Origin of the sequence: Cesiribacter sp. SM1, assembly GCF_020178975.1 — a bacterium.
Taxonomy (GTDB): Bacteria; Bacteroidota; Bacteroidia; order Cytophagales; family Cyclobacteriaceae; genus Cesiribacter.
The window spans coordinates 57672-115342 of sequence record NZ_JAHXBU010000094.1; the positions used below are offsets into that span (position 1 = coordinate 57672).

Below are 57671 nucleotides of genomic sequence, written 5' to 3' on the forward strand. Positions count from 1 at the left end.
CAGATCAAGTCTTTCTTTCATCCCAACTGTCCGGTAAAATCAATTTGCAAAGGTAATGAAAATTACCCCTTTAGCGGCAACAGTATATAAATTTATATTAATTTCTTACAGATACTTTTTAGGATTGAAATGATATGGACATGGAATAGTCCAGAAGGTATAGCTTAGCGTGATGCCTGTAGTAAAATACCAGTCGTTGTGGTTTGGGTTTCCGTACTGGTAGCTTTTACGAGGAGCAGCACCTCCCACTGTAGGGGGCACTTCTCCGGTATTATCCAGGTAATCAAAAAAAGTTTTGCGGGCCATCCATTCAATACCAAGTGTCCAGGCAGGATTTATATGATACTCCACCCCAAAACCCACCGGAATAACCGGCTGATAATTTTTAAATTCTGCTGTCTTAATTGAATGGGAATATGCACGAACAGGATCTGATGGGCGATAGCTATCATAACCATGCTGCAGCATCATTCCTATCCCTCCCACAAAATATGGAGTCCAGGGAAGCTGCCTGTCATCAAAAAACTTAAAATCATAGAAGTTGTATTCAAACAGAACCGACAGTTCATTAACCCAGTTATTGAACTGCCCCCTGTTGCGTGCATTTGCAAAAGCATCGTAGGGGCGCTCATCACTGCCAACCAGTTTGCCCACCATTACATTGCCCCTAAGGCTCATGTAGTTATTCAGGTTGTAGCGGTAAAAAATAGAACCGGCAGGCCTGTGGTTCCTGAAGGAATAGTTTTGCACCAGGTCGCCCACATAATTGCTGGCCCCCAAAGATATCCCCACTTCATGAATCTGAGCCTGGCCAACTGAAGCGCAAAGTAAGAAAGCCATAAAAAAAGGAAAAACCCGAGTGAGTTTTCCCCCTGTAATTATGCTGGTGCCTGTGCTGTTACCTGAATTTAGCATTACGTAAGTTGGTTCCGAGGATGTAAGTTAAAGAAATACTCGTTACAAGATAAACGTCTTTATCATCTTTTCCGCGTATGTTAACTGGATCTTCTAACCCATACCCCGCAAAACGTTGATAAATATCATGTTGTGGATTTAATGGATTACTCCAAGGATGAGCAGAATCTTCCGAGCCAAGAAATCGAAATCTATCGTATGATAAAATTTCGCTAACATCTAGCTCATTACTTCTATATGCCATTATTCTAGCTAAATTGGCCTGAGGTCCCTCACCAAAGCTTTCTGGATCTCTGTAAAGATTGCTTACATCATCTACATAATCAGTAAATGTTTGGCGATAAGATATTTCAAATGCTAAATTCCAGTAACGATTCACTTTATAACGAACTCCTGCTCCCACTGGTATGGCAAAGGCAAAATTACTGTAATTTTTATCCTCTGTTCGCAGGGGCTTTAATTCTACCCATTCATCTGGCGACACTCCACCATACCTTTCATCATTATCCTGGATCTGGCTTGGGTTTGTAACATCATAGTGCACATAATCAAACTCTGGCACACGTGCCCATGGGTTATGATGAAATACAGCAATACCCGCAAACAGGTATGGTACGAATTCCGGACGGGTGATAAAAGTTCTGGAGTGTGCTTTCAGGTCAAACACCATCATTGCGGACAACTCTTTGATGTCGTTACGAAAGTGCAGGTTCCTTACATGACGTGCAGCTTCTGGACTTCCGAGCTCAGAGGTGGCATCGTCGCCTTTCAGGCGGCCCCACATAAAGCTACCCCGAAAGCTATACCATGTACCTAATTTGCGCTCTGCCGTAATGCCAATACCGGGGCGGGTAAAGGAAATATCGGTACTGGCAATTCTGTTTTTAGGTGCAAGGTCACCAAAGTAGTTCATCGCATTGATGCTGCCCCCAACCATCCAATAGCGCCTGTTCTTATTAAAAGCCCTTAAATTACCCCTGTACTGCCCAATACTTCGCTGAGCCAGTGCATCCTCCGCTACCAGGGTAAAAAAGGTTAAAACGAGCAGGTATGTGTAAAGCTTCTTCATAGACAACATTGAATACCAGACCAAACGCTAAAAGAAGTTAGGCCAATACAAAACTATAAAAAGTTCCATAAAAACAAATCAATTACGATTATCTAAACCCCAGTTTAACTTTTGCCGGAGGGTATCGAAGAAATTGTAACCTGTAAGTTTTACCAGCTTTGCGCGAAATTTCTCCTTTCTTACTGCCATTTGTATGCCAGCATCTACTGTTCGGGAACGGGAATCAAGGGACACCAGAAAGTGGTTGCTTCTGCCTTCGATCTCAAAAGAAATTACACTGTTATCGGATACAACCATTGGCCGTACATAGAGGTTGTGCGGGCTTACAGGGGTAACCACAAAATTATTTGACTGCGGCAATACCAATGGACCACCACAGCTCAAAGAATAACCTGTTGAACCTGTAGGAGTTGCTACAATCAGTCCATCTGCCCAGTAAGAATTTAAAAATTCTCCATCTATGTATGTATGTACTACAATCATAGAAGAAGTATCTTTTTTCAGTATCGTAAAATCGTTCAGGCCAAAGTTTCTTCCTTCAAATAAATCCTGGTCGGCATCCAGGTGAATAAGAGTTCTGTACTCGTGGCTGAAGTAGTTATTGTAAAGCGCATCCACCACCTCCCTGATCCTGTCTTTGGGCATGGTGGCTAAAAAGCCCAGCCTGCCTGTATTAATACCCACAATGGGAATCCCCAGGTCACCTACATAGGTAACCGTATCCAGCAGGGTACCATCACCACCCAGGCTAAAGATAAAGTCCATCCCCTCCAGCGAATCGTTCCTGGAAAACATACGGGCTTCCGGAAGACTGTGCTCAAATTTAGAGAGGTTTTTCTGAAGGGGCTTGGAGATGTACAGCTCTGCCCCGCGGGCAGAAAGCTCATCAAACACCTGCTGTATGTAAAACACACTATCAGGATTCACAGCTTTTGCGTGCAGGGCAATCTTCATCAAGAAAAAGTTTTGATTTAAATCTCCAGGAAACGGATAAGCATGTCGAGCCGGTCTTTGTCGTTAGACATCACCTCTGTTTCCTGAAAAGTAGCAATGATCCGGTAGCCAAAACGCTCAAGCGTAGCAATGATTCGGGATATATCTTTTTTATTGATCTTTAATGTAAGCTTAATGCGGCTGGGGTCGTGCAGATCTGTGCTGATACTGCTGCAAAGTATTTTTCCTCCATCTGACTCAATGAGCCTGCCTATTTCGGCCATAGAGTAATCTACCTGGTTAAGCGAAAGAATCATGATGGCCCCCGGGCTCTGTACCGCGGCTGTCTGGGCAAAGGCTGCAATGGTATCTTCCAGGGTAATTACCCCCTGGTAAAGGCCCTCACCATCCAGCACGGCAACAGTTTGTACGCCAAACTCTGCAGCAGCTTTTATGATATCATAAAAGTGCTGATTTTCATATACAAAGCAATTCTTATCGACAAGCGGAAAGCTGCCAACCTGCTTTTTTTGCTGAGCGGCCTCTAGCACTGCCTCATCCCTGATTAAGCCTGCATATATGCCATTCTCAACCACTGGCAGCTGGTTAACGCGCAGCTCTTCCATCCAGTGCAAGGCTTTTTCTGCCAGATCTGAGGGATGTAGCGAGGGTATTACAGGATTGATCAGTTCGGTTGCTATCATGCAAGTGCAGCGTTAGTAGTCTTTAAATATTCACTTAAAATCTGGTTAAACTTCTCGGGGTGTTCCATCATAGGCGCATGGCAGCATTTGTCGATAAACCGCAGTGTTGAATTTGGTATCAGGCGGTTAAACTCATGCGCAACCATGGGTGGTGTAATAGTATCGTTAAGCCCCCAGACTAATAACGTAGGTACTTGTATTTTTGGTAAATCCTGAGCCAGATTATGTCGTTGTGCCGATTTGGCTATGGCCACAATGCGCATACATTTAGGAATGCTCTTCGTGGTTTCAAACACCTCATCAATGTATTCTTTGGTGGCTACCTTTGGATCATAGAAAGTGTATTCAACCCTTTCCTTTATGTACTCATAGCTGCCACGCTTGGGGTAGGAACCGCCCATTCCGTTTTCAAAAAGGCCGGAACTCCCGGTAAGTACCAGGCGCTCTACTTTCTCCGGATTGGCCAGCGTATAGAGCAGTGCGATATGACCACCCAGGGAGTTGCCCATGATGGTCATACGATTAAGTTGAAAATGCTTTACAAACGCCTGCAAATGGCGTTGCAAACCTTCCAGATCGGCCTGGCGCAGTGGCATTTCATATATAGGAAGCATGGGTATTACCACCCTGTATTCAGAACTAAAGCGATTCACTACACCTTCCCAGTTACTTAGAGCACCAAAAAGCCCATGTAACAGCAACAGCACCTTGCCCTGCCCTTCATCGATGTACTGAAAATCTCCTTCTTCTCTAATGCGTAACTTCATGAGTATTTAGTTTGCTTATGGCCACTACTGATGGCCTGCAATTTTATTAAAACTAAGCCAATTTTTTAACAATGCCAACCCGCTTTCTGTCAGGATAGCCTCCGGATGAAACTGTACCCCTCTTATCGGAAGTGAGGTATGGCGTAAGGCCATCAGTTCGCTCTCGGCCGTTTCTGCAATAGGTTCCAGGCATGCCGGCAGCTCCTTTAACAGCAGCGAATGGTAGCGCACTACCTGCAGCTGGCTGGGCAAACCATCAAAAAGATAATCTGGCTTGCAGAAAATCTGCGATAATTTTCCGTGCATTGGCCGCTGTGCCTTATGTAAACGAGCCCCGAAAAATTCTCCTAACGCCTGGTGCCCCAGGCATACCCCTAAAATGGGTACACGCTGGTAGTTGTATGCAATAATATCCATTAAACAACCAGCCTTGGCAGGTGTTTGCGGTCCTGGAGATAAGATAATAGCCTGGTAGGGAATTCTCTGGATTTTTGCCAGTGGCTGATCGTTCTGCACCACCTCACAGGCAACCCCTAGCCGGTGTATATAGTCGGCCAGGTTCCAGGTAAAGGAATCGAAATTATCGAGCAACAGCACCATAGCTTTTATGATGGGTTAAAGAAACGGCGTGCTGCAGGCAGCGCCTGCCCGATGAGATCGAAAAATGCTGGCGCCAGGGGAGCAAGCAAATCGTAAAACCAGGATTGGGTTAACAAGCCCCCTGGCCGGTTCAGTTCCATTGTTGATGCCACCCAAAATAGCACACTGATGCCCAGCGCCCATTTTAACAGACCCGCAACTGCGCCCAGCAGACTATCTACCACACCTAAAAAGGTAAGGTGAAGTGCCTTGCTGGCTATATTGCCAATAAGGTTAATGCCTACCACCACCAAAACAAACAGCACAAAAAAGGCAATGTAAGGCAGCAGGCTCTCATTTATATCAACATAGCCAGATAACCAGTCGATGCTCCACTGCAGCATCTTAAGGCCTACCACAATGCCTATTACAAATGCAACAATACCAATAATCTCGAGCAGGAGCCCTTTCCTAAACCCGCTAAAGGTACCCCAGATCAGCAGGAGTAAAATAACTACATCTAATGCGTTCAAATATTAGCCCATTTGGTTTAGGAGGCTTTTTACCATGTCGGCAATGGTTTTGCCTTCGGCACGGCCGGCCAGCGATTTACTGGCAGAACCCATTACCTTGCCCATGTCTTTGGCACCGCTAGCACCTGTTTGCTGAATAATCTTTTGCAGCTCGGCGCGCATTTCATCTTCGGTAAGCTGCTTGGGCAGGTAACGCTCCACAACCTTTAGCTCGGCTTCTTCTTTTTCGGCCAGATCGTCGCGCCCCTGCTGCCTGTAAATCTCAAGGGCTTCCCTGCGCTGGTTAGCCGCTTTTGTAAGTATCTTCAGCTCGGTTTCCGGCATCATTTCCCCATCATGGCCTTTTTCTGTTTCGGCCAGTAAAATCAGGGATTTGATAGCACGCAGCGCACGCAGCTCATCTTTATCTTTGGCGCGCATGGCTGTTTTGATATCATCTTCTATCTGAAGCTTCAGTGACATAAAAATTCAGTTTAAACGTAAAATACCGTATTTTCGCAACAAAGTTAGGGATTTCTGGCACATGCAGAAAGTGCTAACCTTCAATAAACCTGCTTATGACAAAGCTTAGCGTTAATATCAACAAAATAGCCACCTTACGCAACTCCCGGGGTGGTAACCGTCCGGATGTAGTACAGGTAGCGCTGGATTGCGAACGTTTCGGCGCACAGGGCATTACCGTTCACCCCCGCCCCGATGAAAGGCACATACGCCGCAGCGATGTATTGGCACTGCAAAAGGTGGTAACCACTGAATTCAACATAGAGGGCTATCCCGACCAGCGCTACATGGATATCATTGAGCAGGTACGGCCGGCACAGGCTACCCTGGTGCCTGATCCGCCCACAGCCATTACCTCTAATGCCGGCTGGGATACCATCAAAAACAAAGCATTTTTACAGGATATACTTAAAACCCTTAAGGGCTGGGGTGTACGTACCTCCATCTTTGTTGATCCGGACGAAGATATGGTGGAAGGCGCTGCCCAATGCGGCACTGACCGCATAGAGCTCTATACCGAAGCCTATGCTGTTGGCTACCACAAAGACCGACACGAAGCTGTTAAGCCCTACACCAATGCCGCGTACAGGGCAAAAGCGCTGGGCCTGGGCATTAATGCCGGCCACGACCTTGACCTCGACAACCTTGCTTTCCTGAAACAGGCCATCCCCTATATGGACGAAGTTTCCATTGGGCATGCCCTCATCAGTGATGCCCTCTACTTTGGCCTGGAGAATACCATACAGATGTACCTGCGGCAGCTGGAGGAGCGCTAAGGTGTGCTGTTTGAGGAGAGCATACATCATTGCACATAAACTGCAGGTCTTTGGGCAATATTTATGCTGTGTCCAAGTACTACAGACCCAAAAGTATTTGTAATCTATATCATGCACCCCGGACTAAAGTCCGGGGCTAATTATGAGCAGTAGTAAAATAATTACCCAGCTTAGCTTATGTAGAGGCAGGCTTATTTAGTCCCGGACTTCAGTCCGGGGTGCGCCATATCCAACTACTCTGTAAGCTCCACAAATTGGTCTAAACCCAAAGTACAAAACCTTTCGCCTCCAGAAACCTTATTCAATAAACCTTTACAAATTCTGATTTACCACTTTTTAATTCTCCACACGATCAGGCATGAAACTTTACTATAGAGAAACAGGGCAGGGACAAGCAATCATAATCTTGCACGGGCTTTTTGGAGCGGGCGACAACTGGCTTTCTGTGGCCAGGCTACTGGAAGAGGAGTACCGCGTGATTTTGCCCGATGCCCGTAACCATGGCCAATCGCCACACAGCGATGATTTCAGCTATACTGCTATGGCCGCGGATCTAAACGAACTGCTGGATGCACTTGGCCTGGAGAGTGCGCTGTTTGTGGGCCACTCCATGGGTGGAAAGGCTGCCATGACTTTTGCTGTTAACGCTCCCGAGCGCGTTCAGAAACTGGCAGTGGTAGACATCGCACCAAAATACTACCCCGTACACCACCAGACTATTCTTAAAGCTTATTCTGAAATAGACCTGGCCCAGCTAAAAAGCCGTGGTGATGCCGATAAAGCCATGGCCGCCTATATAAAAGACATAAGCACCCGCCAGTTTTTGCTCAAGAATTTAACCCGCACCGACAGCGGAGGCTTTGAATGGAAGCACAACCTGCCAGTTATCAGGGAGCAGATTGAAAATGTGGGGGAACCACTGCCCGAAAATGCCCGGTACGAAAAACCTACCCTCTTCATTTCCGGCAGTCAGTCAGACTATATTCAAAGCCAGGATCATACTGCCATCAGGCAGCATTTCCCGAAGGCACGCATCGAAACCATACAGGGCGCAGGCCACTGGGTGCATGCCGAAAAGCCCGAAGCGGTGGTACAGCTGCTAAAAGAACTCTTTAACGAAAACGACTAATAAACCAGAGCACCAGGCTTAGGATAATGCTGATGAGGATGCTGGTAGCCAGCGGGAAGTAAAAGGTAAAGTTCTTTTTCTTCACTACGATATCACCCGGCAGGCGGCCGCCAAAAGGCAGGCGGTCAAAAAAGAGTAAGAGCAGGCCAGCCAGCAGCAACAGCCCGCCAACAGCAATCAGAATTTTGGCAAGTTGGCTATACATAATTAACCTATACGAACAGAAAGCATGCAGGAAAAAAAATGGGGGCGTCTTTTTTTGATACCCAGTGTTTTGGCTGAAAATACTGCAGCTGCGGTAATTCCACAACAGGTACAGGAGCTATGTAAAGAACTGAAGTACTACCTGTGTGAAAACATTCGCACCTCCAGGCGCTTTCTTAGCAGCTTAAAATTGGGCCTCACCATAGAAGAGCTGCAGTTTGAAGAACTAAGCAAAGACACACCCGATGCCGGTGTGCCAGATTTATTAGCCCCACTGCTGCAGGGGCATGATGTAGGCCTCCTCTCAGAGGCGGGCTGCCCTGCCGTGGCCGATCCGGGGGCACGGGCAGTAGCTCATGCACATAAACTAGGCATACAGGTAGTGCCCCTGGTGGGCCCCTCCTCTATTTTGCTGGCGCTGATGGCCTCTGGCTTGAACGGACAGGAATTTGCCTTTAAGGGTTACCTGCCGGTAAAAAACCCGCAGCGAATCAATACCATTAAGGAACTGGAAAAAAATGCCAGGGCAGGGCAGAGCCAGATTTTTATGGAAACCCCTTACCGCAATAACCAGCTCCTTGCAGATGTACTGCAAAGCTGCCAGCCAGGTATGCTGCTGTGCATAGCCGCTAATATTACCGCACCGGAAGAATTTGTTCGCACCCGCACCATCGCCGAATGGAAAAAGAATCAGCCCGATTTGCACAAGCAGCCTGTAATTTTCATTCTGGGCTCGGTCCCTTCTTATAAAAGTTAAGCGAATAGTTGAGAATTGTGGTACCTTTAAGCAAATTTGCGTTTCTAACAGCAACTTACGAAGCATAATATATTTGAACATGTCATATCTTTTCACCTCGGAGTCTGTTTCTGAAGGACACCCTGATAAAATCGCTGACCAGATCTCTGACGCCATACTGGATGCCATGCTGGCACAGGATCCTGATTCAAGGGTAGCCTGCGAGACGTTTGTTACTACCGGTCTGGTTGTGGTTGGTGGCGAAGTTACCACCAAAGCTTATGTTGAAATACAGGAGGTAGTGCGCGAAACCATCAAACGCATTGGTTACAACAAGGATGATTATAAGTTCGATGCTGAATCATGCGGTGTGATGGTAACACTCCACTCTCAGTCTCCGGATATTGCCCGTGGTGTAGATGCAGATAATGAGAAAGACCAGGGTGCCGGCGACCAGGGCATGATGTTTGGCTATGCCACCACAGAAACCCCTGAATATATGCCAATGGCACTGGCCTTCTCGCACCGCCTGGTGAAAGAGCTGGCAGATGTTCGTAAAAACAATGCTGATTTAATGCCCTACCTGCGCCCCGACGCAAAGGCCCAGGTAACCATAGAATACAGCAACGATGGCACTCCACAACGTGTACATACAGTGGTAGTTTCTACCCAGCACGATGCATTCGTAAAGCCAAAAGATTCTTCTGCAGGAGCGCAGGCCGAAGCCGACCGCCAGATGCTGGAAAAAATACGCAAAGACGTAATCGAGCATATAGTACCTAAGGCTATACCTGCCGATATGCTTGATGAAAACACCATCTTCCACATAAACCCAACCGGCAAATTTGTAATTGGCGGTCCGCATGGCGATGCCGGTTTAACAGGCCGTAAAATTATTGTAGATACCTACGGTGGCAAAGGTGCCCATGGTGGTGGTGCTTTCTCCGGAAAAGACTCCTCTAAAGTAGACCGCAGTGCTGCCTATGCCGCACGCCACATTGCCAAGAACCTGGTGGCAGCCGGCGTTACCGACGAGGCCCTGGTGCAGGTAGCCTATGCCATTGGTGTAGCCAAGCCGGTTTCACTGAACGTTAACACCTACGGCAAGGCAAAAGTAAATATGAACGATGCTGAAATCAGCAACGTGATCAACAAGTTGTTCGATATGCGCCCCAAAGCCATTGTTGAGCGCTTTGGGCTTAAAAATCCAATCTTTGGCCTTACAGCTGCCTATGGACACATGGGCCGAGACTCCTACAGCCAGGAAGTAGAGCTCAATACGGTAGATGTAAAAGACAATGGTGAAGAAAAACACCAGGTGCACCGCCGCGTGAAAAAGCAGCTGGAGTTCTTTACCTGGGAGAAGCTTGACTATGTTGACAAGATCAAAGAAGCCTTTGGCCTGAAATAGTAAATGGCAAGGCGCTAGAGTATATGATATGCTTTAGCTAAAAATAAATGAATAAAAAAGAGAGGCTGCTTCAGATTGAAACAGCCTCTCTTTTTTTTGATGGTATTGGTATTTATCAATATACCATATACACATTGTACTATATACTATCTATCAAGGCTGCTGCGGGTGGGAAGCCTGCTTTTCTTTTAGCTTGCGGATCTGGCGGCGCAGGGCCTCCACACAACCATCTATGCCGGCTTCAAAAGAATCGGCCTGCTCTTTGGCAAAAAGTGATTGGCCTGGTACATATATCTTAAGCTCCGTAATTACAGAATCTACAGATGTGTTATTTGGGCGCAGGTATACTTCTCCCTCTATAATTCTATCGTAGAACGTCTCAAGTTTATCTACTTTCTTCTGAATAAAATCATTCAGCCTCTTATCGTTCTCGATTTCTACATAATTGATGTTAAGTTTCATACTTATACTATTTAAGTTAGTAATAAAAATATGCTATGCTTTTGGGTGTGCCTGCTCAAAAACCTTCCGGAGTTTTTCCATGGAGTTGTGCGTATACACCTGTGTGGCTGCCAGACTACTATGTCCTAATAAATCTTTCACTGCGTTCAGGTCAGCCCCACGATTTAGCAAATGCGTAGCAAATGTATGACGCAAAACATGAGGGCTTTGTTTTTCAGAAGATGTAAAAGTACCCAGATACTTGCGCACCAGGCGGTACACAAACATCGGGTAAGCCTGCTCTCCCTTATCGGTCACCAGCAGGTGTGCACTGCTATCGGCACCAAAAGCAGCACTCTTGCTGCCAATGTACTTTCGCACAAGTTCCTGCAAGGGTTTAGCCATGGGAATTACCCGCTCCTTATTGCGCTTACCCAGTACCTTAATCACCCCTTCGTGCAGGTTTACATTGCTAACCCTAAGCTGCAGTAATTCCGAAAGGCGTATGCCGGTACCATACAGCAGCTCCAGCACCAGCCTGTCGCGCCAGCCTTCAAAGGTATCCGGAAAGGGAATATTATCCAGCAGGCGGTCCATCTCTGCCTCCTGCACAAAATGAGGGAGCCCCTTTTGCACTTTGGGCGCCCGCACTTTTACGGTGGGGTCCTGCTGCACGGCTTCTCTTTTCAGCAGAAACTTATAGTAAGAGCGTAAGGTAGCCAGTTTCCTATTTACACTGCGGGTAGACATACCCCCTTCTACCAGTGCCAGCACCCACGAGCGCAGGTGCAAATGGGTTACGGCAGTAGTATCGGCAAGCGCATAGGTTTCCTGCAGATAGGCTTCAAACTGGCCCAGATCGGCCTCGTATGCAGTGAGGGTGTGGGCGCTGTAGCGGCGCTCGTAAGCCAGGTACCGAAGAAAATTAGCAATCATGCCTCTCTAAATGATCAGTACCAACTTAAACAATTTAAAAGAAAAAGCCCGCGATTGCGGGCTCTTTTATAGACAAGATTCTGGATCTTATTCAAGCACAGGGCAAGCTTTAAGCTTATAGTTGCTCCTGTTGTTGCATTTGCTGGCGATAAGCCGCACGAATCTTTTCAGTTCTACGTATTACCGATGGTTTTTCAAAAGCAGTGCGTGCGCGCAGCTCTCTGATCACACCAGTACGCTCGAATTTTTTCTTGAAACGCTTTAGCGCCCTATCGATCGATTCGTTATCTTTTACGTTTATTACGATCATGCTTATACACCTCCTTCCACCAAAATTTTGGTGCGCAAATCTATGTAATTGTAATAATAATTACAATACTGCTAAAGAAATGTGTTTAAGCAAGAAAACGAATTGGCCTTAACCGTTCTGCTGCTCCTGGCTCTGCATCTTCTGGCGGTATGCAGCTTTGATTTTTTCAGTGCGGCGTGCTACTGATGGTTTTTCGAAATACTGACGTGCACGCAGTTCTGTTAGGGTACCTGCACGCTGTGATTTTTTCTTCAGGCGCTTAAGTGCTCTATCAATTGATTCGTTTTCTTTTACGTTTACTACTAACATCTTAAATTTTTCCTTTACAAAAACTATTTATAATGAATTTGGGCACAAAGATAACTTCTTCTGTCTATATAAGACTATAAATGTACAGACAGTTCCTTAAATAGCACGAAAAAAAAGCCCTCCGGGTTTTTCAAACCGAAGGGCTCCTATCACTAAACCCAGAAAAAAAACTATTTTAACAGCTGGCGAGAGATCACCAGCTTCTGAATTTCTGATGTTCCCTCACCAATGGTGCACAATTTAGAGTCGCGGTAATGTTTTTCTACCGGGTAATCCTTAGTATATCCGTAGCCACCAAATATCTGCACAGCCTCTGTAGACAGCTCTACAGCTACCTCCGATGCATAGTATTTTGCCATGGCCGACTCTTTGGATACCGGCTTATTATTGTTCTTTAAAGCAGCTGCCTGGAAGGTAAGCAGGGTAGCGGCCTCCAGTTTTGTAGCCATATCGGCCAGTTTGAAGGCGATACCCTGAAACTGCGAAATGGGCTGTCCAAACTGCTGGCGCTCTTTAGAATAGGCTATTGATGATTCCAGTGCCCCTTTGGCGATCCCAAGGCTAAGGGCAGCAATAGAAATACGGCCGCCATCCAGAATCTTCAGTGCCTGTATAAAGCCATCGCCTACTTTTCCCAAAACATTTTCTTTCGGCACCTTACAATCCTGGAAAATAAGTTCAGTGGTTTCTGAGGCACGCATGCCCAGCTTATCTTCCTTGCGGCCGGCACTAAAACCTGCTGTACCTTTTTCGATGACAAAGGCAGTCATGGCATGCGAATCGCCGGGCTCGCCGGTGCGTGCTATTACCACCGCCACATTGCCGGATTTGCCATGGGTGATAAAATTTTTAGAGCCATTCAGCACATAATGGTCGCCCATGTCTCTGGCTACCGTCTTCATATTACCGGCATCAGAACCTGTATTTGGCTCTGTTAAACCCCAGGCACCCAGCCATTCGCCTGTGGCCAGTTTGGGCAGGTATTTCTTTTTCTGCTCTTCATTACCAAACATCAAAATATGATTGGTGCATAAAGAATTATGCGCTGCCATAGATAAGCCAATGGCACCATCAAATTTTGAAACCTCAATGAGCGCTGTTACGTATTCGAAATAGCCAAAGCCAGAACCTCCATACTCTTGCGGTACCAGCACTCCCATCAGTCCCAGTTCGCCCATTTTGCGGAACAGTTCCACTGGAAAAATCTGCTGGTCATCCCATTCCCGGCGGTAGGGCTCTATTTCCCGGCTTGCAAAATTATTGACCATATCAGCAATCATGCGCTGATTTTCATTGTAGTCGAAGTTCATACCGGAGTGAACCTCCTGTTCAAAAATTGTTTCTTCTGCCATAATGCTAAAATACGAAAATGTACAGATTTACCAAACTAACATTCGTTCGGATAATAAAAAGTAAATTAAAACGCTTATTAATCTAATTTTTCTTTTCTTGCTATTAATCTGATAGCTTTGTACTAAATCATTTTTTAATCAATCATCATTTTATCACAATAACCTACTCTTTGTATGAGAATAGCTGTAGTTGGTACTGGCTACGTTGGCCTTGTTACCGGAACTTGTTTTGCCGAAACTGGCAATCATGTAATGTGTGTGGATATTGACGAGCGCAAAGTAAATAAGTTGCGTAACGGTCAGATCACCATTTATGAACCAGGCCTGGACGTTCTCTTTGAGAGAAATATCAAGCAGAAACGCCTGGAATTCACCACAAACCTGGCCGAAGGTATCAAAGGTGCCGAGATCATCTTTCTGGCCCTGCCCACACCTCCCGGTGAAGATGGCTCTGCCGACCTTAAATATATCCTGAAAGTTGCCGATGATTTAGGACCACTCCTGGAGCAGTATACTATTATAGTAGATAAAAGCACCGTACCCGTAGGTACTGCCGAAAAAGTACGTGATAGAATTGCTAAAAATGCCAGGGTAGAATTCGACGTTGTTTCTAACCCCGAGTTCCTGCGCGAGGGTGTGGCGGTAGAAGACTTTATGAAGCCAGACCGTGTGGTAATTGGTACTGAGTCGCCAAAGGCCCGCAAAAAAATGGAACATCTGTATGCTCCGCTGGTACGCCAGGGCAACCCGGTAATCTTTATGGATGAGCGCAGCGCAGAGTTAACCAAATATGCAGCCAACTCATTCCTGGCAACCAAAATCACGTTCATGAACGAGATTGCCAATCTTTGCGAATTACTGGGAGCCGATGTTGATGCCGTACGCCACGGTGTTGGTACCGACAGCCGCATTGGCAAGCGCTTCCTGTTTGCAGGTATTGGCTACGGTGGCAGCTGCTTCCCTAAAGATGTGCAGGCCCTGGCAAAATCATCTAGCGATGCCAACTACGAATTCCAGATCCTGCAGTCTGTAATGGAAGTAAACCAAAATCAGAAAACCAAACTTATTCCTGCAGTTAAGGAGTATTTTGATGGCGATCTGAAAGGTAAAACCATTGCGGTTTGGGGCCTTGCCTTTAAACCATATACTGACGATATCCGTGAAGCTCCCGCTCTTTACAACATTGAAGCCCTGCTTGAGGCTGGCGCCAGGGTAAAGGCCTACGATCCGGAAGCTATGGAAAACGTACGCGAGCAGCTGGGAGATCGTATAGAGTATTGCGACAGCATGTACGAGTGCATCAGTGGTTGTGATGCCCTGATGATCATGACGGAGTGGCCCGTATTCCGTACCCCAGAATTCGACCAGCTGGAAAGCACGCTCAATAACAAAGTGATCTTTGATGGCCGTAACCTTTACGAGCCAGAGCAGATGGAAGAACTAGGGTTTACTTATATAAGCATAGGTAGAAAAGCTGTAAACCCTAAAGTAAAATCAGTACATGCCTAAGAAAAGAGTTTTAGTTACCGGGGGTGCGGGCTTTTTAGGCTCGCACCTTTGCGATAGATTTCTGGCCGAAGGTTATCATGTTATTGCCATGGACAACCTTATTACAGGTTCCATGGAAAACATTGAGCACCTGATGGCCCGCCCGGACTTTGAGTACTACCACTGCGATGTAAGCAAGTATGTACACGTGCCGGGCGAGCTGAAATATATTCTGCACTTTGCCTCTCCGGCCAGCCCTATTGATTACCTGAAGATGCCCATCCAGACCCTGAAAGTAGGTTCGCTGGGTACACACAATCTGCTGGGGCTTGCAAAGGCAAAGGGTGCCAGAATGTTGATTGCCTCTACCTCTGAGGTGTATGGCGATCCGCTGGTGCACCCACAGACAGAAACCTACTGGGGCAATGTAAACCCGGTTGGTCCGCGTGGTGTGTACGACGAAGCCAAACGCTTCCAGGAGGCCATGACCATGGCTTACCACACCTTCCACGGCCTTGAAACCCGCATTGTACGTATCTTCAACACCTACGGCCCGCGCATGCGACTGGACGATGGCCGTGTGCTGCCTGCCTTTGTAAGCCAGGCCCTGCGTGGCGAGGATCTTACCATTTTTGGCGATGGCTCACAAACCCGCTCCTTCTGCTATGTAGATGACCTGGTTGAAGGCATTTACCGCCTGTTGCTAAGCGATTATGCCCATCCGGTAAACATTGGCAATCCTGCAGAAATTACCATTCGTGAGTTTGCAGAAGAGATTATCCGCTTAACAGGCACCGAACAGAAGGTTACTTATAAGCCACTGCCGCAGGACGATCCCAAGCAGCGTCAGCCGGATATCTCGGTTGCCCGTGAGGTACTAGGCTGGGAGCCTAAGTACAGCAGGGCCGAAGGCCTGAAGCCAACCCTCGAATACTTCAAGAAAAAGGTTCTACAGAAGCAGGAAGCTTAATGAAATCTAAAATACTAGTTACCGGCGGCGCCGGCTATATAGGCTCACACACAGCAGTGGCACTTGCCACTGCCGGGTATGAGCCTGTACTTGTTGATAACTTCGTCAACTCCTCTAAAAGTGTGCTGGAAGGCCTGAAGCAGATCCTGCAGGCCGAACCTACCTTTTATGAGGCAGATTGCACCGATAAGCAGCAGATGGAGGCCATCTTCAAAAAAGAAGGCAACATCCGCGGGGTTATTCACTTTGCTGCCTATAAAGCAGTAGGCGAGTCTGTAGCAGAGCCTATCAAATACTACCAGAACAACCTGGGGTCTTTGCTGGTGCTGCTGGAGCTTATGGAGCAGTATGGGGTGGCAGAACTGGTGTTCTCCTCCTCCTGTACTGTGTACGGCCAGCCCGATGAGCTGCCTGTTACAGAGCAAAGCCCTACCAAGCCTGCAAACTCGCCCTACGGCCGCACCAAGCAAATGTGCGAAGACATTTTACGCGATGCCGTAGCCAGTGGGCGCAAGCTAAAAACTGTAGCGCTGCGTTACTTTAATCCCGTAGGGGCACACCCCAGCGGCCTTATTGGCGAACTGCCAAATGGGGTACCTAACAACCTAATTCCGTTTGTTACCCAGACAGCTGCCGGCTTACGCGAAAAAATCACCGTTTTTGGCGATGATTACAATACCTCAGACGGCACCTGCATTCGTGATTACATTCATGTGTTGGATCTGGCAGATGCACACATCAAAACATTTGAGTACCTGCGAGATCGTTCAGAAAACTCTTTCTATGATGTGGTGAATGTGGGAACAGGACAGGGCAATTCAGTGTTGGAGGTTATTCAGACTTTTGAGGAAGTTAGCGGAAAGCCGCTCAACTACCAGCTTGGCCCACGCCGCCCCGGCGATGTGGAGCAGGTTTGGGCAGATGTTGCCAAAGCAAACAATGTTTTGAACTGGAAAACTCAACACAGCCTGAAAGATGCCTTAAAAGACGCCTGGCGCTGGCAGCAAAATTTGGTTAAAACAGAATAGTATGTCTAAAAGTATTATGATCACCGGTGGTGCTGGCTTTATAGGTTCACATGTGGTGCGGTTATTCGTAAACAAATACCCGCATTACAATATTGTAAACCTCGATGCACTCACCTACGCAGGTAATCTCGAGAACCTGAAGGACATAGAAAACAGGGAAAATTACACCTTTGTTAAAGCTGATATCTGCAAGGCAGAGGAAATTGAGAATGTTTTCAGAGAACACAATATTACTGATGTTATTCACCTGGCAGCAGAATCGCACGTAGACCGTTCTATAGCCGACCCCATGGCTTTTATCATGACCAATGTGGTGGGTACGGTAAACCTGCTCAATGCTGCCCGCAAAGCCTGGGCAGGCGAATATGATCAGCACCGCTTTTATCATGTTAGTACAGATGAGGTATACGGATCGCTGCACGATGGTGGCTTCTTTGTGGAAACCACGCCATACGATCCGCAATCGCCTTATTCTGCTTCTAAAGCCAGCTCCGATCATTTTGTGCGTGCCTATGCCAACACCTATGGCATGCAAACGGTGATCAGCAACTGCTCCAACAACTATGGCCCCAACCATTTCCCGGAGAAGCTGATTCCCCTCTGCATTTACAACATCAGGCACAACAAGCCCCTGCCCATTTATGGCAAAGGCGAAAATGTACGCGACTGGCTCTATGTAGTAGACCATGCCCGCGCAATTGATGTGGTATTCCACAATGGTGCTACCGGCGAAACCTATAACATTGGCGGCTTCAATGAGTGGAAGAACATTGATATTGTGCGGCTGCTGTGTAAGGTAATGGACCGCAAGCTTGGCAGGCCAGAGGGCGAATCAGAAAAGCTGATCACCTTTGTAAAAGACCGCGCCGGCCACGACCTGCGCTATGCCATTGATGCCAGCAAGATCATGAACGAGCTGGGCTGGCAGCCCTCGCTGCAGTTTGAGGAAGGCATCGAAAAAACCGTAGACTGGTACCTGGCTAACGAAGAGTGGCTACAAAATGTAACCTCCGGAAACTACCAGGATTACTACAGCGAACAGTACGAAAAAAGGTAATTTAGTGAAGCCCCGCCAGCAAAGCGGGGCTTTTTTATTAGGCAACAGGTTTCAGCTGAAAAACCACTAAGCCTAATTAACAAATAAGAGGCAGCTGACCATTGAATTAGAAGATGCGCCACTATCAAAAACAACTATACCTATTAAACCATTTTGTCTATATACCCAATACAACTTACCACATACCCTACCGATGCACATCCTGCTTCATACAGATGTAGAACAGCCCCTGAAAAAAGTAGCTGATGGTTTTAACGAGAAATTATTCCGGGCCCTGGCACCCCCTTTTCCCAGGTTAAAGCTGCTGCGCTTCGATGGCAGTAAAAAAGGAGACTGGGTGGCCATGGAACTCCACTTCGGGCCACTGAAGCAAACTTGGGTAAGCGAAATTGTGGCAAATGGCCAAACGGCAAAAGAATGGTATTTTATAGACGAAGGCCGAAAGCTTCCCAAACCCTTGCAATATTGGCATCACCACCACCGGCTGCTTGCCTTGCCAGGAAGCGGTACCCGTATTGTGGATGATATCACCTACAGCACCGGCAACAGGCTGCTCGACCTTGCCCTCTACCCTGCCCTGCTGGCTCAGTTCCTCTATCGCAAACCGGTATATAAAAAGTTTTTTAGATAAATTCCCCGCAAAAGAGTTCTACAGGTATGGGACATCAGGCCTGGGATATGAACACCCAATGAGCAATACCCCACAGGCAGAAAACATTCACTCATTCACTATTAATATGTGGCAGGAACAAGACAATAAGCTCTCCCGCAGCTTCGAATTTAAAGACTTTTCTGAAGCCTGGGCTTTTATGAACAGGGTGGCACTTTTAGCCGAAAAAATGGATCACCACCCCAACTGGAGCAACGTATACAACAAGGTAAACATAGAGCTCACCACCCATGATGCCGGTAATACAGTTACCGAGCGTGACAGAAAGCTTGCCAAGGCTATTGATAAGCTGCTGGCGTAGCATTTTTTTAATACCTTTGCCCCTATGCAGGAAAAAACGGCTCTTTACCTGGTGCCTACCCCTATTGGTAATCTGGAGGATATTACTCAGCGTGCCCTGCGCATTCTGGGAGAAGTTGATCTTATACTGGCAGAAGATACCCGCACCTCAGGAAAACTTCTGAAGCATTACGACATCCGTAAGCCGCTGCAAAGCTACCATGCCCACAACGAGCATGGGCAGGTACAGCGTTTGGTAGAGAAGATGAAGGGTGGCAGTGTATTGGCGCTGGTTACTGATGCCGGCACCCCCGCCATTTCCGATCCAGGCTTTTTGCTGGTGCGTGCGGCTATAGAAGAAGACTTAAAAGTAGAGTGCCTCCCTGGTGCCACCGCTTTTGTACCTGCGCTGGTCAATAGCGGGCTTCCGGCAGATAAATTTGTGTTTGAAGGATTTTTACCGCACAAAAAAGGCAGGCAAACCCGTTTAAAGGAACTGGCACTGGAAGAACGTACGTTCATCCTGTACGAATCGCCGCACCGGCTCGTTAAAAGCCTGCAGCAGCTGGCCGAGCACCTGGGTGGCGACCGGCGCGCCTGTGTTAGCCGGGAACTGACAAAACTATTTGAGGAAAACCGGCGCGGTACTTTAACTGAACTCTATGAACACTACAACGAGCACCCTCCCAAAGGAGAAATTGTCCTGGTGGTGGCGGGTAAGCAATAGTCGCTGGTTTTTACCCCTGTTAGCGGCAACAAGTATTCTTTTCTTCTGGCTGGGGTGGCCTGTGCTTCCCTTTGCCCCACTGCTGTTTCTGGCTTTTGTGCCTATCCTCATCATGGAGCAGCACATTACTGCAGAACGCTACCGCAAGCCCGGGCGTACGCTGTTCGGCTGGTGGTACCTTACCCTGCTGGGCTGGAACCTCACCACCACCTGGTGGGTGGTAAACTCTACGCTCATAGGCGGCATTTTCGCAAATATTGCCAATGCCCTGCTCATGTGCATACCGCTGCTCTTATTCCGCTACACAAAGCGCCGCACCGGCCCCGGTCTGGGCTACATGAGCTTTGTGCTCTACTGGATTACCTTCGAAAATATACACCTTACCTGGGATCTTAGCTGGCCCTGGCTCACCCTGGGCAACGGCTTCGCCATGTTTCCGGAGTGGGTACAGTGGTATGAGTGGACGGGCGTATTCGGCGGCTCTCTCTGGATACTCCTGGGCAACCTGCTGGCCTATTTCCTCTTCTGGCATGGCAAGCCTCATTTCTCTGCGGTAACTGTGGTAGTAATGCTGTTCTGGATAGGCCTGCCGATACTAGGCGGTTACATACGCTACTGGAGTTATGTAGAAACAGGTCCGGAATACGAAGCCGTAGTGCTGCAGCCAAATATTGACCCCTTCACCGAGAAATTTGCCGGCACCGAAAACTTTATTCCCTACGAAGAGCAGGTACAGCGCTTTATACAACAGAGCCAGACTAAGCTCGGGCCACAAACCAGCTTTCTGCTCTGGCCGGAAACGGCCATTGACCAGGCCTTCGACGAAAGGTACCTGAACCAGCAGCCTATCATTCAGGATATCACTAAATTTGTGAACAGCTATCCACAGCTGTCGCTGTTAACAGGCATTACCTCTTACAGCGTATACGATAAGGGCACGCCGCCTGCAACAGCACGCTACCGGGAAGGCTTTGGCCACTACGATGTTTTCAATACCGCCTATTTTATCAACGGCAACACCGACTCTACCTATCATAAAAGTAAGCTGGTGCCTGGCCCAGAGCTGCTCCCTTATCCACAGGTAACACGCTGGCTTTCCGAAACAGTCTTTAACCTGGGAGGCTCTGCAGGTGGTTTTGGCCGCCAGGCCGAACGTACTGTATTCTTTAACAGCCAGGGAGTAGGGGTAGCCCCTTCTATCTGTTATGAATCTGTTTATGGCGATTTTATGGCTGAGTTCATCCGCAATGGAGCCAGCTTTATCTTTATCATTACCAATGATGGCTGGTGGGGCAATACCGCTGGGCATAAGCAGCACTTCCATTATGCACGCCTGCGTGCCATAGAAACCCGCCGCAGCATTGCCCGCTGTGCCAACACAGGCATATCTGGCTTTATAAACCAGCGTGGCGATGTGTTGCAAAAAACCCGCTACTGGGAGCCAGATGTAGTTAAGGGCAGCATTCGCGCCAATGAAACAATTACTTTTTACGCTGCCTACGGTGATTACCTGGGCCGCACTGCCGGCTGGATAGCGCCTTTCCTGCTGCTGGCCGCTTTTGTCAGAAAACGAGTTATAAAAAAATAATGAACCTCCAGCACATTCTTCAACCATCACTAGACCTTATCAAAGAAACCGGTGCTTTTATCCGGCAGGAAGGCAAAAATTTCGACAGGGCCAACATTGAACACAAAGGCCTCAACGACCTGGTATCTTATGTAGATAAGCAGGCAGAGCAAAAGCTGGTAGAAGGTCTGCGGCAGATCCTGCCAGGCTGTGGCTTTATTGCCGAAGAAGGCACCGCCCAGGCTGCCGATGAAGAGTACAAATGGATTATCGATCCGCTCGATGGCACTACCAACTTTTTACACAGCCTGCCGGTTTTTGCCGTAAGCGTAGGCCTGCTGCAGGGGCAGGAGCTGGTCATGGGCATTGTGTACGAGGTTAATGCTGATGAAATGTTCTGGGCTATCAGGGGGCAGGGCGCTTATTGCAATGGCGAGAGAATAAAAGTATCGCCCATTGCTGAAGTATCTCAAAGCCTTATTGCCACCGGCTTTCCCTATTACGATTTTGGCTTGATGCAGACCTACCTCGACATCATGGAGCATTTCATGAAAAACAGCCACGGCCTGCGCCGCCTTGGCAGTGCAGCAGTAGATCTGGTATATACGGCCATGGGGCGCTTTGAGGGCTTCTTTGAATATAACCTCAAGCCCTGGGATGTAGCAGGCGGAATTATTATTGTACAGGAGGCAGGTGGCACCGTAACAGATTTCAAAGGTGGATCAGACTTTATTTTTGGCGGAGAATTGCTAGCCACCAACGGTAAAATACACCAGGAGGCTCTGCAAACCATCAAAGAGCGCTGGCATAAAGCCTAAAGCCTGATCTGTATGGAAGCAACAGCTTTATCCGCTAAACTGGCCATCAAACCGGCGGAAAAAACTCTGTTCTTGAATTCCCCGGCAGACCTACTGCCTGTGCTGGAGAATATCAGGCATGATACAAATGCCGAAGGTAATGCTGCATACCAGAACCTGCTGCTGTTTGTACATTCACAGGCCGAGCTACAGCAGCTGGCACCTGTTGCCCTGGCTTCTCTGGCACCTGGAGCTAAGTTGTGGATAGCCTATCCTAAAAAGTCATCCGCCATCAAAACCAACATTAACCGCGATGAGGGCTGGGAGCCAATTGTAAAAAAGGGCTGGAGCCCTGTAACACAAATTGCCATCAACAACACCTGGTCGGCGCTGCGCTTTAAGCCCGAGGGAGAAATTAGCCGAAAAGGGCCTCGTATTGCCAATGGCAGCTCGGTAGGTCAGCAAACAGAGCGGCCAGAACTGACTGTTCCCGAATACCTGCAGGCTTTGCTGGATAAACATCCTGCTGCAAAAACATTCTTCGAGGGCCTTGCCTACACCCACCGTAAAGAGTACCTTCTCTGGATAACTGAAGCAAAAAAGGAAGAAACCCGCCAGCGCCGGCTCCAACAAATGCTGGAGATGCTGCAACAGCAAAATAAAAGCCGCTACTAATCTTCGTTTAGATCTTTTGAAAATTATGTAAACAATAGCCTTTGGTGGAAATCTGCCTACAGAGGCTATTGTTAATTTTTTGCTGTTTTTTGAATTTACCGCAAACACAGACACTTAAGTGATGTTTGTTTATTCAGCCAGTTTACAAAAGGCAATAGCATCAGCTGTATGTAGCACTGGCATCATGCACACTTTTTAGTTTTTTTAATGATGACCCCTTGTGGCCCCACATGTCTATTGTGCTATCATGACTGCGCGTGCACTCAATTTTTATTTCATATCTATTTCAAAAAACCTACTTTTTATCAATGCCTATGAAAATCTCTACTTTCAAGGAGTGCTGTTTATACAGCATTCTGGTGTTGTGCTGTTTGTGGAGCGGCAGTAGCCATGCAATCACAAGCCCAGCAGCTGCCGCACAGGCACAAGTACTGGCTGCTTCCGGCAACAATACTAACAATCTCTACCTGAGCAGCAGTCCGTTCAGTATTACCACACCCACACAAGATCCTGTTGATGAGGATCAGGATGGTGTGGATGATTCAATTGACAACTGCCCCATCTACAATCAGGACCAGGAAGATATGGATGGTGATGGCACAGGTGATGCCTGCGACGATGACATTGATGGAGATGGTGCGCTCAATGATTATGACTGCCACCCTTTTGATCCTGCTGAATCAGGAGAGTACTGGTTTGCCGATGAAGATGGCGATGGCTTTGGCAGCGAGAATGAGCTATTAGCCTGCGAACAGCCCGAAGGCTATGTGGGCAACTTCGATGACTGCAACGACAACGATCCTAACATCAATCCTGATGCCGAAGATTTTCCCTATGATGATGTAGACTCCAACTGTGATAATCTGGATCCTGTAGGATCTGATGTTGACGGAGATGGCATAGATGATATGTACGACAACTGCCCGGATACCTATAACCGTGAGCAGGAAGATGCAGATGAAGATGGTGTAGGTGATGCCTGTGATGATGATACAGTGGAAAACCAGGCGCCGGTAATTACCTTAACTGGGGATCACAACTTAACATATTACGAAGTTGGAAAAGAATATACCATCAACATTCAGGTAACAGACCCGGACGCAAATGATGCACTCACGCTCAGCTACACAAGTGATATCGACGCTAATACTTATACCCTAAACCCTGCATTGCCGATATCAGCAACGGGTACCATTAGCACACAGCTCACGTTCACCCCTACATCACCAAGCGGCCCTCATGGCCCTGATCTACAACTGGAAGCCACCGATGAAGCTGGTAATACCACTTACGCTTACTGGATGCCTTATGTGTGGACTGAACCGGTATTTATGAAGCCCGCCGAACCGATCGTGATTGGTATCAACCAGCCCTTCAAGATAAATATACCTGTTATGGGCACTACCGAATATGTAGGCATGGACTGGAATGCTCAGGAGATGGGTTTTGGCTTTTCAGACCAGATGGGGGTAAATCTTTACACCGATGGAGAAAGGGCCTATGCCCGTGAAGAGCATGTAGGAACCTACAAAATTTCCATGTACCATATTGACCCACACGCCGACATCACCACCACCGATACCCTTACCTTAATTGTATCCGCTGATTGTGTAAACAAGAACTGGTATAGCGATAATGATAGCGACGGCTATGGCACAGGCAGCAGGCCTGCCCAGATTACCTGCTCTTCCTGGGAAGGTTATGCCAATAACAACAACGACTGCAATGACAGCAACGCTTCTGTTAACCCCACTGCTCCCGAAGTACCTGGCGATGGTACAGATAACAACTGCAATGGTCAGATAGACGAAGGTGGCGCAAATACCACAGCGCCCTATTTCATTTCCTCAGATGTTGGCCAGGAAATAATGGTAGGCGAGCAGCTTAACTTTACCATACAGGTTGCAGATCCTACCCTGGGAGATATGGTTACTTTACGTGTAGACTCTGCCATCATGAATAACTACGGAAGCAGTGGTCCTCCCTACACCTTGTTACCAGATCTTGCAGGTGCTATCTTCAGCCCCGACAGATCGGTAACTTCTGCTGATACAGCTTCGTTGTACATGAGCTGGCTCCCAAACCGAGAGGATTTGGGTGAGATTTTCTTTTTCTTCTCTGCTGAAGATCAGCATGGCAACTCCGTAGGGGGATACTTACCAGTTGTAGTTGATCTTCCTTTTGAGCTACAGCCTGTTTCGCCTATTGTAGTAGGTACGCAACAGCCGCTGGAGGTCATTATTCCGATTAGCAACAGCGACTGGCACGAGCTGGTTGAACTGGAGTTAAACAATGCTCCTGACTGGCTCCAGGCAGAACTAATTTCTGTAGAGGGCAGAGAGGTGCCTAATGCCATCCGCGTGTGGGGCACTCCACCTGCCAGAAGTTTTGGCACATATAAGCCACAAGTACGTGCCCGCACCTACTGGGCACAGTGGGACACCCTTGAGCTGCAAATACGTGTAGGCAACTGCACCAACAGAGCCTGGTATGCCGATGCTGATGGAGATGGCTTTGGTGAAGATGCGTCTATGCTTACCGCCTGCTGGCAGCCAGAAGGGTACGTAAACAAAGGTGGCGATTGTAAAGACCGGAATGCTGCAGTACATCCTGCTGCGCCAGAACTAGCAGGTGATGGCCTGGACAATAACTGTAATGGCATGGTAGATGAAACAGAAAACAGCTGCTATGCTACAAAAGTGGTATCATTCCGCCAGGGGCCACGTGCGGATAACAGGGGCGTGATAGATCCTTTAAGAAGTATTCCCACCAGAGCGCTTGGTGCACCACAGGAAGACAAGACCCATAGTTTTGTTTCTCTTGGCTTTGGAGGAGAGCTGGTACTGGAGCTGGGCTCCAATCTCTACGACGATGGTTCTACTGCTCCTGACCTGATGGTGGTGGAAACTACCTGGGGCTGGGCTCATCGCCCCTGCTACGATGGCAAAGGTGCCGGAACATTGGAAACCATGATGCTGCACGTATCTGCCAATGGCCAGGACTGGGTGCAGGTGCCGGGCAACTTCTGCCGCAATGTGAAGGTAGACATCAGCTCGGTAACAGGAAAAGAAATGCTGCCGTACGTACGGTACATCAAAATCACTGATACTTCTGATCCTGCAAACTTCAACAGAAGTGGCAATGGCTATGATGTAGACGGTATCATCACCTGCAGAGAGCTCTTTGAAGATATGCCTACCAACTCCAGAACTGCTGGTGACAAAGGCTTTGATCCTAACTTCTTCTACGAGTCTCTTGAAGATGAAGAAGGAACTCTGCAGCCACTTAGCTTCTATCCTAATCCTGTGAAGGATGTACTTACCATCCAGGCTGACAGCTTTGAAGATGAAAGCCTGCAGGTAGAGGTGTACTCACTGGCTGGTGTGCTGCTTTACAAAGCAGAGCACAGAACAGAACCAGGCACAGGCGAACTAGAGGTAGATCTGCAACAGCTGCGCCAGGGTGTGTACCTGCTAAGGCTGCAGGGAGCACAACAGCAGCAAACCATCAAAATCAGCAAGGAATGATAATAGAAAGGCTATGCTAGCGCATAAGCCAGGCAGCTATTAAAAACAAGGCTGATTTAGACAGAAAGAGCCGCTCCTGCTACAGGGGCGGCTCTTTTTATGAAATGATATCTCCAAACCTTTCATTAAAGCCTTTTATCCCCTGCAAACCACCGGTATGAATGGCCAGCAAGCGGGTGCCGGGTTTAAACCACCCCTTCTGCACCAGGTCAAAGATTCCGAACAGGAGTTTGCCGGTATAAACAGGATCCAGCGGAACGCCATGCCCGCTGTTAAAGCCATTGATAAACCTGGTGAGCTCAGGCGTCCATTTGGCATAGCCGCCAAAGTGATAGTCTGTGATCAGCTGGTAATTGTGGTACACTTCCCCATTATAGGCCTGGGTTAGTTTATCTACCTCTGCTTTCATAAAGCTGCCCCCCTTCAGCACCGGAAAACCCAGGGCCTGCCTGCGGCGGTTCAGGCCTGTTACAATACCGGCCAGGGTGCCGCCGGTGCCACAGGCAACAGCAATAAAATCATATTGCTGTACCTCAAGCTCGGTAACCAGTTCTGCACTGCCTCTTACAGCTAGGGCATTGCTGCCCCCTTCGGGAATATAATAGAAAGAGCCAAAGCGCTGCTGCAGCTCAGCCAGGGTTTCCTCCTCGCCCCGCTGCCGGTAGTCCTGGCGGTTAATGTAGTGCAACTGCATGCCCTGCTCACTGGCAAACTGCAGGGTGGGGTTAAGCGGCTGGTGCTCCTCTCCCCTGATGAGGCCAATGGTCTTAAACCCAAAATCATTACCTGCAGCAGCGGTAGCGGCAATGTGGTTGGAGTAAGCACCGCCAAAGGTAAGCAGCGTTTGCTGCCCCTGCTCCCGGGCCTCCTGCAGGTTATATTTCAGCTTGCGCCATTTATTACCGCTAATGTGGGGATGGATCAGATCATCGCGCTTAATGGCAAGGCTTACCTTTGCCGCCTCCAGACGAGGGTCGCTGATGTGTTGTATGGGTGTGGGAGCTGAAATAAAGGACATCATTAGCTTAAAAATACAACATCCAAGGCTTAGTGGCGGCCTTCTGCAAAAGTAAGTATAACATTTCCTTTATCTTTGCAGCATGAAAAACTACCAGGCAGCTCCCGAAGAGGAAGAAGACGACGAATTATATGAACACCACCGCATTGTAGCCGATAAAAAACAGGCCCTGCTCCGCGTGGATAAGTTTCTGATGGACAGGTTGCCCAACGTTACCCGCAATAAGCTCCAGAAAGCCATTGAAGATGGCTTTGTGAAGGTTAACGATGCCAAAATAAAATCGAATTACCGGGTGCACCCCGGCGATGTGATCACCATAGCGCTACCGGAGCCTCCGCGCGATACCGAGGTAGTGCCCGAAAACATCCCCCTCAATATTATTTATGAGGACGACGACCTGCTGGTGGTGAATAAAGAAGCAGGCATGGTGGTACACCCTGCTTACCAGAACTGGAGCGGAACCTTGGTAAATGCCCTCACCTACCATTTTCAGCAGCTGCCCACCCTGCCCGGAAACCAGGGGCGCCCGGGCCTGGTGCACCGAATTGATAAAGACACCTCCGGCCTGCTGGTAGTTGCTAAAAGTGAACTGGCCATGCAAAGCCTGGCCAAGCAGTTTTTCGATCACAGCATTGAACGCACCTACCTGGCGCTGGTGTGGGGCGAGCCCGATCCCAAAGATGGCACCATAGATGTGCCCCTGGGCCGCAGCCAGAAAGACAGGCGCGTGGTACAGGCTTACCCCGAGGGCGAAGGAGGCTACGGTCGCCATGCCGTTACCCACTACAAAACACTGCAGCAGCTGCGTTATGTAAGCTTGTTACAGTGTAACCTGGAAACCGGCCGTACCCACCAGATCAGGGCACACCTTACCTACCTGGGCCACCCGCTGTTTAACGACAGCACTTACGGAGGCGATAAGGTGCTAAAAGGCACCACCTTCAGCAAATACAAACAATTTGTTGAGAACTGCTTTAAGATAATACCCCGCCAGGCCCTGCATGCCAAGTCCTTAGGCTTTGTGCATCCCCGCAGCGGTGAGTGGGTACAGTTCGAAACAGAATTGCCCCAGGACTTTAAGGATGTGCTGGAAAAATGGGATCATTATGTACAGCATCATTAATGCTGTACATAATGCTGATTTCAGGCAATGTGGCCGGGTTGAAATCATAAATAAAAAGACGGAAGAAATTAAGTTTCCGAAAGATCCGGAATTAGCTTTTTTAAGTGCTAGTCAATAGCTTTAAGCTATTCTGCTTATACACCTTATAATTTGTACCGATACCTCCATGACTCCTGGTTTGATTGATACCTCTAAAGATCTGGTACAATTTCTGAAGCGCCCCCGCCTGCCCGAAGAAGATGATGTTGTGGATGCTCCCTTGCAGGTGTTTCTGCAGCTACTAATGCTTAGCCTGCTCTTGAGCTTTGGGGTGCTCATGCTGATGGGTGTGTTAAGAGATGCCGGCCTGGTTCCGGAGCTCCCGCATGCCATGGAGGATATCATGAAGCAATTCCCCTTCCTGGTGGTTTTTTTACTTGCCGCCGTGCTCATGCCTGCCCTGGAGGAGCTTACCTTCAGGCTGTGGCTACTCTACAGGCCCATTTATTTTCATGTTTCGCTCTGGTTAATTGCATTTTTTCTTTCCACAGCACTTACCCAGGCAGGCTTTCCGCTCTTAGGCTACGGAGTATTTGGCGTTGCGGCACTTATTACCATTTTGCTGCTTACATTTAAAGATGCTGCACAACAGCTGCTGGTAAGCCTCTATACCAATTACTACAGCCTGTTATTTTATGGCGCTGCTGTTATCTTCGCCCTGGTGCACCTGATCAACTTTCAGGTAAGCGGGCGTATTCTGCTGCTGGCGCCCCTGCTGGTGCTACCTCAGCTGCTGTTGGGCCTCATCCTTGGCTATACCAGGGTTCGCCTGGGACTTATATGGGCTATTGCCCTGCACGGTGTTTATAATGCACTGGTGCTAAGCATGGCCTACACCGGTATGCAAATGGAAACAACCAGCCCTTAAACTTTCTTCTAAAAGAAATATTTGGGTAACTTAAAAACGGGGCAATACAGCATATTTCGCCTCTTCCGCTGTTGCAAAACCCTTAAGTTTGGTGGCAGTTGTAAATCAAAACAAACCATAATATTTTTTATATGCTACACACGCTCGAAAACAGCCTGGTTGTTGCCACTTTCAAGGAACAGGGAGCAGAGCTTTGCAGCTTCCGCCGCAAAGACAATGGCCTGGAGTACATCTGGGGTGGTAATCCTGATATCTGGGGCAGGCATGCGCCAATTCTCTTTCCGATTGTAGGGCGGCTTAACCAGAACAAATACAGCCTCGATGGCCAGGAGTACAACCTGAGCCAGCATGGTTTTGCCAGGGATAAAAAATGGGCTACCGCAAAAGAAGGCACCGATCGCATTCTTTTCCGCCTTACCAGCGATGCTGATACCAGGCTGCATTATCCTTTTGATTTTGAATTACTGCTGGAGTACCACCTGGAAAATAATAAGCTTGTTACCACCTACCGGGTAAAAAATGTAGGCACTGGTGATATGCTCTTCTCTATTGGCGCCCACCCTGCTTTTCGCTGTCCGCTGCGGCCCGAAGAAGCCTTTGAAGACTACTACCTTGAATTTGAAAAGGTTGAGACACTCGATCGCCAGTTGCTCCACCATGGGCTTCGTACCGGCGAAAAGCGCCAGGTAATGGACAACGAAATGATGTTGCCCCTGCATGCTGATCTGTTCAATGAAGATGCCCTGGTATTTAAAGGAATAAAATCATCTTACATAAACCTGAAGAACAATAAAAATACCCACAGCGTGCGTGTAGACCTGGCCGGCTTTCCCTATGTAGGCATCTGGACAAAAGCAGGCGAAGCACCCTTCATTTGCATAGAGCCATGGTACGGAGTTACCGATAAAGCAGGCACAGAAGGAGAAGACTTCCGGAAAAAAGAAGGTATCCAGCATTTATTACCCGGCAGTAAGTTTGAATGCAGCTATGCCATTACAATAGACTGATGTTAAGTTGTTGCCCCTGCAAGTCAGCATTACTACCTGAACAAGGATACTGAATGGCCTGTTAGCGGTCCTGGAACATACCGATTTTACTATTCTGAAGAAGGCGCAGCTTTGTACTACGCCTTCTTCTTTGCACCAACAACTGCTAAACGCTGCCCCTGCTTACCAGCCAGTTCTTGCAGGTTACCAGGTATTTAGGCTTTTGCTGCTATTTAATTGCAATTGCAGCAAAAATTAATTAGCTTTTGTAAGATCTACAGAAATACATGTATTTTCAGAAGGCCAGGGAGTATGTTCTGAACCGCTTACAACAGGAACTACCGCTAAACTTGTACTACCATGGCATACATCACACCCTTGATGTATGCAGGGCAGTAGAACAATTAGCCAGTTGTGAAAATGTAAGCGGCGAAGATCTTGTACTGCTACGCACTGCTGCCTTGTATCACGACATTGGTTTCGTAGAGCGCTACCGCAATAACGAACCTCTTGCCTCCCGCATTGCCAGGGAAAGCTTAGCGCAATTTGGCTATTCCCCTGATCAAATAAACACCATCTGTTTGATCATAATGGCTACGCAGATTCCCCAGCGGCCTGTAACACACCTGGAGATGATTATGTGCGATGCCGATCTGGATTACCTGGGTAGAGAAGATTTTTATGAGATTTCTGAAACGCTCTACAGGGAGTGGAGGGAGTTTGGTATTATAGGCTCTTTAGAAGAGTGGAACTGCAAGCAGCTGCATTTTTTGCAACAGCATCAATATTTTACCAAAACAGCCAAAGCACAACGTGAGGCACTCAAGCTGAAGCATTTCAGCGAGCTGCAAAGATTGCTTCAATAGCACGCTTACTTTTTAAACATAACAGAGCTGTTATGGGATATTCTGAAAAGATTCAGGAAGTTTTAAATGTCAGAAAGGGAGAAGGAAAGATTGTAAGCATGCTCATGCTTTACTCTTTCTTTCAAGCCATGGCCCTGGCATTATTCTTTACTGCCGCCGGTGCTATTTTTTTAACACACTACCCCATTACCAACCTTCCCTATGTATACATTGCTGCCGGCATACTACTGCTGCTGGTAAACAGCCTCTATGCCCAGTTCGAAAAGCACATCTCCGGCCGGGTACTTATTCTGGCAGAGGTGCTCATTCTGCTGCTAAGTATTTTGCTGTTCAGGCTTGGGTTTGCTTATGCCCAGGCCGGCTGGAGGCTGCTGGAGGGTAGCACACTACAGCTTAACGATGCCGCCACCCTGGAACTGCTCAACAACAAACTGGATAGCCCCTATGCTGGCGAGGTGCTTTATGCCCTGGATGTGCTTTGCAAAGGAAAAGGTGTTAAAAAACATGAACTGCTCGGCAGGCTAAGATGACCTCCAACAGGCAAATCACATAATCATCAGCAGCTTTCTCTTAGTTAAGTACAGCACTATACCCCGCCACCATTGCCCCAGTATTTACCCATACTGCTGCAGACAACCTCAGCAGCAACAAATAAACATCTGGCTTAACACAGGCCGAGCACCTCATTTTCCTGAAAAATGTAGCTGTAACTGATTGACTCAGCATCTTTTTAGTTCAGACAGGCCGCATCATTATAGAGGCAGCATTACCCTGCCTCTGCGCGAATGCCTCCTTAATTGTCGGGGCAAAAAATCAAATTTCCCGTATATTGACCCTCCGAAGCTAATTTAAAACATGGCGGCCCTAACCGAGCTACAATTCGAAGAAGTCAGTAACCTGCTGCAAAAGCACTTTCTAAGTCCGCTGGAGGCACGTATACAACACGCCGAAAACATACTGAAAGCTGTAGCCCTGCGGCTCGAAAAATGGGACCCCTCCTCCAAAACCGCTGCCACCGATCGCTTCAGACTCCGCACAGAACTAATCTCAATAGCAGAATCTCAGCTTCCGGAAAAAGACCAGCAGGAGTTCAATCACTACTTCCCCGACTTGGAGGCACAGCTCGATGCTTTTATCATGGAGCAGGAAGAAGTTCGGCTGGAAAGGCAGGTAGAAGAGCGTTTTGTACCTCAGGCCGATGATCCTGCCTGGCTGCGCTCTGCCAAGTTCTGGAAACGCAGAGCCCGCAGGCTTGGTCATATGGGCCAGGGTGTTGGCAACTGGTTCAGAAAAGCATCAGGAGGAGAAGAAAGTGCTCTGCAGCCCTGGCTCCATGAGGTGCCCTGGCAGCTGCTGTTACGGCAGCACCTGCAGGTACAGTTGCTGCATCGCCTCCAGGAGCTGATAGACATAGCTGAACAGCAGCGCCTGGCACTCTTACAAGCTGCCTACGACCTAAGCACCCTGCCCGACCGCCAGCCAGCCCCGGCCAGGATAGAAGTGCAGCAGGAGATTGAGCTGCGGCTGCAGCGCGCGCGCAATGCCAGGGAGCAAACCAGCGAACTGTTAAACCGCCAGCTCGATGCGGTGCTGGGCCGTTTGTACATTGAGCTGGAACAAGAGTATACCAAAGCAGGTACCCTGGAGCTGCCTGCCCGAAAGCTTAGACTGCCCCTGCTGCAGGAGCGGACAGGCAAACGCAGGCAGCAAATAGAAGATCAGCTCGCAGCGTGGCAAAACACACAACTGGCACTCTGCAACCACTGGCGCCTGCATTTGCAGCTACACAACACTGCCGGTGAGATATCTGATAAGTTTGATCTGGCCAGGCTGCAATGGCAGCAGGGCCTGCAAACGCAGGTATTTACTGGCTTCGATAAAGTAGCCGCCAGCTTAAAAAACATAAAAGCCACGCTTGCCCAGGCACCCCTGCCCGGGGCTTTTACAGAATGCAGGCACAAGCTGCGCCAGCAGGTTTCGCGCCAGGAAGTAGCCGCTACTGCCGATGCACTTACACAGCTATCTCTGCCCGAACAACTGCAGCAGCTGGAGGGTCCGCTGCAGGAGATCTTATCGGCCCTGCCGGAGCAAACGGTGCTTGCTCCCTACGGAGCAGGCAACGAGCTTACCCCCGTGCCTGCTGCTGCACTGGTAACAATACTACCCCGCGAGGTGGTAAGCCTGGAGGTGCTACCCATGGCCGTTCGCAGGCTGCTGCAGCTGCGCAACGATTTACTTCAGCAGGTAGAAGAAATACGGCTGCGACTGGGCGAGATGGAAGAGATGAGTCTCTTTAACCTGGATACTGCCCATGCTTACTGGGAGCAGCACCCCCAGGATGAACAGAAGGCGCGGGCTTTTGCCTTTGAAGGAATTGACCGCACCCGCACCCATGCAGCCAGTCTGCAGGAGCGCCTGCGCAACCTTAGCAGTACCACCTGGCAGGAGGTAGAGCAGCTGCAGCATCGCATCAGCCAAAGCTTATTTCAGCTCAATAATCTTGAGAATGTAAGAAGCCTGCAAATGCGGATGTTTAAAGCCCGCACCAGGCAACGTACCGAAACATTACAGGAAAAGGCCACAAAGCAGGCCCAAACCCTGCTTCCGCGTCTTCAGCAGTACCTAAGGAGTAGCCTAAGCTTTGCCGGCAGGCAGCAACAACGCATCCGCAGCCGCCTGGGCATAGAAGTGCGTTCGGCCTCCATTGCTACCGAACTCTCCGATTTCCTGGCCGAAAATGAGCAGTCGCTCCAGCGCCTGCCCTTTGTATACCAGCGCCTGTACACCGTAGAGCCGCTTACCGACGAGCTTTTCCTCATAGGCCGCACGGCAGAGCTGCAAACCCTGCAGGATGGGTACCGCCGCTGGAAGGAAGGTAAATTCTCACCCCTGCTCATCAGTGGCGAAAAAGGCAGTGGCTGCACCAGCCTGCTCAATGTTTTCCTCAAGCGCCTGCCGCAACAGCAGCAGGTAGCCCGCCTCTCCTTAACAAGCCCGGTGGCAGATCAGAAAGAACTGGCACAGCAGCTGGCCAGGGCAACAGGTTTGCCGGAGAACAGCGCTATGGATCAGGTCCTGGAATACCTGCAAAAGCCACAGTCGCCCCTGGTAATTGTAGTAGAAGACCTGCAGCACCTCTTCAGGCGCTGGGTAGGTGGCTTTGAGCTCATGAAGGCTTTTCTGGAGCTGGTGTCGCTTACCGGCAGAACGGTGTTCTGGCTCTGCAGCTGCACGCTTTACAGCTGGCAGTACCTCGACAGGGTGATGCAGGGATCTGAAACCTGGGAAAGAGTAGTATTTCTGCAGGAATTTACTCCGGCACAGTTGAGCGAATTAATCCTGCGCAGGCACAGGGTGAGCGGCTACCAGCTGCAGTTTGAGCCCGGCCCCAATGATCTGCAGAATAAAAAGTTTGTAGCCATGTCTGCCGAAGAACAGCAGACTTACCTGGAGGTAAAGTACTTCCAGAAGCTCTCCCTCTTTGCACAGAGCAACCTGCAGCTGGCCCTGCTTTACTGGTTGCGCTCTACGCTTGCCGTAAGCAAAAGCACTGTTAACATCAGCACTTCCCTTAATCCTGAATTTGGATTCCTGCTGCACATGACCCAGGCCCGCTACTTTATTTTGCATGCCCTGCTGCTGCACGAGCACCTAAGTGCCAGGGAACTTTCCCACATCTTCGGTGAAACTGAAAACAGCCAGCGCCGCCAGCTGCAAATGCTGCACGACGATGGTCTGCTGCTGCGCAATGAGGACAGGTTTAGCCTTAACCCGCTGCTCTACCGCCAGATTGTAAACGTGCTGAAACAAAAAAACCTGGTTCATTAAGTATGAAATACCACACCGCCTCCATAAAACTGCTCTTACTATTACCGCTCTGGCTACTGCCCCTGCTGCTGTTCTCTCAAAATACGGCAGAAACACCTTTGCAGGCACTCCAGGGCACAGCACCTGTTACAGTAAGAGTAGCCGATACACTGGTGGTACGCCAGGCTGCCGAAAAAGAACCTGCCCCACCCGTAGACGGAACCCAGCCACCCGACCTGGGCCAGATCTTTTCTTTCTGGAAAATCTTCTGGGCCCTGATTTTCCTGGCTGCCGGTTTTTTCCTGATCCGGATCATTACCGGGCTCCTGGAGCTTTGGGCAGAGCGCAGCACCACCCGCCGCATTACAGTAAAAGGTGTGGTACCGGTGGTACGCATAGTAGGCTGGATGCTGCTGTTCACCATCATCATCGGTGGCATCTTTCAGCCTCCTGCCGCCACTTTGCTGGCGCTATGGGCTTCTGTAGGCATTGCGGTTGGCTTTGCTGCACAGGATGTACTTAAAAACATCTTTGGCGGCATCACCATCCTGCTCGACAGGCCCTTTCAGGTAGGCGACAAAATAGAAATTGGCCCGCACTATGGCGAGGTGGTGGAGATAGGCCTGCGCTCTACCCGTATTGTTACGCCTGATGATTCGCTGGTAACAGTGCCCAACAGCGAGCTCATGAACCAGAGCGTAAGCAATTCCAATGCCGGTGAGGCTAACTGCCAGGTGGTGGCAGAGCTCTACCTGCCCCTGGGTGTAGATACCGCCCGCGTGCGACAGCTTGCTTATGAAGCTGCCCACGTAAGCCGCTTTATTTACCAGAACAAGCCTGTAACAGTACTCTTTTTCAATGAACTGAAGAACAACAGAAGCTGGCTTAAAATGCGGCTGAAAGCCTATGTAATGGATATTCGCTATGAGTTTACCTTCAAAAGCGAAATGACTGAAATTGTACTGCGGGAGCTGATAAAGGAAGGTTTGGTTGAGTTTGATGAAAAAGGTATCATGCGGATAGACTAAGCGCTGATTTTTACTAAAATTAGCATCAGCAATCAAATTCCTATCATCCAGATGAACCAGCAAGCTGCTGTCGTCATAAGCACCGACAAGAGCAAAATAAACATCGACTACGTGCACCATTTTTTGAGCACCAAGTCCTACTGGGCAAAAGGTATACCCAGCGAAACAGTGGCAAAAGCCATCAATAACTCCCTATGCTTTGTAGTACTGAAGAACGATGTGCAGATTGGCTTTGCCCGTGTAATTACAGATTATACCACCTTTGCCTACTTAGCCGATGTTTTTATAGACCCCGGACATCGCGGATTTGGCTATTCAAAAATTTTAGTGGCAGAAATAGTGGGTAACCCCCAGCTTCAGGGGCTAAGGAGGTGGATGCTCATGACTGCCGATGCACACAGCCTCTACGAGCAGTTTGGGTTCAGTATGCTGGCTAAACCCGAAAGAGCCATGGAAATTTCTAATCCTGATATTTATACAAAGGCTGAAAGGCAGTAACATGCCACCAAAACCAGGTGAAGCTTAGCCGCAGCAGTTGTAAAAAAATTCACACATCCTTAATAACAAAGAGCATATAACTGCATAGAGAAAGCAACAAAATTTGAATAATTGCTTTTAAATTGCCCTCTCTCTACCTTTTAACTTACAGCAGGCAACATCTAGTACTGCTATTTTTAAGCCAAAGCAACATGACAACAAACGAAGTGCTTAACGATATTAAAAGACTGAAAACCCTGGCAGATACCGGTCTGCTTTACGCCACCAACGAATACGACAGAGACCGCTACATAGAACTCCAGGACATTAGCTATCGGCTCCTAAGCAACCTCAGCGGGAGTACGGAAGAGGAGCTAAGGGCATCGTTTGCCCCGGTAAAAGAATATCCAACACCTAAGGTTGATGTAAGAGGCCTCGTTATACGCGGTGATGGCAAAATACTGATGGTAAAGGAAAGCGCCGATGGTAAATGGGCCCTGCCCGGCGGCTGGGCCGATATTGGCTATAGCCCCAAAGAATCCATCATCAAGGAATGTAAAGAAGAAGCAGGCATCGATGTGGTACCAGAGCGATTGCTGGCAGTATATGATAAAAAAATGCACCCGCATCCGCCAGAGCAGTACTACATTTATAAAATAGCCATCCTGTGCAGGGCTACTTCTTTTGAATTGAACAAAGGTTTCGATGTGCTGGATGTGGGCTATTTTGACATCAGTAACCTGCCTGAATTATCCGAAGACCGGAATCTGAAAAGCCAGATTGAAATGCTTTACCAAAAAGCACTATCTTCAGATACAGAAGCTTACTGCGATTAATCTGCATCGGGTATTTTCGTAGGGGTAGAAACTCACTCCCGGAATGATTTTTTAATGCTGGCACTGTTTAACAGAAAGGGCAGAAACTATGCAAATCGACCAAATAGAGTTGTACCAATCCCGCATAAAGCTCAGGGAGCCCTTTATCATCTCTTTGGGGCCACTGGAGTGGGCCGAACATATAGTTGTAATTATCCGCACAACGGATGGCTTAAAGGGCTACGGCGAGTGTAGTCCCTTTATGACGATCAATGGAGAAACAGTAGATACCTGCTATGTAGTGGGACAGCTGCTGGCAAAGGTGCTGCTGGGAAAAGATCCGCTACGGCTGGAGGAGTGTGCCCTGCTCATGGACAAACTGATCTGGGGCAACAGCAGTATTAAAAGTGCCTTCAGCATTGCCCTTTACGATATTGCCGCACAAGAGGCAGGGCTTCCGCTCTGGGCCTTCCTGGGTGGTAAAAAAGATAAAACCCTCTTCACCGACTATACCGTTAGCCTTAGCAGTACTAAAAAAATGGCTGCTGATGCACTGTGGATAAAAGAGCAGGGGTACGGTGTGGTGAAAGTAAAGCTGGGTGGCCGTGGAGAAGAAGACATTGAGCGCATCTGCGCCATTCGTGATGCCATCGGAAATGAATTACCCCTCCGGATAGATGCCAACCAGGGCTGGAGTGCCGAAACAGCCATTGCTACCCTAAAAGCCCTGGCACCCTGCAATATTCAGCATTGCGAGGAACCCATTCCCCGCTGGGATTTTATGAACCTGCCAACTGTAAGAGCGCAAAGCCCGGTTCCCATCATGGCCGATGAATCCTGCTGCGACCACCACGATGCCGCAAGGCTCATTCAGCTGCAGGCCTGCGATTCGCTCAACATCAAACTTGGCAAATCATCGGGTTTCCTGAATGCCCAAAAAATAGTGGCACTGGCCGATGAAAAAGAAACGCCCATGCAGGTAGGCGGCTTCCTGGAATCGAGGCTGGGCTTTACTGCCTCGGCCCACCTGGCACTCTCCAGCAAAAATATCATCCATTTCGATTTTGATACCCCGCTCATGCAAACTGAGGATCCGGTGGTGGGCGGCATCAGCTATGGCAGGGGGGGCGAAGTGCAGGTGCCCGATACACCCGGATTAGGGGCAGGCATAGACGAAGAATTTCTAAAAGGAAAACCATGCATAACCATTAAATAAAACCCTTGATTGTAGCCAACAAGGCTTATTCGCAGGGTTTTAAAATACACCTGCCCTTGTACTTTACCCTATTTCAACAAGAATCAGGCTTTCTGAAGCGTTTGCTTAAGAAAGCAATGTTAATTTGCAGTTTAATCGGGCTGCAGCCAGCAGCCCCAGCTATTCTACATGACGCACACAAGTAAGTTTTCCCTGTTACTCCTGGCCTGCCTGCTGCTGTTTGCAGGAGGTCTCCATGCCCAAACACCCACCTTTACCAGACAAGACTCCCTGCGGGGCTCCGTTACCCCGGAGCGTGCCTGGTGGGATCTTACCTATTATCACCTGAAAGTTGGGGTAAACCCCGACCAGAGGAGCATCAGCGGCAGCAATGTTATTCAGTATAAAGTGTTACAGCCCGGCCAGCGCCTGCAGCTGGACCTGCAGGCGCCCATGCGGCTGGAAAAGGTAGTACAAAACGGAAAGCCACTGGAGGTAAGCCAGGAAGGCAGTGCTTACTTTATAACCCTGCCCCAGGCGCAGGAGCCCGGAAGCGTATACAGCCTGGAAGCTTTCTTTGGCGGCACGCCTATTGTAGCCAAAAACCCGCCCTGGGATGGCGGCCTGGTGTGGTCTAAAGATGCCAAAGGCAAGCCTTTTATTGCCAATGCCAACCAGGGTGCCGGCGCCAGCATCTGGTGGCCCAATAAAGATCACGATTTCGACGAGCCCGACAGCATGCTGATCTCCGTGCGGGTACCCAAAGGCCTGACGGACGTATCGAACGGGCAGCTGCGCGGAATCGACAAACACCGGGGTGGTGACAAGACCTACCACTGGTTTGTGAGCAACCCCATCAACAACTACGGTGTTAACATTAACATTGCCGACTATGCTCATTTCTCCGATACATTCCAGGGCGAAAAAGGAAACCTCGACCTCAACTATTATGTGCTGAAAGAAAACCTGGAAAAGGCTAAAGAGCAGTTTAAGCAGGTAAAACCCATGCTGCGGGCTTTTGAGCACTGGTTTGGACCCTATCCTTTTTATGAAGATGGCTATAAGCTGGTTGAAGCGCCTTACCTGGGCATGGAACACCAGAGTTCAGTTACCTATGGCAACGGTTACCAGAATGGCTACAAAGGCCAGGACTGGAGCAAGACCGGCCATGGCCTGAAGTTTGACTTTATCATCATTCACGAATCGGCCCACGAGTGGTTTGCCAACAACATCACCAATTACGATGTGGCCGATATGTGGATTCACGAAGGCTTTACCGCCTATGCAGAAAATCTGTACCTGGAGTACCTTTTCGACAAAAAAGCAGGCAGTGAGTATGTACGTGGTACCCGTACCGCCATCCGCAACGACAGGCCCATTATTGGCTACTATGGTGTAAACCAGAGCGGCTCTTCCGATATGTATTTCAAAGGTGCCAATATGCTGCACACCCTGCGCCAGATTGTGAACGATGATGAAAAATGGAGGCAGATCCTGCGCGGCCTCAACAAAGAGTTTTACCACCAGACGGTAAGCACCCAGCAGGTAGAAAGCTACCTAAGCCGGCAAATTGGCCGGGAGCTGAAGCCTTTCTTTGACCAATACCTGCGCACAATCCTGGTGCCCACACTGGAGTACCGCTTTATAAACGGGATTCTCTCCTACCGCTGGACGAACACCGTTCCCGACTTTAACATGCCTGTACTCGTAACCCTAAATGGAAAAGAACTTTGGCTGGAGCCTACTACACAATGGCAGTCGCGGGATGGTGTTGGCGAAGGCACCAGCCTGGAGGTTGACCCTGACTTTTATGTAGGTGAGCAGAACATAACCATAACACCTTAGGTTTTCCTTTACCAGCTATCAGCAGAACAAGCAGAAAGAGAGGCAGCTTTTCTGTGTGGTAGATTTTTGATTCCTGAATAAGCAGAAACCCGTGATCAATAAACATACAGCACTAAAAAATAACATCGACAGCATCATCTTCGACCTGGACGGCACCCTATGGGACTCTACCGCTACGGTTGCAAAAGCCTGGCAGTCTGCCATAGACAAAGTAGATTTTGTAGAAGAGACCATGACCCAGGAGAAGGTACGCTCCATTACCGGCATGCCCTATGATGCCATTTACCTGAAACTATACCCAGGCCTAAGCCAGGAGCAGCGTACTACACTGATGCGTATCTGCGGAGAAGAAGAGCTGGTGTATTTGCGCAAAGAAGGAGGTGTTTTGTATCCAGGACTGGTAGAAACCCTTACCTACTTAAAAGAGAAATACCCGCTCTTTATTGTAAGCAACTGCCAGAGCGGCTACATCGAAGCATTTTTGGAGCACTACCAGCTGCATCGTTTCTTCACGGATATTGAATGCTTCGGCAACACCAATCAGCCAAAATCAAGCAACATCAGGGCAGTAATTGAAAGAAACAGCTTACAATCACCCGTGTATGTTGGTGATACCATGGGCGATTACCAGGCCAGCCAGGGAGCTAAGGTTCCCTTTATCTACACCACCTTTGGCTTTGGAGAGGTGCCCGAGGCAGATGCTGTTATCACCCAGTTTACAGATCTGAAGGAATTGCTGTAAATAAAAAAGACCCAGCCGTAGCAACACAGCCGGGTCTTTCATTATCAAGTAGTTTATTTCTACTTTGTTTCCTGTAGCAGCAGCTCTACTGCTTTTGCAATTTGCTGATCCTCGCCGGCAATAAGGGCAGATGGGTCATTCTGCACCTTTACATCCGGCTCCAGCTGGTTATTTTCCAGGTATTTGCCATCAGGGGTTAACATGCCAATCTGGGGAATGCCAAACACCAGGGTAGGATCAATTTGGCGCTCCCACCACACAGCAGTTCCGGTACCGGGAACAGGCATACCCACTAACTTGCCAATTCCTTTGGCTTTGTATGCGTAGGGGAACATGTGCGCATCGGAATAATTGCCCTCGCCCATTACCACAATAGAGGGTTTGCTCCATTTGGCTATTGGCTCTGTACCCAGGCGCTGTTCTCTTGGCGCAAATTCCAGATAAGCTTCGCCACTTAGTAAGGTAGCCAGGTCTTCGTGCAGCCAGCCACCACCATTAAAGCGGGTATCTACCACAATGGCCTGTTTGCCATGGTTTTTACCCAATACATCCTCAACAGTTGTACGGTAGCTGTTATCGTTCATACCGCGAACGTGCACATAGCCTATTTTACCGCCAGATAGCTTGTTTACCAGGGCCCGCTGGTTTTCCACCCAACGCAGGTAGCGCAGCTCCATTTCCTCGCCGGTAGAAATTGGTTTCAGCACCTCTTCCCAACGTTGTTTAGTAGCAGGATCGTAGAGTGCGAGCAAGGTATTCTGGCCTTCCTTCCTGTTCAGCAGGGTGTACATATTTACTTCAGGCGTAAGGGCCACACCATCTACTTTTTCAATCACCACTCCTTTTTTAACCTTTGAGGCAGCCTTATCGAGCGGACCGCCATTCAACACTTCGGCCACCTGAACACCTTGTCCTGTATAAGCTGGTTCGTAAAAGAGGCCTAAGGAAGCTGTTTTATCTGCCATCTTAGCTTCCGGACGATAGCGTGCCCCTGTATGAGAAGCATTGAGCTCACCCAACATTTCGCTAAGCATCTCGGCAAAATCGTAGTTGTTGTTGATGTGTGGCAGGAAGCGTGCATACTCCTGCTTATAGAAATTCCAGTCTACGCCGTGCAGATCGCTTACATAAAACTTCTTCTGTACCTGCCGCCAGGCATGATCGAAAATATACTCGCGCTCCTGCTGGCGAACCAGGTTCATTTCAGCATTGATGCTCACCGGCTTTTTCTCATTGGTCTTAATCTCAATCCTGAAGATCTTCCCATCAGCCTGCACAAAAAGGTTCTCCCCTTTCTTGTCCATCACCAGGCTGTTTGCATTTCCACCCAGTTTAGTGAGCACTTTAGTACTCTTATCTCTGAGATCCGTTACCCACAGGTCGTATCCTTTATCAATGTTGGAGATGTAGTACAGCTTTTCACCATCTGGTGATACCACGGCATCGGAAAGGGTGGTAGAATGAATAGTTAAGCGCTCCCGGCGGTTCTGAATATTATCCAGCTCAACCTGTACAGGCTTTACTTTGTCATCCTTTTTCTCATCACCCTTTTTCTTATTCTTTTCTTTTGCCTCGGCTTCGGCTTTCTCCCTTTCTTCCTTATCCTTTTTTTCCTGCTCACTTAGCAGGGCATAATCGGCTTTGTTCAGTTTGTAGCGGTCGTGGGCTTCTTTGGTCATAAACATGCCGTAGATGTCCAACTCTCCACCCCAGCTGCCGTGGTTTTTCTGTCCGTCGCGGTCGGCAGCCCAGTATATCATTTTACCCTCCGGACCCCACTTAGGCATGCCATCGCTGTAGCCGCTTTGTGTCAGGTTCACAACCTTGCCATCACCGCTGGCACTTACCAGGCCAACTTCGTCTGTCCAGCTGTTAGGCTCCAGGTACTGTACCAGCATCCACTTGCCATCAGGCGACCAGGCGTAGTGCTGATCTCCATCAGAATAAGAGTAATTATAATTACCATCTAAAATGGTGCGGCTTTTTTTACTATCCAAGTTAACTACCTTCAGGGTAGTGCGCTCCTCAAGATAGGCTACTTCTCTGCCATTTGGTGAGTAGGCCGGCTGGAATTCCTCATTTTCAGTAGCCACCAGCGGTGTTTCTTTCAGCAGGGTAGCAGAATAAAAATAAGGCTCTTCTTTGCGGGATATGGTACTCAGGTATACATTCCAGCTGCCTTCACGCTCGGCAGCATAGAGCAGCGAGCGGCCATCGGGGCTAAAGCTTACTGAGCGCTCCTGCTGAGGAGTGTTGGTTACTTTTTTAGAAACGCCATCCTCTACCGATACCACATATACCTCGCCCCGAACAATCAGGGCCACTTCTTTACCATTGGGCGAAAGTGCCATTTCAGTAATGTTGGCGTTCACCGGCAGAATATCAGCCGTAAGGGTACGGCCATCTACCATAATTTCAACAGGAACCTTAGTTGGCTGGCTGCCCGGCTTCTGCAGGTATATTTCGCCATTGTAGCTATAGCTAAGGGTACCATCTTTGGCCGCAGAAAGGAAGCGCACCGGGTGTTTTTCAAAATTACTGATCTGCTCTACCTGCTGTGGGTTTTTAGCGTCCATTTTATAGACATTAAACGAACCGCCGTTGCGCTCACTTAAAAAGTATACAGCATTACCTGCTGCAATGGGGCTACGGTCCTCGCCCTCTAGGGTGGTAAGCTGCGTAAACTTTTTAGTGGCTGGCTCAAAGCGCCACAGGTCGCGCGTTACCGAAGAGGTGTGGTGTTTGCGCCAGGGGTCCTCATACCCCTTACGATCGTGGTACAGGATGGCTGAACCATCGGCTGTATAAGTAGCATCTTCGGCTGTTACAGCTACTACCATTGCCGGAGTACCGCCGCTAAGTGCCACCTGGTACAGCTCTGGCAGGCCTCCATAGGGGAACTGCATGTTAGAAGCCAGATCGGTACGCAGCGAGCTGAAAAGCACTGTTTTACCATCCGGGCTAAAGCTGGAAGGCACATCGTCTGCAGAATGGAAAGTAAGCCGCCTGGCTTCGCCACCACGGGCAGGCATCACAAAAATATCGAAGTTGCCGTAGCGGTCAGATGCAAACGCAATGCTCTGCCCGTCGGGCGACCACACGGGCCGGTAATCGTGGGCATCGTGCAGTGTAAGTGGCACAGCCGTGCCACCGCTGGCAGGCACCCGGAACAGATCGCCTTTATAACTAAAAACAATAGTTTGCCCATCTGGTGAAAGGGCTGGATAGCGCATCCACAGTGGAGCCTCCTGCGCCCCTGCCGGTAAGAACAGGGAGCAGGCTAACAGAACAAGTAAAATCCTCTTCATGAATAATAAATTATAAAACAACAGCCTTAAAAGTAGAGCTGAAATGTTAGAACATCAATAGGATCCTGCTTTTATGCCCCTGAAAGCAACAGTATTTTTATAAAATATAGTCTGCAGCTTTTGCCTGAACCAGCCTACAGCGATCCTAATGAAATGAGAAAGTACTGACACCCTGAGGCCCTGGCACTTTTTAACCGTTTTATTGCACTTTTTAACACCTGCCAACCAAAAGGCAGCAGCTACCTTTGCTTTATAAACACACAAAATCAAAGTTGATAAAGCAAAAATGAAGAAGTCACTTAAAAAGTCGCTTGTAGTGCTGATGGCTACCGTACTTACGCTATCAGCCTGTGAAAAAGATGGGGCCACCCCTGCCATGTCTGGTACATACCAGGGCAAGAAAACATCGGTAGGTGATGGCAAGGCCTGGGCATGGATCACTGTTGAAAAGGGAGTGCCTGCAGCGGTTGGCATCACGCTCGACAGCAAAGCTTTTAACAGCTTTTCAGAAGGCATGCATACCCAGCACGATGGTCCACCTACCGAGTATGTTCTGGAGCTGCCAAAGCAAAAGTCACTCACGCCATTCGACCACATTTCTTTCGACTGGGCTGCTCATGGACATGCACCCGAGGGTGTATACACCGTACCTCACTTCGATGTGCACTTTTACATGAGCACGCAGGCAGAGCGCCAGGCAATTCTGCCAGATGACCCGAAATCAGAAATTTTCCCCGCACCGGCTTATATGCCTGCACAGCACGTTCCCATCCCCGGCAGTGTACCCTTCATGGGCAAGCATTGGGTAGACGTAACATCACCTGAATTAAATGGCGGACCTTTTACGACTACTTTTATCTATGGCAGCTACAATGGCAAAGTAAGCTTTTACGAACCTATGATTAACTACAGCTGGCTGCAGACCAAGCCAACAATTACAAAAGACATTCCGCAACCTGAGGCTTACAGCACAGCCGGCTACTATCCTACAAGGTACAAGATCAGCTATGATAGCAGCAAAGACGAGTATCACATTGTACTGGAGGACATGATCTCCCGGCAGGAAACCCCGCTGGAGGCTCAGTAGCCCTTGGCACTCCTCCCCTGAACTATTCACTATTGCTGCCTCTACTACCCATTTACCAGGTTCTACCTGGCCAGAGAAAAACCGCAGCACTCTCCCAGCTTATGCTCTTTACGATTCATGCCCACACAACAAGGTCGGTGGTTATTCAATAAAAACTTTTACAAACCCTTATATTTTATTTTTATGGAAATGCTACAAACAAAGCCTTATGCAGGCACAGGTGAACTACGCTGGCACTTAGGCACACTCATGAACGTGCTAATCACTCATGAGCAAACCAATGGCGATTTTGCCATTGTTGGTTTCACTATTCAGCAGGGCGCAGAGCCACCAAGGCATACCCACACCAAAGAAGACGAAACCTTTATCATGCAGGAAGGCAGCGTAACTTTTCAGATTGGCGAAGAAACCATAGAAGCAAAACCCGGCATGACCGTTTATGCGCCCCGAGGTCTGGCACACAGCTTTACACTCAAATCACCAACTGCCAGGTTTTTGGTGATCGTTACTCCTGGCCGTTTCGTTGATTTCTTTATAAACAACAGCGAACCAGCCCCAGGTAACATACTGCCCCCTGCCCCACAGGGGCCGCCGCCGGCAGAAGCCATTGCACAGATTATTGCAGAAGCCAGCAGGTACAGTGTTTCTTTCTAAAGAGCATGCCCTACTGCCAGATTAGCTGATTAACCTCAGGCACAGACAGATCACAACAGACTGGTTAAGCCAATTGCTTAACCAGTCTTTTTTTTGCTGGTGCAGCATAAACACCAACTCTGGCAGCAATCAACTAGCTGACTGGTTTTAAATGCAGAGCTGTGCCCCTGCATGCGCATATTTTTAAGACAGAAAAATAAAGACAAAAAGTGTTAACGGGCAAGCAGAAGTGGTTTATAGCTCCTGGGGCTTTCGCCGGTCCATTTGCGGAAGGCTTTGCGAAAGGCTGCGGCTTCGCTATAGCCAAGCTTATCGGAAATTTCTGTAATGGAATAACGGTTGCTGCGCAGCAAACAAAGGGCCTCTTCTTTTTTTACCCCATCGAGCAGCTGCTGAAAAGTAACCCCCTCCAGCTCTAGCTTTCGCTGCAGCGACCGGAGCGACATAGCTGCATCAAGGGCAATGAGCTGTATGCTCACTGGTTTTCCTGTGCTAAGCCTGCACTTGATTAACTTACACACCTGTTCGCTAAGCTGTAGATCAGTTGTGTGTACCGCCAGTGCCTCTTCCAGAAACTGCTCCAGGTATTTGTAAAAGTTAAGGTTATAGCCTGAGATAGAATGCTGGAGCTCCTTTTTGTGGAAGTAGAGCCGATTACCTACCTGTCCAAAGGCCAGCGGGGCTTTAAAAGCCTGTTCAAGCGTGTGGGCCTGCGGGGGATAATAGCTGAAGGTTACCTTAGCAGGAATAACAGGATGTTTTGCCAGGCTCTCTAAAAAATGTAAGGTGGCGGAGAGCATGTATTCCACACTGTTCCGGCAGGAAACTTGCCACTGATCCTGCCAGCCCTGTTCAGGGGTTATCTGCAGTACCACCAGCTCGCCTTCGGCAAACAAATCAAAGTAAATGCTTTTTGTAAACGAGGAGTGATATTTGCATAAAACCTCCAGGGCAGTGCGCAGGTCAGGACAAATCTGCATCAGCTGCCCTACAGCTCCCCAACTGCTAAGACTGGCCTTTCTGCCTGCCAGCAAGCCTACACTTGCTGCTGCAGTACACTCGCTGGCATGGCTGAATATTTTCTCCAGCATCTGTACTCCCACCACAGCATTTGGGTTAGAAAGCTCCTCCTGTTTAAGCCCAACCATTCTCCAGAATGCAGCAATCTCTGCCTCTGTCTGGCACATGCCATACACGATATCTTTCACCAGGCCTATATTTGCTGCAGCAGAAAGCATGTTGGCTATCTATAGTCTTTTCCGGTTTAAAACCGGACTTGATGATCGTGGGACTGGATATAACAAATGAAAAAATAACGGCAATATGCCAGCAGGGGCCGGGTAATCCGGTCCTGAAAAATTGATAATATTTGCGTGCGTATGGGCTTGCTACACCTGTTCTATGCCATATGCCTGCAGTGAGCGTACATAGTGGTCTGTAACATCCGCAGGTGGGGGCTCCTGTGGCAGGGGCAAAGGTTTCATATCCGGCGCAGGCACACTATTATCCCAGAACCATTTGCCCAGCCCTGCAGGGCTTACCAGCATTAACTTCTTTACTATGCCAGACTGCACCTCAAAATAATGAGGCACCCCTTTGGGCAAAAACACAAAATCTCCCGGATTTGCCAGGAGTTCCTGCTGCCCTATATAGTACTTAATGCTTCCTTCCAGGATATAAAACGATTCATCCTCGTGGGTGTGTACGTGCGCAGGGGGTTCTCCTCCCCTGTGAAGTTCGGCTTCCATCAGTGCAAAAGCATTGTTTGTTTGCTCACCCTTAATTATAAAGCTTAAGCGGGCTCCGGGAACTGCCCTGCTGTTCTCCGGCGTAGATTTATTGATGAAACCCTTTAACATACAGGAAATATTTAGTAAGTTTGCCTTACTACAAAGTAAGTTAACCTTACTAATTAAAGCAACAGTTGCCCGTAAATATTTTCTACTGAAGAGATAAGGGGCTATAGCAGCATAAATCTGGATCAAAGCAACAGGTAGTTACTCCATTCCCAGCATAAAGGGCCTGTTAATATTGCAGGGGGATAAGCTTAGACCTTAATGCAGGGCTGCAATGCGACCAATAGTACACAGAAAATGAAAATACCATAATGCTTAAGGAAAGTGATAACACATCTACTATGGGTGGATATGTAAATACAGGTGCATATATGCGCCAGTTAATGGATGAGTACCGCAGCAACCTGGAAGAAGCCATGAAAAGCAAGGGCTACCAGGAAATCTCCAACTCCCATGGCTGGATCTTCCATCATACAAAAGAGGAGGGCAGCAGGCTTACAGAGCTGGCAGCTGTGGCTAAAATCACAAAACAATCTATGGGTGCGCTGATAGCACAGCTGGAAGTAGCCGGATACCTGGAGAAAAAACCAGATCCTACTGACAAAAGGGCTTCTTTATTATTCCTCACAGCAGAGGGCAAAAAAATCAGGGACCTGGGGCGCTCCATCAATTATGAGTTTGAAAAAACATGGGAACAGAAGCTCGGGCCTCAGGACTATGAAAAATTCAGAAGCTACCTGAAAAAACTTTGCGAAAGCGACTGAAGAACTCCTTAAGAAATCACAAGCCCCAGCCATTGATGGCCGGGGCTTGTGATTTTGATGCATATTATTTCCTACTCATAATCATCATAGTTCTTTCTGCGGGCAAGCGTAAAGGTAACGGGCTTGTAACGCTCACGGCTTACCGGAGGCCTGTTCATACGCTTGTTCCAGGGAAGCTCAACATTGGTACGGCGTAATTTTATACGCTCTTCCATATTATTCTTTCTGTTGCGGTTTAGTTTAACAGCACCGTAGGCCGCCATCAGTCCAATAATGCCTGCACCTACACCAGCAAGCACTGTTACCAGCGTATCGTTTGCTGGTGGTGGCACACTCAGTACTTCGCCGTTTTCACTATAACGGGCAGGCTCCGGAATATAGCGGCCATGGCGTGGCGGACGGTACTTATCTGCAAACTGGATCAGGTCGAGCTCCAGCCCGCGGTGGCTTAGCGCATCTCCATGCCCGGTAGCCAACACCTTTGGCCGTAACATGGCTATTTTATCGATAGAACGCAAGGAAGCAACCCAGTCCGGGGTAAAGTACTCCGGCGGACCCCATAAGCCATTATGCTTGCCCATAAGTCCGGCAGGATTGTGCATATCCATGGTTATAAGGGCATCCCCTGCAATCAATACCCGATCTTTTTCCCGGAAGTAAGACACATGGCCTACTGTATGGCCGGGCGTGTAAATCCATTTCCAGTTTGTAAGGCCTGGTACGCTGCCATCCTCGGGCAGTGCTTCAAGCCTTTCAGATACATCATAGGGTTTATTGGTATAAACGCGGCTCATCTGGCCACCAAGGCCGCCAACCGTAGGATCTTGCGGCGGGTACTCAGATTTTCCAGTCAGGTAAGGAAATTCGCGGGGGTGGGCATATACGGGAATGTTCCAGATGCGGGAAAGTTCCTCCAGTGAACCAGCATGATCAAAATGACCGTGGGTCATCAAAATTGATTTTGGCTTTGCACCCAGCCCATAAATGTTTTCAGCTGCCTGCCGTATCTGGCCTGCAGAAAAAGGCATTCCTGTATCTATTAGCACCCATTCTTCACCCGGAAATCCAATAAAATAAACGTTAACGATAGACGAAGTTAATTGATAAACACCAGGAGCTACCAATTTAGGCTCTTCGTTCATTAGCATTTTCTTAAACCTGCTCATAAAAATCCTGTTTCTTAAGATGTGCTTTTAGCTTATGTAAAGGGCTGTATTTACTAGGCTGACCATAATAGATTCTAAAAAAAAGAATGCCCACAAAAAACTACCTGTTTAAGGACTAATTGTTTAGAATAATTAAATAAAATTTCACATTAAAGCTTTGGTGTACAGCCTGCTTTTCTTATAACTAAAGCCAGACCCTGCGCTGCACTACCGCTTTTAACTCCTGAAAGATGCTGTATTTTTTACAGCTTAAAGGAAAGCTGCTCTTACCAAAAAATAAGACATACTACTGTTTTGTGCCAGCAGTTACCCGCTACAGCAAAGGCCTTTAAAAAGCAAAACCCCAACCCATAAAGGGCCGGGGTTTTTATATTTATAAGCTTATTAATTAAGCTTCAGCTTACCTAAGCTTACTGCTGTGCTTTCTGATTGATGTTGCCTACTGCAATATCGTTCAGCTTCTGGTCAGTTCTTTTCTCCTCATTGAGGGTTTGCTCCAGAAGATCAGCTACATCATTGAGGCCAAGCTGCTGTGCATAGGTGCGGGCTGTACCATAACCGGCCATTTCGTAGTGCTCTACACGCTGTGCAGAAGCAATAAGTCCGGCATCACGCACTTTATCATCGCCTTTCATTTCCAGCATGTCTTTGCCTTCTTTGATAAGGCCTTCCATTGCCTGGCACTTTTCGCCTTTTACGCTAAAGCCGCAGATTTCACCAACTTTTTCCAGACGCTCGCGCTGGCGCTTGGTTTCCTCCAGGTGAGTTTCAAAGGCCTGACGCAGCTGTGGTGAGCTAGCTTTTTCAGCCATTTTTGGTAGTGCATCTGTCAGTTGCGACTCTGCACTGTATAGGTCTTTAATTTCGTGTTCAAAAAGATCTTTTAATGAATTTAATTTTTCAGTTGCCATAGTTTTAAAAATTTTAGTTCTGTATTTATTTAACTAACAGACTAACCCCATAAAAAAGGGTGATGTTTAGCACTATCTATTAATTTTTTGTAACAGATATTCTGCCAGACATAACCCAAATTTATTGGTCAATTCACATCTTACGTGAACCGTTAGCCTATTTGATAGATACTCATTTCTTAATGAGCCCTATATAGTATACCTAAATAAAATTTTTATGTTACGTTTTGAGTAGAATACTCCAGCCTCTACTACTGTATTCACTAAGGATTTGTGATTTCTATAAAATCTCCACTATTGCTGGTATACCCGTTTCCATCTGGCTTGCCATCTGCATGAGGAGTGGGTAACCCTGTCTGCGGACGAGGCAGGCCTGCCAGGGCAGCCCTTATGCCATAAAGAGCGTGGCTTACATTTTCGATCTGCAGGAGCACCTGCGCCATATGGTCGCCACCCATGCCTTTGATTTTGTTGTTCTGGCGGAAGGTAGCCTTAATCTCTTCCCAACGCTTAGCTTCTTCCGGCTTCAGCCAGCCGTTCAGCTCTTTTAGCTTCAGCACATTGGCTTCGGCACCGGTGGTAAGGGTTTGCGACTCGCCCTCGTAATGGCTCTGCAGCAGGGTGAGCAGCTCGGCATTATTCATTACCGGCACTACCTTTTCTGCCAGCTTGTTCATATTGCGGTACGAGCCCTGCAGCTTAAAGGGTGGCTCAGTACGGTATTCATCGGCCTGTGCAGCAGACTCTATATAAGCCAGGTTTACCTTCAGGATCACATCGCGTACCTTCAGCAGTTTCTTCAGTATTTCCACAGCCTCACTGATCTCGCCCGGCGAATGGTTTGCTTCAAAAGTGAGGCCTTCCTGCTGCCCAGTTTCGGCTACCTTTATAAGCGTAAGTACATCCTTATGACTTTTAGCCGCAACCTTAGCCAGTATGGCATTGGAGGTAAGACAGTTCTCGAGGTAGCTTAACTTAAAGGCATCGGCGGTATCGCCAATAATATCACCCAGGTTGTAAATATCGGAGCGGTTGGCCAGCATATCAGGGATCTGGAACTTCTCGCCGGTTTCGGTATAGGGGTTACCTGCCATGACCACGGCCACTTTTCTGCCCCTGAAATCGTAGGTTTTCGGGCGACCCTTCCAGATGCCTTCTATCTTACGCTGGGCATCGCAAAGCGAGATAAACTTCTGCAGAAACTCCGGGTTACAGTGCTGAATATCGTCGATGTAAATCATTACGTTATCGCCCATTTCAAAGGCCAGGTTAAGCTTTTGCAGCTCCTGCCGCGCAGCAGAGTTGCGGGCGTCAGCCGGGTCTACAGAGGTAATGTCGTGCCCCAGCGCCGGTCCGTTGATCTTCATGAAGATAAGCCCCAGGCGGTTGGCAATGTACTCCATGATGGTGGTTTTGCCATAGCCCGGAGGGGAGATCAGCAACAGCATGCCCATGAGGTCGGTGCGCTTGTTTTCGCCAGCCGTGCCTATTTGCTTGGCCAGGTTGGCACCAATCAGGGGCAGGTACACCTCATCAATCAGCTTGTTGCGTACAAACGAGCTCATCACTCGGGGCTTAAACTCCTCCAGCCGCAGTTCTTCGCTAAAGCTGTGCACCAGCTCTTTTTTCAGGCGCTGCAGCTCTTCGAAAGCCGGGGCAGTTTTCTGCTGATAGCTTTGCAGGCGCTGCAAAAATGCACCGTAGCTAAGCTGGTAGTTCCGGTCTTCCAGCAGCCCATGTGTGCCCTGCAAACCAGTTAAGGTTTCGCTTAGCTGCGCCTCAACAATTCTTTCGGGCCTTTTGCCCCCATGCAGCAATACGGCAGCCTCTGGCAGGTAGTCTGATGTGGTGCCTATAGATTTCAGGTAGGCACTTAGCCAGTGGTAGAGCTGACGATAGTGCGGGGCAGGTTTATTGTTCAAGGCTTTTACCGAGGCCTCCAGCTGCCCTTCGGCCTTTTGCTTTTTCAGAAAAGCCTTAAACGCTTCCAGCAGCTTAACTGCCTCACCATCAACAACAAAATTACTGTTCCGGCTAAGCTCTTCGAAAAGGTATTGTGCAGCTTCCGGCACTACTGCAGCAGTAAACAAGCCGTAGGCACTGATAAACTCCTCCAGTTGTTTCGCCAGGGCACTGATCAGCTCTTCAATAGCACCTGCCTCGGGGAACACCTGCTGAATGTAGCCGGCACCTTTCAGCTGGTGCTCCAGCTCTTCCTTCACTTCAGGTGCCGCAAAGGCCTGCCACCAGAGGGCGGCACAGGCACGGGCAGGGCTGCTAAAGCGCAGCAGACCCGCCTGCTGGTACATGCGCAGCAGGGAACCTAAGATAAGGGCAGCATCATGGTCGTGCACTCCTTTAACATAGCCCTCGTTAAACCGGCCGGCCATAAAACTTTGCACTTCAGCTTTAAGCGCTTCAGGCGCCAGCGCATGGAGCTCCTCCACACTTTTATCAGCGCCACTGCGTGCGCCACTCACTCCTGCTTTTTCTGCTGCCTGCAGCATCTGGTAGGCCAGGTACTCGGCCCGGTACACCTGGCGGTTTTCGCTCACCAGGCTTTGCTCCCACAGCTCTGCATTATCTTTAAAAGCCTCGTGCGCCACAGGTTCAAAAAAGCTGGTACCGGAGAGGTGAAAATACATCTGCCCTTCTTTGGGCACCATGCTTAGCTCCAGCGGCTGTGTGTTTACACTAAAGGAAAAGGTGCCGAAGCGAATTACATTTTTGCCATCGGCATAAAGCTCGTTTTTATCTTTAAGCTGACGAATGGCTTCTTCCCTGATACTCTTCATCCGGCTGCGGATGTCGTCGGCCTTCACGGTATCGCCCAGCTCCAGCAGCTCGTTTACCATGCTGCGCAGCTTCTCCAGCATCAGGTCGGAAGCATAGTAGCCATTGATCTCCTGCACCGTTTCCATGCGGGAGAGGCGGTTCTGTACCGCCTTCAGGATACGGTCTGCCGCCTGCAGCAGGTTGGAAGCCCTGCGGTTGCGGGTTTCGGTAAGCTGCAGCTTACGACTCTCAAAGGCATTGTAGGCTTCTTCGCGCTTGGTGGTTAAGAGATCTACAAACTCCTCAAACTCGCTGAAACGGCCCTCCAGCTCCTCCAGCTGCACCATTACGCGCGTGAGGTACTCATCGCATTTGGCAGGCACATCGCATACATCCAGGTAATTGATAATGGCCTGGTCTATAAGCTTCATCTGGGCTGCAAACTCTGCCTTGCCCTCCTGCCCCATCAGCTCCTTGCGGCGTCGCTTCAGGCCAGCCTTTACGGTATTGAACTGGGCATAAATGGCGCTGATGTTATCGATGATCTGGGTGGTTTGGGTAGCATCCTCGATCTTCAGGTTGCTTACCACCTCTATGAGCATTTCCAGCTCGGCCGCGGCTTTGTTCAGCTGCTCCTCCAGCTCATTGGCTTTCACTACCTTTTCGGCAGCAGCTACCTGCCCTTCCAGCTCCTTTACGCGCTGCTCGTAGGGCTTAAGCGCCTCGGGACCTAAAAGGAAGCCTACGGTTTTCTGGCTTACCTTATCCTGGGCCCCGGCCAGGGCTTTCTCGGTTTTTTCCACCGGGGCCACTTCTACATAGCGCAACTCCTTTAGGGAAATCACCTCGCCACGCATGCCGCGCAGGCTGGTCAGAAAATCAACAAAATCCTGGATGCGGCTGGCCCGCTCACGGTTAATCTTTTTCAGCAGCTCTTCAGCACTGCCCAGCACGGTACTTACCCGCTCATTGGTATTCTGGCGTATGCGGGTAACTTTTTCAAACTCGTCGATGGCGGCCGTTGCAGCATTGCGGATCTCCTGCAGGGGCTCGGCCAGCTTCTGGGCCTCCTCATGCTGCAGCCAGTGATAGCTATCGAGGATGGCGGTGGTGTGCTGGGCCAGGTCCAGGTAGAGGTCGTTGTACTGCTCGTCCTTGTTCAGGAGCACCAGCAGCTCATTGGCCTCGGCCATGGCCCTTACTATATCTTTATTCCCTATTTTAAACAGGTAGGAGTTCTGGTTGCCCTGCAGCGGGTGGTTTGGACCAACATAGGGCGTTTGCCAGATCTGCACCACATGGTGCTTTTTGGGCTCTTCATCGCCGCGGAAGTAGCACATCTGGCCATCTTCAAAAATGCTGTAGCCATGGCAGGTAATGGGGGTACCCACCTTTTGCAGAATAAGGTTGTACTGCAGCAGGAGGTAGAGCCCGTGCTGGCGGTTATAGAACACATAGAGGTAATCTTCGCCATTTGGGCTGCTGATCCTTTTTTCAAACAGCATGCCCTCCAGCACCATATCGAAAAGCTTGTACTCGCCCGTTTGCAGGTAATAGCCATTGGGGAAAATCAGGCCGTGGTCGTCGGGCAACAGCAGGCAGCTTTCGGAAATGCCATCTACGCGGCGGGCCTCCTGCAATTTGCTGTTGTATATAATGTAGCGATAGGCCTTCTCCTGGTAGGGCTTTATTTTAAGGGCCACCAGGTTGCCGATTACCGCATAAGAGATATCGGCATCGTCCAGGGTCTGGTCGGTATTGTCTACCGGCTCTATATAAATGCCTTTGCCGGCATCGGTATTGTCTTCTACTTTTATGGTAAGGTCGCCGCCAATCGTTTCTACAAACACCTTGTCTTCTATGCTGATGTGCGGGTGCTTGCCCTGCCGGTGCATATCGCGGGTAGCCCGTTTCCAGCGAAACTCGTGCTGGGCCGGAAATATAAACTCATGGTCGCTGCGGTTATCAATGTAGGTGAGTTTGCCTCCCTGCAGCAGCCACTTAAATGTTTTGATATCGGTAGCATTTTTGCCTACCCTGAACACCATAAAAAGGTGCGGCCCCAGCTGTGCGAATTTTACAAAGCGGGTGTCTTTATAATATTTATAGAGAGCTATAAAATCGGTGAGGAAAGCCTCCTGCTGCAGCATCTCCAGCCCTTCTTCGTGGAAGGAATGGTCTTCTGCGCGGTAGTGGTAAATGCTGAACACATCTCCAAGCTCCATTTGCACCTTAAGGCCCAGGTGCACATTATAGCCAAAGATAAAGCGGCCGCCAATGGGCACCATATCCTGCGGAATGCAGTTGTTTGCCGTGGTAACCCGCTCGGTAGCCACCAGCCTGGTTTCTATGGCCCCGAAAACATCTTTCCGGCTGTTGTTAAGCAGCTGTAAGCGCAGCCTTAGGTTTTCCTCGCCCTTGCGAAGGCGGTTACGCAGTACTTCGTAGGTACCGCCTTCTAATGTAGGAGCACCTGCTTTAGAAGATGTGCCCTCTAAGGCTTGGGCTTGTGGTGTATTTTCAGACATATTAGTTCAGGTTTGAGTATTGGGTGGCGCCCAGCGCCAGCACAATCATGCCAATGCAGCTTACTGCAATGTAGGCCAGACAGCCCACCAGCACCAAGCCGGTTTTTAGGGCCAGCAGCACGCAGATTCCCTGCAGTGGCGCCATGCCCATAAAGGTATTGCCTGCCCAGTGGGCCAGCCCCTTTTTGTTGTGCGTTACCTTAGGGTTGTAGCCCGCCAGCAACTCCAGCCTTTGCCGGTAGCGTAGCAGCCAGCCTATCACCAGGATAGCACAGGCAGCGCAAGCCAGCAGTATAAGTAAAAAGATGCTCATCGCTAAAGGGAAAAAATCACCAGAAAATCAAAAGGTGCCTAAGTACATAGGCCAGCTGCTTTCATCTGTAAGCCAGTTGCCTGGATTTACCGGCTTTCGGCGCCGATAATACTGGCAGGTGCATATTGCTCCAGCCATGTGCGCAATTCGTTGGGGCGCTGGGTGCTGATGAATCGCTTTTTACCACTCTTGTACACCAGCTGAATCCCTATATTACCCGGGGCTACATACCCCCAGCCCTTTATTCCCCAGCGCAGGCCCCAGCCTCCATAATCGGCCAAGGCATTATACTCCTGCATATACACTTCTTTCAGCTCTTCCCAGCGGGCAAAGCGCCTGCGGAACTGTAGGGGATAAAACCAGTAACAGATTCCTTCTGCCGTTATGCGGGTGTGGATACGACTACTCTCCACCACCCACCACACTCCTCCCAGGATCAACAGCACTGGTAAAGCCGCCAGAAGGTCTTGCTGCGCCCAGCCACTACTGTAAAGTTTCCAGAAAAAAGGAGCCAGTGAAATTACCGTTGCGAAACCCATGATGAACCTCACCGCCGATATTTTCAGATTTTGTTTTTCTGCATAAACTGGTACTGATGATGGATTCTTCATGATGCCTGGGCTTTGTAGGTTATATAGCGAGGGAATTAATTCCCTCGCCATTGATATTACCGCTTACAGATTCAGCGTGCTTACCGGCTTTTCGGCAAGCCCTATGCTACCGGCCAGCTTGTTGAGCTCCTGAAGGGCGGTGCGCTGGCCTTCGTTTTCGGCAGACTGTGTCATTTTTAACAACAGGGCCGAAATGCTTAGGTTACGCACATCATCAGTGGTCATTCCAAACTTATCCAGGAACTGGCGCAGCTGGCTCTTAAAGTCAACGTTACCATTGCTATCAGGCGCAAAGAAGGTGTTCTTCACATCCTGCAGGGCTGTGCTCTGGTTAATCATGCCATCGATGGCTTTGCCTTTGGCCATGGATCCAAGAATATTCTGGAAGAACATGCTCTCGCCGCCAATAATATCGATGTTGGCTTTCTTGAGGCCTTCGGACAGTACCATGGCCTGTGCTTCGGCCAGCTCTTTCTGCATATCGATACCGGCAAGCTCCACCTGCTTGTCTTTTTCCAGACGCAGCTTGAACTCCTCGTGCTCCTTGCCCGGACCATCC

The 57671-nt window shown here is 48.8% G+C and carries 55 protein-coding genes (2 of these 55 cut by a window edge); 30 read left to right on the forward strand and 25 right to left on the reverse strand.

Translation table 11 applies throughout. The features are described 5' to 3' along the window. From KWJ01_RS24475 to KWJ01_RS24515, 9 genes are all read right to left on the reverse strand, one after another. Positions 1-21, reverse strand: partial view of an isoprenyl transferase gene (locus tag KWJ01_RS24475; RefSeq protein WP_224999766.1) — the start only. Its footprint begins 729 nt before the window's first position; only the first 21 of its 750 coding nucleotides appear in the window; it begins with the start codon at positions 19-21; its stop codon lies beyond the left edge, outside the window. 84 nt (positions 22-105) lie between these two features. Next, on the reverse strand, positions 106-840 hold the full coding sequence (locus KWJ01_RS24480) for a DUF6089 family protein (protein WP_255651205.1): 735 nt from the start codon (positions 838-840) through the stop codon (positions 106-108). A 58-nt stretch (positions 841-898) separates the two neighbouring features. Then, positions 899-1984, reverse strand: coding sequence for a DUF6089 family protein (locus KWJ01_RS24485; protein ID WP_224999768.1), 1086 nt, complete (start codon positions 1982-1984; stop codon positions 899-901). 78 nt (positions 1985-2062) lie between these two features. Continuing rightward, positions 2063-2938, reverse strand: coding sequence for an NAD kinase (locus KWJ01_RS24490; protein WP_225000359.1), 876 nt, complete (start codon positions 2936-2938; stop codon positions 2063-2065). Positions 2939-2955: 17 nt separating this feature from the next. Next, positions 2956-3621 (reverse strand): CBS domain-containing protein, encoded by a 666-nt coding sequence (locus KWJ01_RS24495; protein ID WP_224999769.1) that lies wholly within the window; start codon positions 3619-3621, stop codon positions 2956-2958. Then, the gene (locus tag KWJ01_RS24500; protein WP_224999770.1) at positions 3618-4388 is read right to left on the reverse strand and encodes an alpha/beta fold hydrolase; all 771 of its coding nucleotides are present in this window, start codon (positions 4386-4388) and stop codon (positions 3618-3620) included. Before KWJ01_RS24500 ends, KWJ01_RS24495 begins: the two co-directional genes overlap by 4 nt. 24 nt (positions 4389-4412) lie before the next feature. Next, a complete protein-coding gene (locus KWJ01_RS24505; RefSeq protein ID WP_224999771.1) occupies positions 4413-4988 on the reverse strand; it encodes an aminodeoxychorismate/anthranilate synthase component II in 576 nt (191 codons plus the stop codon). Positions 4989-4993: 5 nt separating this feature from the next. Beyond that, entirely contained in the window at positions 4994-5500 is a 507-nt protein-coding gene (locus tag KWJ01_RS24510) for a CvpA family protein (protein WP_224999772.1), read from the reverse strand. 3 nt (positions 5501-5503) lie between these two features. Continuing rightward, positions 5504-5962 (reverse strand): GatB/YqeY domain-containing protein, encoded by a 459-nt coding sequence (locus KWJ01_RS24515; RefSeq protein ID WP_224999773.1) that lies wholly within the window; start codon positions 5960-5962, stop codon positions 5504-5506. Between the two features lie 95 nt (positions 5963-6057). Here KWJ01_RS24515 and KWJ01_RS24520 point away from each other — a divergent pair, with 95 nt between their 5' ends. Beyond that, positions 6058-6777, forward strand: a complete 720-nt coding sequence (locus KWJ01_RS24520; RefSeq protein WP_224999774.1) for a pyridoxine 5'-phosphate synthase — start codon at positions 6058-6060, stop codon at positions 6775-6777. Between the two features lie 358 nt (positions 6778-7135). Beyond that, positions 7136-7906: an alpha/beta fold hydrolase gene (locus tag KWJ01_RS24525; protein ID WP_224999775.1), complete on the forward strand. Its 771-nt coding sequence runs from the start codon at positions 7136-7138 to the stop codon at positions 7904-7906. On the opposite strand, the gene KWJ01_RS24530 is transcribed toward KWJ01_RS24525, so the two are convergent. After that, positions 7890-8111: a DUF2905 domain-containing protein gene (locus KWJ01_RS24530; protein ID WP_224999776.1), complete on the reverse strand. Its 222-nt coding sequence runs from the start codon at positions 8109-8111 to the stop codon at positions 7890-7892. The genes KWJ01_RS24525 and KWJ01_RS24530 overlap by 17 nt on opposite strands. Before the next feature lie 24 nt (positions 8112-8135). Here KWJ01_RS24530 and KWJ01_RS24535 point away from each other — a divergent pair, with 24 nt between their 5' ends. Both KWJ01_RS24535 and metK read left to right on the forward strand, forming a co-directional pair. Beyond that, entirely contained in the window at positions 8136-8867 is a 732-nt protein-coding gene (locus KWJ01_RS24535; protein ID WP_224999777.1) for an SAM-dependent methyltransferase, read from the forward strand. A 79-nt stretch (positions 8868-8946) separates the two neighbouring features. Further along, positions 8947-10257: a methionine adenosyltransferase gene (metK, locus tag KWJ01_RS24540; RefSeq protein ID WP_224999778.1), complete on the forward strand. Its 1311-nt coding sequence runs from the start codon at positions 8947-8949 to the stop codon at positions 10255-10257. 153 nt (positions 10258-10410) lie between these two features. Here metK and hpf read toward each other — a convergent pair whose 3' ends face one another. The 5 genes from hpf to KWJ01_RS24565 all read right to left on the reverse strand — a co-directional run bounded on the left by hpf (position 10411) and on the right by KWJ01_RS24565 (position 13563). Beyond that, positions 10411-10719, reverse strand: coding sequence for a ribosome hibernation-promoting factor, HPF/YfiA family (gene hpf / locus KWJ01_RS24545; protein ID WP_224999779.1), 309 nt, complete (start codon positions 10717-10719; stop codon positions 10411-10413). Positions 10720-10752: 33 nt separating this feature from the next. Continuing rightward, the gene (locus tag KWJ01_RS24550) at positions 10753-11634 is read right to left on the reverse strand and encodes a tyrosine-type recombinase/integrase (RefSeq protein WP_224999780.1); all 882 of its coding nucleotides are present in this window, start codon (positions 11632-11634) and stop codon (positions 10753-10755) included. Between the two features lie 115 nt (positions 11635-11749). Further along, positions 11750-11944 (reverse strand): 30S ribosomal protein S21, encoded by a 195-nt coding sequence (gene rpsU, locus KWJ01_RS24555; protein ID WP_224999781.1) that lies wholly within the window; start codon positions 11942-11944, stop codon positions 11750-11752. 108 nt (positions 11945-12052) lie between these two features. After that, positions 12053-12253 carry a 30S ribosomal protein S21 gene (rpsU, locus tag KWJ01_RS24560; protein WP_061990041.1) on the reverse strand — a complete coding sequence of 67 codons (201 nt, stop codon included), beginning with the start codon at positions 12251-12253 and terminating at the stop codon, positions 12053-12055. Positions 12254-12423: 170 nt separating this feature from the next. Beyond that, positions 12424-13563 carry an acyl-CoA dehydrogenase family protein gene (locus tag KWJ01_RS24565; protein ID WP_225000360.1) on the reverse strand — a complete coding sequence of 380 codons (1140 nt, stop codon included), beginning with the start codon at positions 13561-13563 and terminating at the stop codon, positions 12424-12426. A 216-nt stretch (positions 13564-13779) separates the two neighbouring features. Here KWJ01_RS24565 and KWJ01_RS24570 point away from each other — a divergent pair, with 216 nt between their 5' ends. From KWJ01_RS24570 to KWJ01_RS28410, 11 genes are all read left to right on the forward strand, one after another. Beyond that, positions 13780-15114 carry a UDP-glucose/GDP-mannose dehydrogenase family protein gene (locus KWJ01_RS24570; RefSeq protein ID WP_224999782.1) on the forward strand — a complete coding sequence of 445 codons (1335 nt, stop codon included), beginning with the start codon at positions 13780-13782 and terminating at the stop codon, positions 15112-15114. Then, the gene (locus KWJ01_RS24575; protein WP_224999783.1) at positions 15107-16063 is read left to right on the forward strand and encodes a UDP-glucuronic acid decarboxylase family protein; all 957 of its coding nucleotides are present in this window, start codon (positions 15107-15109) and stop codon (positions 16061-16063) included. Before KWJ01_RS24570 ends, KWJ01_RS24575 begins: the two co-directional genes overlap by 8 nt. Then, a complete protein-coding gene (gene galE / locus KWJ01_RS24580) occupies positions 16063-17091 on the forward strand; it encodes a UDP-glucose 4-epimerase GalE (protein ID WP_224999784.1) in 1029 nt (342 codons plus the stop codon). The genes KWJ01_RS24575 and galE overlap by 1 nt, the downstream gene beginning before the upstream one ends. Position 17092: 1 nt before the next feature. Further along, the gene (gene rfbB, locus KWJ01_RS24585; protein WP_224999785.1) at positions 17093-18148 is read left to right on the forward strand and encodes a dTDP-glucose 4,6-dehydratase; all 1056 of its coding nucleotides are present in this window, start codon (positions 17093-17095) and stop codon (positions 18146-18148) included. Between the two features lie 193 nt (positions 18149-18341). After that, on the forward strand, positions 18342-18779 hold the full coding sequence (locus tag KWJ01_RS24590; RefSeq protein WP_224999786.1) for a hypothetical protein: 438 nt from the start codon (positions 18342-18344) through the stop codon (positions 18777-18779). Between the two features lie 58 nt (positions 18780-18837). Further along, on the forward strand, positions 18838-19119 hold the full coding sequence (locus tag KWJ01_RS24595; protein WP_255651206.1) for a 4a-hydroxytetrahydrobiopterin dehydratase: 282 nt from the start codon (positions 18838-18840) through the stop codon (positions 19117-19119). A 24-nt stretch (positions 19120-19143) separates the two neighbouring features. After that, positions 19144-19824: a 16S rRNA (cytidine(1402)-2'-O)-methyltransferase gene (gene rsmI / locus KWJ01_RS24600; RefSeq protein ID WP_224999787.1), complete on the forward strand. Its 681-nt coding sequence runs from the start codon at positions 19144-19146 to the stop codon at positions 19822-19824. Then, positions 19760-21412 (forward strand): apolipoprotein N-acyltransferase, encoded by a 1653-nt coding sequence (lnt, locus tag KWJ01_RS24605; protein WP_224999788.1) that lies wholly within the window; start codon positions 19760-19762, stop codon positions 21410-21412. Before rsmI ends, lnt begins: the two co-directional genes overlap by 65 nt. Continuing rightward, complete coding sequence (locus tag KWJ01_RS24610) at positions 21412-22209, forward strand: inositol monophosphatase family protein (RefSeq protein WP_224999789.1); 798 nt, start codon at positions 21412-21414, stop codon at positions 22207-22209. The genes lnt and KWJ01_RS24610 overlap by 1 nt, the downstream gene beginning before the upstream one ends. Positions 22210-22221: 12 nt before the next feature. Then, the gene (locus tag KWJ01_RS24615; RefSeq protein ID WP_224999790.1) at positions 22222-22863 is read left to right on the forward strand and encodes a YdeI/OmpD-associated family protein; all 642 of its coding nucleotides are present in this window, start codon (positions 22222-22224) and stop codon (positions 22861-22863) included. Positions 22864-23177: 314 nt separating this feature from the next. Continuing rightward, positions 23178-26390 carry a MopE-related protein gene (locus KWJ01_RS28410; protein ID WP_224999791.1) on the forward strand — a complete coding sequence of 1071 codons (3213 nt, stop codon included), beginning with the start codon at positions 23178-23180 and terminating at the stop codon, positions 26388-26390. 97 nt (positions 26391-26487) lie between these two features. On the opposite strand, the gene KWJ01_RS24625 is transcribed toward KWJ01_RS28410, so the two are convergent. Further along, positions 26488-27411, reverse strand: a complete 924-nt coding sequence (locus KWJ01_RS24625) for a 1-aminocyclopropane-1-carboxylate deaminase/D-cysteine desulfhydrase (RefSeq protein ID WP_224999792.1) — start codon at positions 27409-27411, stop codon at positions 26488-26490. 79 nt (positions 27412-27490) lie between these two features. Here KWJ01_RS24625 and KWJ01_RS24630 point away from each other — a divergent pair, with 79 nt between their 5' ends. The 12 genes from KWJ01_RS24630 to KWJ01_RS24685 all read left to right on the forward strand — a co-directional run bounded on the left by KWJ01_RS24630 (position 27491) and on the right by KWJ01_RS24685 (position 41199). Then, on the forward strand, positions 27491-28531 hold the full coding sequence (locus KWJ01_RS24630; RefSeq protein WP_224999793.1) for an RluA family pseudouridine synthase: 1041 nt from the start codon (positions 27491-27493) through the stop codon (positions 28529-28531). 166 nt (positions 28532-28697) lie between these two features. Beyond that, entirely contained in the window at positions 28698-29438 is a 741-nt protein-coding gene (locus KWJ01_RS24635) for a type II CAAX prenyl endopeptidase Rce1 family protein (protein WP_224999794.1), read from the forward strand. Positions 29439-29569: 131 nt separating this feature from the next. Next, positions 29570-30445, forward strand: coding sequence for an aldose 1-epimerase family protein (locus KWJ01_RS24640; protein ID WP_224999795.1), 876 nt, complete (start codon positions 29570-29572; stop codon positions 30443-30445). A gap of 266 nt (positions 30446-30711) precedes the next feature. After that, on the forward strand, positions 30712-31290 hold the full coding sequence (locus KWJ01_RS24645; protein ID WP_224999796.1) for an HD domain-containing protein: 579 nt from the start codon (positions 30712-30714) through the stop codon (positions 31288-31290). A 32-nt stretch (positions 31291-31322) separates the two neighbouring features. After that, entirely contained in the window at positions 31323-31820 is a 498-nt protein-coding gene (locus KWJ01_RS24650) for a hypothetical protein (RefSeq protein ID WP_224999797.1), read from the forward strand. 325 nt (positions 31821-32145) lie between these two features. Then, positions 32146-35118, forward strand: coding sequence for an AAA family ATPase (locus tag KWJ01_RS24655; protein WP_224999798.1), 2973 nt, complete (start codon positions 32146-32148; stop codon positions 35116-35118). Between the two features lie 2 nt (positions 35119-35120). After that, on the forward strand, positions 35121-36125 hold the full coding sequence (locus tag KWJ01_RS24660) for a mechanosensitive ion channel family protein (protein WP_224999799.1): 1005 nt from the start codon (positions 35121-35123) through the stop codon (positions 36123-36125). Between the two features lie 51 nt (positions 36126-36176). Then, complete coding sequence (locus KWJ01_RS24665) at positions 36177-36623, forward strand: GNAT family N-acetyltransferase (protein WP_224999800.1); 447 nt, start codon at positions 36177-36179, stop codon at positions 36621-36623. A gap of 191 nt (positions 36624-36814) precedes the next feature. Further along, positions 36815-37438, forward strand: coding sequence for an NUDIX hydrolase N-terminal domain-containing protein (locus KWJ01_RS24670; protein WP_224999801.1), 624 nt, complete (start codon positions 36815-36817; stop codon positions 37436-37438). Between the two features lie 88 nt (positions 37439-37526). Next, on the forward strand, positions 37527-38633 hold the full coding sequence (locus KWJ01_RS24675) for a mandelate racemase/muconate lactonizing enzyme family protein (RefSeq protein ID WP_224999802.1): 1107 nt from the start codon (positions 37527-37529) through the stop codon (positions 38631-38633). A 168-nt stretch (positions 38634-38801) separates the two neighbouring features. Continuing rightward, positions 38802-40457, forward strand: a complete 1656-nt coding sequence (locus tag KWJ01_RS24680; protein ID WP_224999803.1) for a M1 family metallopeptidase — start codon at positions 38802-38804, stop codon at positions 40455-40457. 91 nt (positions 40458-40548) lie between these two features. Continuing rightward, a complete protein-coding gene (locus KWJ01_RS24685; protein ID WP_224999804.1) occupies positions 40549-41199 on the forward strand; it encodes an HAD family hydrolase in 651 nt (216 codons plus the stop codon). 59 nt (positions 41200-41258) lie between these two features. On the opposite strand, the gene KWJ01_RS24690 is transcribed toward KWJ01_RS24685, so the two are convergent. Beyond that, a complete protein-coding gene (locus KWJ01_RS24690; RefSeq protein ID WP_224999805.1) occupies positions 41259-44507 on the reverse strand; it encodes a S41 family peptidase in 3249 nt (1082 codons plus the stop codon). Positions 44508-44793: 286 nt separating this feature from the next. On the opposite strand from KWJ01_RS24690, the gene KWJ01_RS24695 reads away from it, so the two are divergent. Together KWJ01_RS24695 and KWJ01_RS24700 are read left to right on the forward strand one after the other, a co-directional pair. Then, entirely contained in the window at positions 44794-45594 is an 801-nt protein-coding gene (locus tag KWJ01_RS24695; RefSeq protein WP_224999806.1) for a DUF5602 domain-containing protein, read from the forward strand. 183 nt (positions 45595-45777) lie between these two features. Further along, positions 45778-46248 (forward strand): cupin domain-containing protein, encoded by a 471-nt coding sequence (locus KWJ01_RS24700; RefSeq protein ID WP_224999807.1) that lies wholly within the window; start codon positions 45778-45780, stop codon positions 46246-46248. A gap of 212 nt (positions 46249-46460) precedes the next feature. On the opposite strand, the gene KWJ01_RS24705 is transcribed toward KWJ01_RS24700, so the two are convergent. Both KWJ01_RS24705 and KWJ01_RS24710 read right to left on the reverse strand, forming a co-directional pair. Further along, entirely contained in the window at positions 46461-47486 is a 1026-nt protein-coding gene (locus KWJ01_RS24705) for an AraC family transcriptional regulator (protein WP_224999808.1), read from the reverse strand. A 150-nt stretch (positions 47487-47636) separates the two neighbouring features. Then, on the reverse strand, positions 47637-48107 hold the full coding sequence (locus KWJ01_RS24710) for a cupin domain-containing protein (protein WP_224999809.1): 471 nt from the start codon (positions 48105-48107) through the stop codon (positions 47637-47639). Positions 48108-48355: 248 nt separating this feature from the next. Here KWJ01_RS24710 and KWJ01_RS24715 point away from each other — a divergent pair, with 248 nt between their 5' ends. After that, a complete protein-coding gene (locus KWJ01_RS24715) occupies positions 48356-48808 on the forward strand; it encodes a MarR family winged helix-turn-helix transcriptional regulator (protein WP_224999810.1) in 453 nt (150 codons plus the stop codon). A gap of 71 nt (positions 48809-48879) precedes the next feature. Here the strand turns inward: KWJ01_RS24715 and KWJ01_RS24720 are convergent, their stop codons facing one another. The 6 genes from KWJ01_RS24720 to KWJ01_RS24745 form a co-directional block, all read right to left on the reverse strand. Next, positions 48880-49974, reverse strand: a complete 1095-nt coding sequence (locus KWJ01_RS24720) for an MBL fold metallo-hydrolase (RefSeq protein WP_224999811.1) — start codon at positions 49972-49974, stop codon at positions 48880-48882. A 410-nt stretch (positions 49975-50384) separates the two neighbouring features. Then, positions 50385-50885 (reverse strand): ferritin-like domain-containing protein, encoded by a 501-nt coding sequence (locus KWJ01_RS24725; RefSeq protein ID WP_224999812.1) that lies wholly within the window; start codon positions 50883-50885, stop codon positions 50385-50387. Between the two features lie 263 nt (positions 50886-51148). Next, positions 51149-56188 (reverse strand): DNA repair ATPase, encoded by a 5040-nt coding sequence (locus KWJ01_RS24730; RefSeq protein WP_224999813.1) that lies wholly within the window; start codon positions 56186-56188, stop codon positions 51149-51151. A 1-nt stretch (position 56189) separates the two neighbouring features. Further along, positions 56190-56501 (reverse strand): DUF3784 domain-containing protein, encoded by a 312-nt coding sequence (locus tag KWJ01_RS24735; RefSeq protein WP_224999814.1) that lies wholly within the window; start codon positions 56499-56501, stop codon positions 56190-56192. A gap of 86 nt (positions 56502-56587) precedes the next feature. After that, on the reverse strand, positions 56588-57112 hold the full coding sequence (locus KWJ01_RS24740; protein ID WP_224999815.1) for a hypothetical protein: 525 nt from the start codon (positions 57110-57112) through the stop codon (positions 56588-56590). A 63-nt stretch (positions 57113-57175) separates the two neighbouring features. Further along, positions 57176-57671 carry the end of a flotillin family protein gene (locus KWJ01_RS24745; RefSeq protein WP_224999816.1) on the reverse strand. 1652 nt of this gene lie beyond the right edge of the window, so the window shows 496 of its 2148 coding nt (coding positions 1653-2148); its start codon lies beyond the right edge, outside the window — the gene reads right to left on this strand; its stop codon occupies positions 57176-57178.

Excerpts from the sequence above, each read along its gene's own strand:
- KWJ01_RS24480 (WP_255651205.1), bottom strand. The coding sequence starts at position 840 with ATGGCTTTCTTACTTTGCGCTTCAGTTGGCCAGGCTCAGATTCATGAA.
- KWJ01_RS24485 (WP_224999768.1), bottom strand. The coding sequence starts at position 1,984 with ATGAAGAAGCTTTACACATACCTGCTCGTTTTAACCTTTTTTACCCTG.
- KWJ01_RS24490 (WP_225000359.1), bottom strand. The coding sequence starts at position 2,938 with ATGAAGATTGCCCTGCACGCAAAAGCTGTGAATCCTGATAGTGTGTTT.
- KWJ01_RS24495 (WP_224999769.1), bottom strand. The coding sequence starts at position 3,621 with ATGATAGCAACCGAACTGATCAATCCTGTAATACCCTCGCTACATCCC.
- KWJ01_RS24500 (WP_224999770.1), bottom strand. The coding sequence starts at position 4,388 with ATGAAGTTACGCATTAGAGAAGAAGGAGATTTTCAGTACATCGATGAA.
- KWJ01_RS24505 (WP_224999771.1), bottom strand. The coding sequence starts at position 4,988 with ATGGTGCTGTTGCTCGATAATTTCGATTCCTTTACCTGGAACCTGGCC.
- KWJ01_RS24515 (WP_224999773.1), bottom strand. The coding sequence starts at position 5,962 with ATGTCACTGAAGCTTCAGATAGAAGATGATATCAAAACAGCCATGCGC.
- KWJ01_RS24520 (WP_224999774.1), top strand. The coding sequence starts at position 6,058 with ATGACAAAGCTTAGCGTTAATATCAACAAAATAGCCACCTTACGCAAC.
- KWJ01_RS24525 (WP_224999775.1), top strand. The coding sequence starts at position 7,136 with ATGAAACTTTACTATAGAGAAACAGGGCAGGGACAAGCAATCATAATC.
- KWJ01_RS24530 (WP_224999776.1), bottom strand. The coding sequence starts at position 8,111 with ATGTATAGCCAACTTGCCAAAATTCTGATTGCTGTTGGCGGGCTGTTG.
- KWJ01_RS24535 (WP_224999777.1), top strand. The coding sequence starts at position 8,136 with ATGCAGGAAAAAAAATGGGGGCGTCTTTTTTTGATACCCAGTGTTTTG.
- metK (WP_224999778.1), top strand. The coding sequence starts at position 8,947 with ATGTCATATCTTTTCACCTCGGAGTCTGTTTCTGAAGGACACCCTGAT.
- hpf (WP_224999779.1), bottom strand. The coding sequence starts at position 10,719 with ATGAAACTTAACATCAATTATGTAGAAATCGAGAACGATAAGAGGCTG.
- KWJ01_RS24550 (WP_224999780.1), bottom strand. The coding sequence starts at position 11,634 with ATGATTGCTAATTTTCTTCGGTACCTGGCTTACGAGCGCCGCTACAGC.
- rpsU (WP_224999781.1), bottom strand. The coding sequence starts at position 11,944 with ATGATCGTAATAAACGTAAAAGATAACGAATCGATCGATAGGGCGCTA.
- rpsU (WP_061990041.1), bottom strand. The coding sequence starts at position 12,253 with ATGTTAGTAGTAAACGTAAAAGAAAACGAATCAATTGATAGAGCACTT.
- KWJ01_RS24565 (WP_225000360.1), bottom strand. The coding sequence starts at position 13,563 with ATGAACTTCGACTACAATGAAAATCAGCGCATGATTGCTGATATGGTC.
- KWJ01_RS24570 (WP_224999782.1), top strand. The coding sequence starts at position 13,780 with ATGAGAATAGCTGTAGTTGGTACTGGCTACGTTGGCCTTGTTACCGGA.
- KWJ01_RS24575 (WP_224999783.1), top strand. The coding sequence starts at position 15,107 with ATGCCTAAGAAAAGAGTTTTAGTTACCGGGGGTGCGGGCTTTTTAGGC.
- galE (WP_224999784.1), top strand. The coding sequence starts at position 16,063 with ATGAAATCTAAAATACTAGTTACCGGCGGCGCCGGCTATATAGGCTCA.
- rfbB (WP_224999785.1), top strand. The coding sequence starts at position 17,093 with ATGTCTAAAAGTATTATGATCACCGGTGGTGCTGGCTTTATAGGTTCA.
- KWJ01_RS24590 (WP_224999786.1), top strand. The coding sequence starts at position 18,342 with ATGCACATCCTGCTTCATACAGATGTAGAACAGCCCCTGAAAAAAGTA.
- KWJ01_RS24595 (WP_255651206.1), top strand. The coding sequence starts at position 18,838 with ATGAGCAATACCCCACAGGCAGAAAACATTCACTCATTCACTATTAAT.
- rsmI (WP_224999787.1), top strand. The coding sequence starts at position 19,144 with ATGCAGGAAAAAACGGCTCTTTACCTGGTGCCTACCCCTATTGGTAAT.
- lnt (WP_224999788.1), top strand. The coding sequence starts at position 19,760 with ATGAACACTACAACGAGCACCCTCCCAAAGGAGAAATTGTCCTGGTGG.
- KWJ01_RS24610 (WP_224999789.1), top strand. The coding sequence starts at position 21,412 with ATGAACCTCCAGCACATTCTTCAACCATCACTAGACCTTATCAAAGAA.
- KWJ01_RS24615 (WP_224999790.1), top strand. The coding sequence starts at position 22,222 with ATGGAAGCAACAGCTTTATCCGCTAAACTGGCCATCAAACCGGCGGAA.
- KWJ01_RS28410 (WP_224999791.1), top strand. The coding sequence starts at position 23,178 with ATGAAAATCTCTACTTTCAAGGAGTGCTGTTTATACAGCATTCTGGTG.
- KWJ01_RS24625 (WP_224999792.1), bottom strand. The coding sequence starts at position 27,411 with ATGATGTCCTTTATTTCAGCTCCCACACCCATACAACACATCAGCGAC.
- KWJ01_RS24630 (WP_224999793.1), top strand. The coding sequence starts at position 27,491 with ATGAAAAACTACCAGGCAGCTCCCGAAGAGGAAGAAGACGACGAATTA.
- KWJ01_RS24635 (WP_224999794.1), top strand. The coding sequence starts at position 28,698 with ATGACTCCTGGTTTGATTGATACCTCTAAAGATCTGGTACAATTTCTG.
- KWJ01_RS24640 (WP_224999795.1), top strand. The coding sequence starts at position 29,570 with ATGCTACACACGCTCGAAAACAGCCTGGTTGTTGCCACTTTCAAGGAA.
- KWJ01_RS24645 (WP_224999796.1), top strand. The coding sequence starts at position 30,712 with ATGTATTTTCAGAAGGCCAGGGAGTATGTTCTGAACCGCTTACAACAG.
- KWJ01_RS24650 (WP_224999797.1), top strand. The coding sequence starts at position 31,323 with ATGGGATATTCTGAAAAGATTCAGGAAGTTTTAAATGTCAGAAAGGGA.
- KWJ01_RS24655 (WP_224999798.1), top strand. The coding sequence starts at position 32,146 with ATGGCGGCCCTAACCGAGCTACAATTCGAAGAAGTCAGTAACCTGCTG.
- KWJ01_RS24660 (WP_224999799.1), top strand. The coding sequence starts at position 35,121 with ATGAAATACCACACCGCCTCCATAAAACTGCTCTTACTATTACCGCTC.
- KWJ01_RS24665 (WP_224999800.1), top strand. The coding sequence starts at position 36,177 with ATGAACCAGCAAGCTGCTGTCGTCATAAGCACCGACAAGAGCAAAATA.
- KWJ01_RS24670 (WP_224999801.1), top strand. The coding sequence starts at position 36,815 with ATGACAACAAACGAAGTGCTTAACGATATTAAAAGACTGAAAACCCTG.
- KWJ01_RS24675 (WP_224999802.1), top strand. The coding sequence starts at position 37,527 with ATGCAAATCGACCAAATAGAGTTGTACCAATCCCGCATAAAGCTCAGG.
- KWJ01_RS24680 (WP_224999803.1), top strand. The coding sequence starts at position 38,802 with ATGACGCACACAAGTAAGTTTTCCCTGTTACTCCTGGCCTGCCTGCTG.
- KWJ01_RS24690 (WP_224999805.1), bottom strand. The coding sequence starts at position 44,507 with ATGAAGAGGATTTTACTTGTTCTGTTAGCCTGCTCCCTGTTCTTACCG.
- KWJ01_RS24695 (WP_224999806.1), top strand. The coding sequence starts at position 44,794 with ATGAAGAAGTCACTTAAAAAGTCGCTTGTAGTGCTGATGGCTACCGTA.
- KWJ01_RS24700 (WP_224999807.1), top strand. The coding sequence starts at position 45,778 with ATGGAAATGCTACAAACAAAGCCTTATGCAGGCACAGGTGAACTACGC.
- KWJ01_RS24705 (WP_224999808.1), bottom strand. The coding sequence starts at position 47,486 with ATGCTTTCTGCTGCAGCAAATATAGGCCTGGTGAAAGATATCGTGTAT.
- KWJ01_RS24710 (WP_224999809.1), bottom strand. The coding sequence starts at position 48,107 with ATGTTAAAGGGTTTCATCAATAAATCTACGCCGGAGAACAGCAGGGCA.
- KWJ01_RS24715 (WP_224999810.1), top strand. The coding sequence starts at position 48,356 with ATGCTTAAGGAAAGTGATAACACATCTACTATGGGTGGATATGTAAAT.
- KWJ01_RS24720 (WP_224999811.1), bottom strand. The coding sequence starts at position 49,974 with ATGAGCAGGTTTAAGAAAATGCTAATGAACGAAGAGCCTAAATTGGTA.
- KWJ01_RS24725 (WP_224999812.1), bottom strand. The coding sequence starts at position 50,885 with ATGGCAACTGAAAAATTAAATTCATTAAAAGATCTTTTTGAACACGAA.
- KWJ01_RS24730 (WP_224999813.1), bottom strand. The coding sequence starts at position 56,188 with ATGTCTGAAAATACACCACAAGCCCAAGCCTTAGAGGGCACATCTTCT.
- KWJ01_RS24735 (WP_224999814.1), bottom strand. The coding sequence starts at position 56,501 with ATGAGCATCTTTTTACTTATACTGCTGGCTTGCGCTGCCTGTGCTATC.
- KWJ01_RS24740 (WP_224999815.1), bottom strand. The coding sequence starts at position 57,112 with ATGAAGAATCCATCATCAGTACCAGTTTATGCAGAAAAACAAAATCTG.